Consider the following 55,628-nt stretch of genomic DNA (forward strand, 5'->3'; position numbering starts at 1 on the left):
TTATCAGGGGTACGAGCAGCTTCGAGTGAGTCGAGCGGGGGTCATCGCGGCAAACGGCGCGGCCCGTGGTAGCTTTAACGAAGTAGTTATCCGGTGCTATTGAGTCTGACCTTATGAAATTACAAGAGCTAAGGAAAGCGGTCGACAAGTGTTGGGAGGCGACCACTAGGTATGTCTCTGGCGCGCCATGGGTAATGGCGTTAGCAGAGGTGGGATTTTCGCTTCTTGTCTCCAATTGCGCGCTGCTCTTCGCAGTTTTTGTTTACATGGTTCACTCGAAGGGCGAAGAGCTTAGCTTTGAATTGGCCTTGAGGATCATACTTTCGTCGATCAATAAATACGAAATTGTTGTTTACATACTGGCCATCCTTGCGCCTGCGATGTGGATAATGATCAACAATTGGAAGGCGCGAAAGTACAATCTATTGTTCTGGGTTCTGTTCTTCGCTCAGTTTTCGATTATCGTATGCTGCTTTTATATATATGGTGCCGGAAAGTCGGGGGAGACCATCAACGAAGCATTCGTGGAGGTAGTCGCGAAAATAAGCATCGTTGCTGCTGTCTGCATTTGGTATATTACTGTTTGGTTTCAGCGTTCCTTCTTTGATGATATTGGGCAGAGGGTGTCGGCAGCAAAACCCTCGGATGGTGCTGGAGATATTCTCGGCGGACTTAAGGTAGGGGAGGGCTGATGACTAGCGCAATTAAAGTTCCGGCCATCAGGGTGGTTCAGCCTATCGGAGAGTTTTACTCTGCCGTAATTTCGGCAGATGATCTCATCGAAGTGTCATATTCCGACATGCGTAGAATTGAGAAGGATCTTGATCGCTATGTGGGGATCCAGCGCAAGCTAGATCCCGGCCGAGTGGAGGAAATTGGAAAGTTCGTCATCTCTCGTGATGCGACATTTCCCTCTTCCATAGTGCTTGCAGTGCCAGGGGAATGCGCTCGCTTCGACCCTGCAACTGGCACGCTCACTCTGACCGGAGGCGAGTTGGAGGACGGGAGCATTGTTGAGCTTAAGGACGTTGCTAAGATTTTAGATGGCCAGCATCGGGTTGAAGGCTTGAAAGCTCCGGGTCGAAAGAGATTCGATGTGCCGGTATCTATTTTTGTGGATGCCGACATTGCTGATCAGGCGTACGTGTTCGCGACTGTCAATCTTGCGCAGACCAAGGTAAACAAGAGTCTTGTTTATGATCTGCTCGACTATGCTGCCGCAAGAAGCCCACAGAAGACCGCCCATGAAATAGCGGTGGCATTAGATAAGCTTGAGGGCGGGCCATTTCACGAGATGATCAAGCGTCTCGGAACTGCAACCCCTGGTCGCACGCAAGGTAGCGAGACGCTAGCGCAAGCAACTTTTGTTGGTTCGCTTTTGCCCTTCATCAGTTCGCGTCCGGAAGAGGATAGGTACGCGTTAGCAAAGGGTCGAAAAGTGAAGGCGGACGACTCGTCCTATCAGAAGACTCCGTGGCGTTTTCTTTGGGTTGATGAGAGAGATACCGAGATCGCTCAAATTTTGGTCAACTACTTCATGGCGGTTTCACTGAAGTGGGAAGCTGCGTGGAAAACGCGTGAAGCTGGCCAAATACTGCCTCGGACCAATGGGTTTAGAGCGCTGATGAGGTTGCTCAAGTTGATTTACCTGAAGGAAAGGCCTCGCCCTGATCATGACTTTCCTGTGATATCTCAGAAGAAATTCTCAGAGTATTTGGGTAGGAGCAAGTTGAAGGATTCGGATTTCAATAAAGATGATTTTGTTCCTGGCACGGGCGGGGAGACTGCCCTCTTTAAGAGAATGGCTCTGGAACTGGGCTTGCGGGGCGGTGGCGCCGAGGAGCTTTAGGCGGGAAGGAAAGGCCGGGCGCGTTTCTGTTTCCTTTATCCATGCTGATTGGACGTTAGGCATCAAAGGAGAAGTCAGTGGCAACGAAGAACGATCTGCAAGGTTGGGTTCAGAACGCTCTTACTCATCTAGGGAGGCGTGGATCTCTCACAGATGTCGCAAAAGAGATTTGGCGCGTTCATGAGGGCGATTTGCGCTCTTCGGGCGATCTCTTCTACACATGGCAATATGACATGCGCTGGGCAGCGAATCGTCTGCGTGTGAAAGGCATCATGCAGCCCGTCGCCGTGTCACCGCCTGGAGTTTGGGTCCTCGTCTAGGCCCGAGCCGGCAGCAGGTGCAGTCGCTATATGTCGGCCTATTTCCCGCCATGAGGGACTGATGGTTGGAGCCCGCTGCTCTCTTATTTGTCGTAAGGAATTTGACGCACGAGCACTTTCCCTGGCTGAACTTCCTGCCATGGAATGTCGTGTCCTTCCAAATAATGCTCAGTCATAGTTGCGGATGAGTGGCCCATGAGGCCTTGAACCTGTTCAATTGTCGACCCCGATTCGCTCACCATGGCGCCGCCTAAGCTCCGAATTTCGTGGAAGCTCGGTGGGTTGTCGCCGCACACCCCCGCGGCCTCGCGCGCGTCTTGGAATGCACGGGTCAATTGCTCCGGCATAACCTGGGTGTGGTGCTGGCGCGCTGCGGCGCGCTTGTCCGATGGACGCGCGCGATCGGGCAGGCGATGCACCACGTATGGCGATAGCACGGTGTCGCGTGCCTGGGCGAGCAGCTTGGCCAGCTCGTCACCGATCCTGATCTTCAACTTCACCAGTGTGCTGCCCTCGGTCTTCTGCGGGACTACCCACAGGAAGCCATCGCGCACGTCGGAGAACTTCAGCGAGACTACGTCGTCGCGGCGCAGCAGCGTCACCAGCGATAGGTCCATCGCCAGCCGGAGCCACGGCTCAGCTTGGTCCCAGTTCGCCGCATACACCTCCTTCGTCAGACGCGCGCGTTTTCGCTCGTGTTGGAACCGGCGTGTTGCCAGGACCGGGTTGGTGTCGATCCAGCCTTCCTGCACGGCGCAGCCGAGGATCCAGCCCAGCACCAGCCGGAACTGTTGGCGCGCGCGATCGGAGGGCGTGACCGCGCGAATGAACTCTGCGCAGTCCTTGACCGTGACCCCTTCGACGGGCCGAGCACCTATGCCGGCTTCGATGCGACGGATCACGCTCTCATACACCTCCGCCGTCTTCGGGGCCCACTTGCGCCCAGGGATATCGTCCCGGCGGAACACTGCGATCGCATCGGCGACGGTGTCCTTTGAGCCAATCACCCGGTCCACGAGGTCGTTCGTGGGCATGAGTAGCGTATTGAGCTTTTTGGCAGCGGCGAAGGCTTTCATCTTATCCATTCCCATCCAGGTCTCCCGCTTGGTCACGGGGTGTCGGTACTTGAATCCATCCCGGTTGGGGTAGAGGTTTCCCGGCCATCCTTGGCGGCTTTTGCTGCCTGGTCGCGGTGCTATTCGTATCAACCTGCCTTCAGCACGCGCTCGACGAGCAGGTCGCCGTCGGCAAGCCATTCGTCTTCGTCGATGAACCACGTGCCACCGACTCTCTTGCCGGGAATCTTGCCGTCGCGAAGCCAGCGCTGCAGCTTGGCTACGCTCGGGCGGCTAGTGTCGTCGAAGTACTTTTGCAGCCATTTATCCGCGGTCAGTAGTTTCATTCCTGGCATCCCATGCTTGCCGCCTTGGCAGGAACGTTTGTGGCGACCAAGCCAAGATGCATTGCGTAAGCGCTGTTATTGGCGCGGATGCAGTTCATGGCAGAATCGGCTCTAACAGGGATAGGGGGCGGGAATGAGCGATTTCTTGTGGTGGACGTTTGTCCGGTGCTGGCCGCTGGGTGAGAAATGCGAGGTAAATTGGGATGCTTGGGCTGCAGCTGGAACCTGCGCTGCAGTAGTGGTGGCACTCTTTGGGCCCATGATTCATCGCGCGTTCGTGAGGGAAAAGGCGAACGCGCTTTTTGCTTTGGCATACAGGAAGGACTTGATTGCGGCCGTGGTTCAACTGAACGCCATTGCTGAGGAGTACCCTTTTTATGACACGGATTGTTCTTGGGCAGTTAAAGCAATGCTTGAGAGAGAGGGGAAATCGCGTCAGCGCTTCCTCGTTCTTCACGGTTCCCTCGATGCCCTGACAGGCCGAGAAGTCGATCTCACCAAGTGGCCAGCCGTTGACTTGGACTTGGCTGCAAAAGTCGTGATCGCAATTGAGACAACCAAGCAGTTTCAAATGGGAGCTGAGCATTTCGCTCACCCGCCTGTCGACCGTGATTGGAACCGGATGACAAGCTCTGTCGGACGCGCCCTTTTGGATGCCTTGCTTGACGTGAACTCCGCCCGCACTGCGGTGATCACCGCAGAGAAGGCGCTGAAGAAGAGTTCTAGCAAGTCGAGCCATAAAAGCGTCGCTTGACTTCACGCCGAGACATCCATGGCCGCCAGGTCGATCTCGGTCACCTGATCGCGCAGGCGGCGGCAGGCAGCGCGAAGCGCGATCGCCATGTCCCGGCGAGTGTCGCGGCGGTAAAAGTTCAGGCCGACGAAGTGCACCGCGCCTGTATGGTCCCGAAGGAAGAGACGATAGACAACGATTCCGGACAGTACCATCTTGGTGAAGCGATTCGACTGCTGGTTGCTCATGGCGCTCGGCAGCTCGCTGACGGGCTGGCAGCCTGTATCGCAACTGCGGAACTATGGCCGCCGACGCTGCCTCAGTTCCGGATGATGTGCCTGGGAATACCGCCGTTCGACGCCGTGCGCCCAGATGCCCGCCAACAGGACGGTTTCACCAGGCTGGTCTGGCACTACCTGGAGGGGCACCGCTACCGCCTGGCGAGCGCCTAGAAGGCTGGCGAACTGCTGCCGGCGGCCTACAAACAGACAAAGGAATTCGTGATGCGCGGCGGCGAGCTGCCGGCGGCACCGGTGGCCGAGATCGCGGGCTAGGGTGCGTGAGGCCGTGCTGGCGATGCGCGAGAAGGTCGCCAAGCACATGGATGATATCGCGTGCGAGCTCAACGTGGCGATCGCCGCGGATGAACCGGCCGCTGCTGCTGTAGAGACGCCGGAGGTGCGGCAGGCAGCCTGCGGTCGACAAGAAACTGCTGCGCCGGGCGCGTCAAGCAGGCCGCTAAATGCGCGAGGCGCACAAGCCGCGCAGTGCCTTGCCGTTGTTCGAGATGGGCGAGCCCGGCCGCCTGCGGCGCAAGGAATGGGAGGCCGGCTGGGATCAGGGGTACTACGAATTGAAAATGGGAGTCGTGGCATAACCACGCTGAAGCCGGCCGACTGGTAGGAGCGCGGCGAGGAGATGATGACCCCCAAGGAGCAGCGCATGCTCAATGCTATTTGCGTCGACCTGGCCGCGGGATCGTCCTGGCACGGCAGCGCCTGACCAAGGACGACTGGTGCCACATGGTGGCCGGCACGATGCTGGGCTGGCGCCTGATGCCGGCCGATTGACCGGGGGCAGGGCGCCCTTGGTCACACCATGCTCTGCGGATCCAGACTGAAGCTGACGAAGGCGCTCGTGCGACGCTATCACCGTGCTCGTGCATATCAGCGACCACTCGGAAGAGCAGGGCATGCGTGCTCGGCCGGTGCGCTGGTCGGACACGGTTCTGTTGGGCTTGGGCCACAACCCGCGTGACTCTCAGGAGGCGGCGCGATCTACGGTGGGGTGAGCTGGCTTTCGAAAAATAAGGCTATCAAGCGCTTCTTGGGCAACCTTAATAAAAGGCAGTTGTTCCACTGCAAATTTATGCAGGAATGCGAAATCATCCGCTTGAAATGCACTGAGAGATTTCCGCGCATCCAAGTACATATAAATGGTGTTCGCATAATGAACGGTAGCAAGGACATTGTCGGATGCCTGCAGCAGATCAAGCGCGTCTATGGGGCGATTTCGAAGTTCAAGGTAGTCAGCAAGGAAGGCGAACGCTTCGCCTGGTGTGTCACTTACATCGCCTTCGCTAAGTCCGACAAGGGCTGACTCAAACTTACTGAGTTGCGGTTTGATAGAGATGGCAACTGCGCGTGCACGAAGTTTCTCGGACTGCCTCGCCTGTGCGAATTGGCGTGCAGCGGCTATCTTCATAGCTTCAGAATGAGCTTCGCGCTCTGCAGTCAGCTTGGCTTCTGCTTCTGTCTTTTCATTCGCGGCTTTCTTGCTCACGTACTCCTGCCTAACGAGTGCGATCGCGAAAGTTGCAAACGTAAGGCCCGCTTGAGTCCACGTTGCCCATTCGCTTTGAGTGACGCAAAACGAGCTGTAGAACCAGCTGCAATAAGTGACCGGATCAGCCATATCACATCCCTTGTGGTTGGTGGCGTGATTGTATGCGGGGGGCACGCCTGGTGCACAAGAACTATCGCGACCGGGCGTTGCTGGATCTGGTTTATCAGGTCGAGTGCACCTTCCAGATCGAGGATTGCTGACAAGGCGGTTTTGGTGAGTCCGCGCACAGCAACCAGAGCCGGCACGGCAAGGGCGGCGGCCTCAAGCCACACGACTGTTTCGTGGCCAGCGCTTGCCGAAGGTGCCATCGCGAGCTGGACTAGGGACGGCGCTTCACCCGAGAGGAGAAGGTCGAGATCTGGCTGCGCGGACACGAGCGCACGATGCTGGCCTTGTGGCGGATGGGCCTGATCCAAGTGGCCGCATGATCATCCGGATCGTGGTCTATGGCTCGCCGGCGCCGCAGGGAAGCAAGTCGTTCAAGGGGCTGGCCAAGAGAGGCCGGGCCATCCTCGCTGAGTCTTCCAAGAAGGTCCGGCCATGGCGGCAGGACGTGAAGCTGGCGGCCCAGCAGCTGCGAGCCCAGCTCGGGCTCCCGTCGCGCGCGGGCGCTGGCAGAGGCCGAGGATGATCTGAGCTTCTCCAAGGAGATGATCAGCCTCAGCCGACGCAGCATGTCCGACGCCCAGCGACGGATCCTTCGGGATCGGGAGGCTGCGGTGGTGCTGGCACGCGCAGGCCTGGCCGAAGAATATCTATCAGCACCTCTGCCGCATGGTCGACGCCGTGGTGCTGGAGCTGGCCAGCGGCAACCTCTGCCCGAACTCCAAGGGAGCCGGACTGGTGAGCGACAAGGTATGCCCTGAATGCAGAACTACCAGCATCGAGCCGATCACGGATCGCCGCCGCGCTCTGGCAATGGGGACCGATTCGTCGGCGGACACGCGACGATGGAAGCCAGTGTATGAGTGGCTGCTCGCTGAGCTGCACCAAGCTGGTGAGGTGGCGATGCGTAGGTTCTCCCGGGCGCTCAGCAATGCGGACTGGGCGGAGCAACCGCGCGCAGCGTGACGCCGGAAGATCATCGTCTTGCAGAGGCAACGATTTCGCTTGTAAATTTCCTACCATCGCGAGGTTTGGCCGTCGGCCAACCCGGCTTGGAAGACCCCGCCAATTGGCAGGGTCTTCGCTTTTATGGCGAAAAATTAGCCGCGCCATCCATTTTCGAAGGCAGTCCTACGACTTTCTTCGTGGTGGGCGTCCGCCGAAACAGTGTCCGCGAATGGCCCGTACTCGATCGCCCTGCTCTCGGTGAACGCCGTGTACCAGTAGGCACCGTTTCGGCGCTCAACATGCTCCACTGCGATGATCTTGCTGTTATGTTTCTTCATGTCTACACCTCATTAATACGTGGAAAGTACAGCCTGACCGTCCGGCTGTCTTTTAAACTAGTCGTTCGCAAATCAACGAGCTGCCTGGCGGGTTCAGAGAGCGCTGACGTTTGAATGGGTCGCACCCCGAGGCGCGGCGGTCGTGGAGAATGGAAACAGACGCACTACGAGTCGCTTGCGCCTGTCAGTGGCCTGTATCGACCCGGTGAGTTGTGATGCGGGCGGAATGACGCCGGGCGACTCATCGCAACAGGCGACAATGTAGGGCACGCCGCCCTGCGGCCCAGCGAACTACACGAGTGATCGAGATTCGCCAGGCAACGATTCAGGTCCTGCGGGCGCTCGTGGCCATCGACAGCGTCGCCGCACAGGCGCCGGAACGCGCTGAGCTGATTCGCGCGTGGATCGCGGATGCGTGCCACGTGCTCACCATCGACGCACGCGCTGCCGCGTACGGCGTACTCGACTATCACTTCTTCGGCTGCGGTTTCATCGAGATGGTGATGGTCGATCCAGCGCGCCGTCGCCAAGGGCTGGCCCGGATCCTGATCGAGCACCTGAAATCCGTCTGTGTACACCCCAAGATGTTTGCATCGACCAATCGTTCCAACACCCAGATGCAGGCGGTGCTTCTGCAGACCGGCTTCGAATCCAGCGGACACATCGACAACCTCGACCCCGATGATCCGGAGCTGGTGTTCTACTGCAGGATGACCCCGGACGAGGGTTGAGCCTTCGAGGCCGGGCGTGCCCTCGTCGATGCAGGCGACTGGATGAGCTGCCGTTTACGCGCAGCGTCGGCTTCGCTGCGGGTCGCGTCGTGGCAAGCCAGAGGTTCGCGATCAGAAGGTTAATGCGGGTGCCTCAATGCCCATGCAACGGCAGCGGCCGGTCAATCACCACGTCCTTCATCACCAAGGTGGATGTGAGCCGTTGCACACCGGGCAGGGCAGAGAGGTGTTCGTCGTAGAGCTGCCGGAACGCGGCCAAGTCGCGGGTGATGACGTGCAGCAGGTAGTCCGGATCGCCGAACAGGCGCTGTGCCTGCAGCACCTGTGGCACGTCGGCGACGGCATGCTCGAAGGCATCCACCGCGCGGCGGTCGCCGTCGCGCAGGGTGATGAACACCAGGGCCGAGAACTTCAGGCCCAGGGTGGCGGGATCCAGCTCGGCGCGGTAGCCGCGGATCGCGCCGGACTGCTCCAAGGCACGTACCCGGCGGTGGCAGGGCGAGACGCTCAGGCCGACGCGCTCGGCCAGTTCGGTCACGGTGAGGCGCCCGTCTTTCTGCAGCTCGGCAAGAATCCGCTGATCAGTGATGTCCATGCGCAAGAGTTTCCTCCTGATACGCGGCGCAGGGCAAGTATTTGGAAGCACATTCCAGAGTCGCGGGAATATTCTTCTGTCTGGCACGCAGATCGCGGCAAGACCGCCCTTTGGACCCCATGCAACCCAGCGTCATCATCGCCTTCTGGGCGGTTTCGATCCTCTTCGTGCTCACCCCCGGTGCGGATTGGGCGCATGCGATCGCTGCCGGCCTGCGCGGGCGGGCGGTGGTGCCTGCCGTGGCCGGGCTCTTGTCTGGCCATCTGCTGGCGATCGCGCTGGTCGCCGCGGGCGTCGGCGCGCTGTTCGCCCAGGCGCCTGCCGCGCTGCTCGTACTGACCGTGCTTGGCGCGCTGTACCTGCTGTGGCTGGGCATCGGGCTGCTGCGCCATCCGCCGGTGGCCGCAGCGGACGATGCGGGAGCGGTGACGGGATGGCGCCACTGGGCAGTCAAGGGCGCCTGCGTCAGCGGGCTCAATCCCAAGGTGCTGTTGTTGTTTTTGGCGCTGCTGCCCCAGTTCATTTCCGCCAGCGCGGCATGGGCGATGCCTGTGCAGATCATCGCGCTGGGCATGGTGCACCTGGTCAGCTGCGCGGCGGTCTATCTGGCCGTCGGGTATGGCGCCGGTGCCGTGCTGCGCACGCGCCCGCGTGCATCACGCGTGGTCGGCCGCGTCTCGGGCGCCGCCATGATCCTGATCGCTGTGCTGTTGCTGAGCGGAACCGGCACACTCTGACCCCACGTTGTCCCCACGAGGATTCTCGGCATGACCGAACAGCTCCATCCCTACGCGACGCCGGGTAGCGCCCCGGTCCCCGCACCGCGCGTGCGCATTCCGCATCTGCAGCAGATGAAGGAGCGCGGCGAAAAGTGGGCCATGCTCACTGCCTACGACATGTACACGGCGGCGATCTTCGAAGACGCTGGCATTCCGGTGCTGCTGATCGGCGACTCGGCGTCCAACAACGTGTTCGGCAACGACTCGCTGCTGCCGGTCACGGTTGATGAGCTGATGCCGCTGGTGCGCGCGGTGAGCCGCTGCACGCGGCGGCCGCTGGTGATCGCCGATCTGCCGTTCGGTTCCTATCAGGCCTCGCCGGAGCAGTGCTTCCACACGGCGGTGCGTTTCATGAAGGAAGGCGGGGCCCACGCAGTGAAGCTGGAGGGCGGCATCGAAATGGTGCCGCAGGTGCGCAAGCTGGTCAGCTGCGGCATCCCGGTGATGGCGCACATCGGCTTCACCCCGCAATCCGAGCACCAGCTCGGTGGCTTCCGCGTGCAGGGTCGTGGCGAGGATGGCGCACGCCTGATCGAGGAAGCGCGCGCGCTGGAGGCCGCAGGTGCCTTCGCGGTGCTGATGGAAATGGTGCCCGGCGCGGTTGCTGCAAAGATCACCGCCGCGCTGAAGATTCCGACGGTGGGCATCGGGGCCGGCAGCGACTGCGATGCACAGGTGCTGGTCTGGCAGGACATGGCGGGGCTGCGCACCGGCAAGCTGCCGCGCTTCGTGAAGCAGTACGCGGATATGCACGGCTTGCTTCAGAAGGCCGCGCGTGAGTTCGCGGAAGAGGTGGGGGCAGGCACGTTCCCCGGCCCGGAACACACGTTCTGATCGACGCACGTACCGCCTGAGGCGCGTGTCCACGGTATCGCCGCGCGGCGGTACCGTGTCGCCTGCGTCATCGAATCGTCATGCGGGCCACGTACCTTCGCCGCACCTGGGGGTGAGGTGGGATCGTGGCCGAACACGCAAAACGGCGTTTGGCGCGCATGTTTCAGGAACAGGGGCCGGTGTTGAGGGGATTCTTCACCCGCCGCGGTGCGCGTCAGGATGCCGAAGACATGGTGCAGGAGACCTATCTGCGCCTGCTGCGCGCACATGAGGATCAAGGCGAGGCGATCGCCAATCCGGAGGCATACCTGTTCACCGTCGCGCAGAATCTCGCACGTGAACAGGCCGCGCGCCGGCGCTGGTCGATGCTGCCCATCGATGATCTTGAGAACCTCACCACGCTGTTGACCGGCGAGGAAACCGTGGAGGACGCGGCCGAGCGTGAACAACGCCGCACGCACCTGCAGACGTTGCTGGGCACCTTGCCCGAGCACACCCGCGCTGTGCTGGTGATGCAGTATCGCGATGGGCTCAGCTACAAGGAGATCGCCGAGCGGCTCGGCGTGTCCTCGCACATGGTCAAGAAGCATGTGGTGCGCGGGCTGTCCGTGTGTCGCCGTGCGCTGGCCGGTCATGCGGAGGCGTGGTGAGCGAGATGCCCGCCCCACGCCCGTCCCTCGCCAACGAGGCCGCGCACTGGCATGCGCTGCAGCGCCAGGGCGGGGTGACCCCCGAGCAGCAACGCCAGTTCATGAAGTGGCTGGTGACCTCACCGGCGCATCTGCGCGAGTACATTACGGTCAGCCGGGTTGCCAGCGAGCTCAGCGATGCGCTGCGCGGCATGGCGGTGGACCTGGATGCGCTGATCGCTGCAGGGCCACCGGCAGCCGACGACAACGTGGTGGCGCTGCCGGTGCGGCGGCGACCTCCGCCGCCCGTGGCATCGCGCGCATCACGCCGCCACCTGCCGGGTATCGCTGCCGCTGCCGCGTTGCTGCTGGGTATAGGGGTTGTCGGCCACCTGGCCTGGCCACAGACACGTCACTACGTGGCGGCGCACGGCGCGCCGCGCAGCTTCGCGCTGCCCGATCACACCGTGGTGCATCTGAACGCGGAAAGTGAACTGTCGATCCGCTTCACCTTGTTGAGCCGCCGCGTGGAGCTGTCGCGCGGGCAGGCGAGCTTTGTGGTGGCCGAGGAACGCCGTCCCTTTGCCGTGCATGCGGCCGGTCTGGAGGTGCGCGATATAGGCACGACGTTCGACGTGTCGCTGCGGCGCGAGCAGGCGCGGATCGAGGTGGCCGAGGGCAGCGTGCAGATCCGCGGCGACTCGGGCCAGGGCCGGCTGCTCGCCGATCTTCGCGCAGGCCAGAGTGCCCACATCGACTACCACGATCAGACCGTCAGCCTCCGCCAGCAGCACACCGACACGATGACCGCGTGGTGGCGACGACGCGTCGTGTTCCAGGACGAACCGCTGCGCGAGGTGGCCGAGCAGTTCAACCGGCTCAACCGCGTGCGCCTTAAGGTGGATGACGATGTCGCCGGGGCACTGCGACTGACCGGCAACCTGCGTGGCGACGATCTTGCATCGCTTCGCACCTTCCTCGATGAGCAGCCATCGCTGCGCACACGCGTGGTCGACAAGCAGATCCACGTGAGCAGCCGATCGGCGGCGGAAACCAGCGCGGAACAACAGTAATTGCGCTATCCGCGGCTCATCGCGCGGCGCACGCCGAACGGCTGTCAAAAAAAATTCATCGAAATACCGGTGCCCGATCCTCGCCCTGCGCCCTCGTAGTCCAGGCAAGCGCGAACGATTCCGTCTCGCGACGCTCATACCACCCCACTGGACTTCTACGATGCGCCGCATTCTTTTCCTTTCGATCGCTCTTGCCCTGCAGAGCGCCGCCGTCACCGCTACCGCGCAGGAGACCCGCGTGGCCAGCGAGGCGATTCCCGCCCAGCCACTCGACCGTGCACTCAACGATCTGTCGCGCCAGACCGGCCTGCAGTTCGTCTACAACGCGCAGCAGGCCGGCAACCCGCGCACCCGCGCGATGCCGGCGGGGCTCGCCCCGCAGCAGGCACTGGAGCAGCTGCTGGACGGCACCGGCCTGCGCTATCGCTATCTCAACGACACCACGGTCACCATCGAAGCGCGCAGTGATGCCGCACCCTCGGGCACGTCCGCCGTGCCCGTCGCCACACCCGCCGTGGCATTTGAAGCGGCCCCCGCAGCGGAAGGCGCCGGCCTGCAGCAGCTGGAGCGCATCGACGTGGTCGGCAGCTACAGCCGCAGCCTGGAGCAGGCGGTGGACATCAAGCGCGCCACCATCGGTTTCTCCGACTCGATCGTGGCCACCGACGTGGCCGATTTTCCCGAGCAGAACCTGGCCGAAGCCCTGCAGCGCATGCCGGGCGTGACCATCGAGCGTGACAAGGGTCTGGGCAGCCGCGTCAACGTGCGTGGTCTGCCGTCGGAGTACACGCATGTCTCGATCAACAACCTGGCCACGGCATCGGGCAGCGGTGGTCGCGATATCGAGTTCGACATCTTCGCCTCGGAGATCATCCAGCAGGTGACGGTGCTGAAGTCGCCGACCGCCGCGGATGAGGAGGGCGGCATCGCCGGCTCGGTGCAGATCTCCACCGCGCGCCCGTTCGACTACACCGGCCGCAAGCTGGTGGCGTCGGTGGAAGGGGCGCACAACTCGATCTCCGAAGAGGTGGACCCGAAATTCTCTTTCCTGGCCAGTGACACCTGGGGCGACTGGGGTGGCCTGGTGTCCTTCGCCACGGCCAAGCGCAGCAACCGCACGGACGCGACCTCGGGCATCAACTTCCGCCCGATGTCGCGCTTCCTCGGTGCCTCGGGCACGCGCGGCACGCAGGCTGCGGCCGTCCTGGCACGCGATGCCGGCGTGGTGGTCAAGAACCGCAACAACACCGATGAAAGCAACCTGATCGTGTTCCAGGACAAAGTGGGCGACCGTGTTTTCGTCAACGACCAGGACAAGTGGGGTGCCACCGCATCGCTGCAGTACAAGCCGAGCAGCCGCTTCAGCCTGACCTTTGATGCGATGCGCGGCGGCTACGACACCACCGAAGACGAGTACGACGCGGCTGCATATTCGGCGTCCAGCCGAAGCACACTTGAGACCATCCACGATTACGACGCCAGCACGCTGTCGCAGTACGGCATCGTGGTACTGCGCGATGTCTCCTACACCGCCACCCAGCACGAAATGCTAAGCAAGGAGCGGATCAACAAGACCGATTTCAGCCAGTACAGCGTGGCGATGGATTGGCAGGGCGACACCTGGGGCGTGGATGCGATGGTCGGTTACTCCGGCGCCGACAAGACGCTGGATGCCAGCAACCTCAAGCATGTGGCCTACGCGCCCTCGCGGACCCGCTGGACCGGCAAGAGTGGCGAGACGATTCCCAGCGCCAACCCGGCCAGCATCGACATGTACAACGCCTCGGACAAGTACCTGTTCGAAGCGTACGAGACGACGCTGGAGAAGGTCAGCGATGACAAGTACGCCGCCCAGGTGGATGTGACCAAGGCGCTGGAACTGGCCTTCCTGCCGGCGCTGCGCAGCGTGCAGTTCGGCGCGCGCTACACCGACAAGTCCAAGCAGCGCGAGTATGGCGAAGCCAAGATCTACGGGCCGGCTGCGGGTGACAACAGCTGGGTGAACAAACGCACCTTGGCCGACAGTCCGCTGCAGTCGATCGGCGATATCGTGCCGGGCGGTGGCTACTCGGTGAAGGACCTGGACTGGAAGATGGTCTCCAACGACTACGCACGCAGTGCGTTCCGCTATCCGGGCTTCGCAACGCCATTCGATCCGGGCCAGTACTACCGGGTCGACGAGAACGTGACCAGCCTGTACGCGATGACCGACATCGGCTTCGATGTGGGCCGCGTGCCGGTCTCGATCAACGCCGGCGTGCGCTATGTGGACACCTCGGTGCAGTCCTCCGGCTTCCATCCGATCCAGCGGGCAGACGGTAGCACCGGCTATACCGACACGCCCGTCTCGCGCAAAGGCAGCTACAACGATCTGCTGCCGAGCCTGAATGCCACTGCCGAACTGGCCGAGGGCCTGGTGCTGCGGGGCGCCGCCTCCAAGACGTTCATCCGCCCAGCGTTGACGGATATCGCCTACAAGCGCACCGCCAGCTGGAGTTCGTTCCGCTTCACCGACGGCAATCCAGACCTGCAGCCGACCTATGCCAAGCAGTGGGAGCTGGGGCTGGAGAAGTACCTGGACAACGGCGGGCTGCTGGCGGCCTCGTACTTCCACAAGAAGATCGACGGCGTGGTGATCAATGCGCTGACCGGCGTGGTGCCGGATGTGGCGGTCTACAACGCCAACGGCTCGCTCAACGGCACCTATGATTTCGACGTGTACCAGCCGATCAATGCCGATGGCACCTACGTGGTGAAAGGCGTCGAGTTGATCGCGCAGCTGCCGCTGAGCATGCTGCACCGTTCGCTGGAAGGCTTCGGCATCAATGCCAACTACACCATGCTGGACAGCTCGCTGGCCGGCGAATCCGATCTGGGCGTGAGTACGCCGATGCCGGGGCTCTCCGAGAAGTCATACAACATGACCGTCTACTACGAGAACGACCGCTTCGACGCGCGCGTGTCGTACAACCACAAGGGTGAGTACGTCGAATCGATCGGCTACAACATGTACCCGATCTGGCGCGATGACTACGGCCAGGTGGATGTGTCGATCGGCTACCGCCTGACCGACAGCATCAAGCTCAGCCTGAAGGGCATCAACCTGACCAACCAGGCGACCACCGGCTACACGATGGATCCCGCGTTCCCGACGATGTACGAGCGCTCCGGACGGCGGATCAGCCTCGGCCTGCGCGCGGACTTCTGAGCCACCTTCGCGGTGCATCCGGAGGCACGTGCGCGTGCCCCGGATGCGTCTGCCCGTTTGTGAGGAACATCAAATGCGACATGTTTTCTTCCTGCCGCTTGTGGCCGTGCTGGCGTGGCCGGCGGTCTCGCACGCTGCCGATGACGATGCCGGCCGCAGCTGGCAGGCTGGCGACCACCATGTCCACAGCGAGTGGAGCGTGGATTGGGATCGCAGCACCACGCCGCCCACGCCGATCCGTGGCGGCGACTCGTCCTACACCCGCACCCATAATGCCCAGCAGGCGCTCGCCAACGGACTGACCTGGATGGTGCATACCGATCATGGCGGGCCGGGGCATTCGGCGGTCACCCGGGACCATGCGTGGCCGGCGCTGCTGGAGGCCCGGCGCCAGGTGCCCGGACTGATCCAGTTCAACGGCATGGAATTCGATGTGCCGGCCGGCGAGCACGCCTCGCTGATCATCGCCCCAGGCCCGGATGAGCGCGACCAGCTGGTCACGATCGAACGCGATTACAGCCGCAGTGAACCCGTGCAGGGAAGCCGCGACGACGGGCAGACCATGCTCGATGCATTGACCCACATGGGCGCACTGTCGCCGTTGCCGCTGATGTTCATCAATCACCCCTCGCGCACCGCCACGGCGATGGGCTGTTTGGGGGATGTCGAGCCCGATGAATTACGTGCCTGGCACGCCACCGCGCCGCAGGTGCTGGTCGGCATGGAAGGTGCCCCCGGCCATCAGGCCACCCGTGTCCATCGCGGCCTGTATCGCAATGCAGACGCACCCACGATGGGCGGCTTTGACCAGATGACCGCAACGGTCGGCGGCATCTGGGACACGCTGCTCTCGGAAGGCCATCGCTTCTGGATCACGGCCAGCTCCGATTCGCACGTCAACCAGCGCGATGGCGGCAGTGACTTCGATCCCGGCCAGTACAGCAAGACCCATGTCTGGGCGCGGCGGGATGCCGATGACATCCTCGATGGCCTTCGCCACGGGCGCATGTTCGCGGTGACCGGCGATCTGATCGATGCACTTGAGCTGCGTGTGACGGCGAACGACGACGATGCATCCAGTGCAACGATGGGCGGCACTCTGTCGCTGTCTACGGGTACACGCATGCGGGTGGAATTGCGGGTGCGTGTGCCGGCTTCAGCCAATCACGCTGGCCAGCACCCGGTGCTGGATCACGTCGAGTTGATCGCGGGAAGCCCCGGCAACGGCAATGGCCCCGTCATGCAGACCCGTGTGTTCGGTGCCAGCGACTGGCAGGTGGACGGCGCATGGCGCTCGGTGTCCTGGGTGTTGCCGGTTCCCGCCCGGGGCGGTTTCGTCCGCGCACGCGGCAGCAGTACCCGTGAGGTGACGCCGCTGCCCGATGCGCCAGGCGAAGATCCCTGGCAGGACCTGTGGTTCTATTCCAATCCCGTGTTTGTCGACGTCGCGCGCTGAGTTGGCGTCGATCCGGTGGTGAGTCGTGCGCGGCTGCAGATCATCGAGGTAGAGTGATCGCTTATCTCATGGACGCGGAAGGAGATGCAGATGGCGGTACGAGCGTTGTTGGAAGCCGATCTCGAACAGGCCAGCCGTGTGTGCATGGCCGCCTTCATGGGGGCGGTGGCGGAATCACTGCCCCCCCTTGGCATCGAGACGTTTTCCCGCATCGCCTCGGTGGAGGGGTTGCGTGCGCGCATGGCACAGGACAATGTGATGCTGGGGTACGCGCAGGACGATCGCATCGTCGGTGTCGCCGAGCTCAAGCAAGGGTGCCACGTCGCTATGCTGTTCGTCGATCCGGCCGCCCAGCAGCAGGGCATCGGCAGGGCACTCATGGCGGCCATGATCGAGCAGGCGCGTGTGGAGGTCCTGACCGTCAGCGCGTCGCTGTCGTCGGTGCCTGCGTATGAGCGGTACGGCTTTGCCTGCACAGGCGATGCCGCGGAGTCCTCCGGGCTGCGCTACCAGCCGATGGAAATGCGTTTGGCGTCGCGCGCCTGACTTCACGCCGTTCAGTCGGCGCGTTCACGAAGGTGAGACAGCTGGATGGCTACCGTGGAGTCCTGTCATTCAACCCGATTCGGGGAAAGGATCATCATGATCAAGTGGGCCATCATTTTTGCAGTCATCGGCCTGATCGCCGGCGCCCTCGGTTTCGCGGGCATCGGTGGCGCCGCGATCGGTATCGCCAAGTTCCTGTTCTGGGCGGGCATCATCATCGCTGTGGTGCTGTTCGTGCTGGGCATGACCATCGCCAAGAAGGTGACCTGACCCGCGGCATAAAGACGCTGCGGTTGCAGACAAAGGCCTGCGCGGTTTCGCGCAGGCCTTTTCGTTGGCGACGCCGCAGGTGCCTCGCAAGGCTTACTCGAAATACACCGATACCCCCAGCCCAGCCTGGATGTCCGGGCTGTCATCGTTCAATCCCACGTCGAACGACGCGTCCAGCTGCACGCGGGGCTTTACCATCCAGGTGACGCCGGCACCCGCAATCCGGCTCGAGGGCTCGCCGTGGGTATCGGTGAAACCGACCTCCAGATAGGTGCTCACGGTATCGGTGGCAGCGAAGCTCACGCTTGGCGCCCAGGTGACGCTGTCCTCGCTGCCACCGCGGGTCAGATTGGCGTACAGCGCGCCGGTCCAGCGATCATCGACATCGTACTCATAGCTCGCACCCAGTGCGTACTGTGTCGCGCCCTCGCTGAAGTCGCGCGAGCCGGTGGCGAAGGTGGTGCTGGCCAGCAGCGCGACGGCGTGCTTTTCCGATGACAAGGGCAGGGCGACCTTCAGCCCGACGCCCACATCGCCGGCACCGCTGCTGCGCTCGGCTGGCGTATCACGCGGTGCCACCCGCAGGTGGTTCCAGGGCGAGGTGAAGGCCTGCAGTTCGAGATGTTCAGCCACTCCGATCCGGAGCGTGATGTCGGCGCTGTACTGCGTGCTCAGCACGCCGGCGTCGTCGCGGTCGCGGCTGAAGCTGAGCAGTCCCGCCTCCAGCGCGATGCTGCCGCGGGGCAGTGTCCAGGCGGCGAAACCGATGCCGGGGCGGTCGAACGCTATGTCCGGCGGCGCGTCCTGTTGGGCGTGCACAGCACCGCAGAACAGCAGGGACAGCAGCAGGGCCGAACACCGCATGGGCATGCTCCGGGCCGGTCGATACCGGCATCAAGAGCAGTCAGCCTGCCCGTTGGCCGGAATGTAGCACGCTGTTTCAAGCGGTCACGTGCAGGTCTCGACGCCGCTCAGTGTGCTGGCAAGGTCATCGCGATCAGCGCATCGCGCATGCGCGCGCCCGCTGCGTTCTGCACGGCATCACAGCCCAGCCGGCAGGCCTCCAGGACAACACCATCGGCCGCGTGGCGTGCGGCCGTCAACCGCGCATCGCGACGCTCGTCGGCATGGTCATCCAGCACGGCATCCAGCCATGCACGTCGCGCGGCGATCCATTCCGCGTCGGCCTGGTAGGGACGGCAGTCGGAACCGATGGTCCGCGCGACCTCGAACATCTCGGCGATGTAGGCCCGGGAGAACCGGCCGTGGGCCTGGCCGTCGCGGTCCATGCGGTGCTGGATAGCGCGGTGGAGGTTGGCCACGATCGCGTGGACGGCGAGGTCATCATTGGCTGCTTGCAGCAGGCAGGTATTGGTTGCGTTGTTCATGCGCGCCTCCAGAACACCGGTGGGGAAAACAAGGGAACGTCAGATGCGGGGCAGGGCCGGATCACCCTGCCGCAGCAGGCTGCCCAACAGCGCCACCACGCGTTCGCCCTGGCCATCACAGGCCAGTTCGAACGTGGTCTGCCCGTCGAGCGCGGGCAGTGGGGAGTGCAGAATCCATTCAAGAACGGCGGCGCGGTCCGGCTCGATCTGCAGGGCCAGATCCGCGACACGACGTACGATTCCCTGACGCATGATCAGAATCCGTAACTGAGGGAGAGGGCGGCGGTATCCATGTGGTTGCCGCGGGTCATCGGGCTGTCGCGCACCGCATCGGCCAGCGAGGTGCGCCGGATCGACGCAGTGGCGGTCCAACGCGGTCCCAGCGGCATGACTGCAGCAATGTCCATGTAGGGGGAAACACCGCTGCCGGCCGAGTAGTGCGCCAGGCCGCTGCGTGCCGCTTCGCGTTCACTGACGCCGAAGTAGTAGTCGTTGAGATCGGCGCTGGTGTAGCTCACGCCAACGGCGGGCATGAAAGTCACACGGCCGGCCGGAATCGGGTAGGCGTACTTGGCGTCGGCCGAGAACCCGCCCCCGTGCCCGGTGACTTCGGCTTGCGCGTTGGCCTGCAGCACGCCCCACTCGGCCTGGTGCCGCCAGGACACGCCGAGCATGCCGGACAGGCTGCGGTTGTCGAGCTGGCGCAGTTGCGGATCGTGACTGTCGCGGCGCTTGAAGCGCATGACGTATGGCGAAGCGGTCAGGGCGAGCTCGGACTGCGCGGTCTGGTGCAGGCGATACCCCACGCTGCCGCCACGGAAGAAGAACGAACGGCCTTCCCAGCTGACGATCGGGGCGGCCAGGCGATCGGTGTCATAGCCGGCATAGGGAGCTTTGAGGGCGACGACGGCGATGCCGACGCTCCCCTTTTTGCCGGGCTGGGGGGCATCGGCGGCCTGGGCAGTGGCGGCGGTCATTGCGCTGGCCAGCGCCAGGGCAGACAGAGCGGAAAGCGGACGCGGAGAACGGAAACGGACGTGCATGGACCTGCCGAGGGGGAACAACCGGAGTGTCATGGTGGGCGCACTACATTGTCGGAACGTTACGTCTGGCGGCGCGGTACCATCGCCTCTTTCGTACCCGCAGGCACCACTTCATGCGCCTTCTTCTCCTGGAAGATGATCCGGAAATGGCCAGCGCGATCCAGGTCAGCCTGGCGCGCCACGGCATGGTGGTCGACGTGGTCGGCACGATGGCGCAGGCCGATGAAGCGCTGAAAGCCGGTGTCCATCAGATCCTGCTGCTGGACCGGCAGCTGCCGGATGGCGATGGCGCCAGCTTCGTCAAGGTGGCGCGCGAACACGTGCCCAACCTGCCAGTGATCATGCTGACCGCGCGCGCTTCGGTGGCCGACCGGGTCACCGGGCTGGACGTGGGTGCGGACGACTATCTGACCAAGCCCTTCGCCGTCGAAGAACTGCTCGCCCGGATCCGCGCGATCTCGCGGCGGCCGTCGCAGATCGCGTTGCCGCTGCTGTCACTGGGCCGCCTGCAATTCGATTTCGTCGCGCGCGAGGCACGGGTATCCGAGGTACTGCTCGCGCTGCCACGACGCCAGTTGCTGGTGCTTGAGGCACTGGCCCTGCGGCAGGGGCGTACGGTGGGGCGTGCCTCACTGCTGGAGGCCGTGTACGGGTTCGACGATGCCATCCAGTCCAACGCCCTGGATGCGCATGTCTCCAAGCTGCGCAAGGCGCTGCTGGAAGCTGATGCAGGCGTGGAAATCCACGTCATGCGCGGGATCGGCTATCTGCTCAAGGATGCACCATGAGATTACTCAAACCCGGCTCGCTCGCATTCAACCTGGCCTGGAAGGTCGGCCTGATCCAGGTGGCCACGATCGCGCTCGCCTTGAGTGCGATGGTCCTGACCTACGGCAACGGTCGCTCGGCCTATATCGACTGGAGGACCGGTGACCAGATTGCAGCGGCCATCGCATTCAGTGGCCAAGGGCTGGAGGTGGATCGGGCGAAGCTGGCCGTCGCCGTGCCCCGTCCGCCAAGCACCTTCTGGTTCGCCGCTGCCGATGAGCGCGGTCGCCGCTTGGTGCACGGTGAGGTCCCGGCGCAGTACGGCCCGTTGGTGGCGCAGCTGGAACATATTGAGCAGACCGACATCCGCACCCGTTTGCATGCAGATGCACTTGCCGCACGCGTGGTGGTCGTCGATCGACCGCAAGGACGGCTGCATGTTGCGATGGGCGGCATTCCCGAACGCAGCATTGTGCGTCAGCTGCTGTTGATCGTCCGGTACCTTGGCGGCTGGATCGCGCTGCCGGTGCTGGTGATCACATTGGTGGTGTCGCCGTGGGTCATCCACCGGGCACTGCGCGGCGTCAACCGTGTGGCCGCGCAGGCTGCGGCGATCCAGGTCAACGAGCGTGGCAGCGGCCTGGACACGCATGCCGTGCCGCTGGAGATCTATCCGCTGGTGGATGCCTTCAATGCCGCGGTGCGGCGTATCGGCGAAAGCTACGACGCGCAGGATCGCTTCCTCGCCGGTGCGGCGCACGAGCTGCGGATGCCGATTGCGATCCTGGCCACGCGACTGGCCGATCTGCCGCCCGGCGATGCACGTTCACGCCTGCAGCTGGACCTGAGTCGCCTGAGCAACATCGCCGAACAGTTGCTGGATCTGCAGCGGTTGGATCGACATGGCAGCCAGTCGCAGCGGATCGATCTGTCCGCGCTGACCCGCGACGTGGCTGCCGATGTAGCCCCGCTGGTGGTGGACGCCGGTTACGGCTTTTCGGTGGACGCACCTGATCAGCCGATCTGGGTGCGCGGTGATCCGCATGCGCTGCACAGGGTTATCGCCAGCCTGCTGCAGAACGCCATCGCCCACGGCGGCGGCCGCGGCATGATCGCGGTGGCGCTGTGCGATGACGGGGGCCTGTCGGTCAGCGATGAAGGCCCTGGCGTGCCGGAGGCGGAGCGATTGTCCGTATTCGAGCCGTTCCACCGGTTGCGGCCCAGTGGCAGTGGCAGCGGGCTGGGCCTCCATCTGGCGCGCGAAATCGTGTTGCGCCATGCGGGCACCATCGCGGTGGACAGTGCCCCCGGCGGCGGCGCGCGGTTCCTGGTGGTGTTGCCGGTGGACCCGCGTCCGTTACCCGGCACGGCCCTGGCATGACCAGGAGTGGCTGATCAGCCCGGCGGCGGGTCCGCCGGTGCCGCGCAGTACGTATCGATCGCCTTGGCAGTGTTCTCCACGCCCTTGGCGCTGGCCAGCTCCCAAGGCCGTTCGCAGCGCTGGGTGCGGCCGCACCATCGGTAACCGGCAGAGCCGATGCAGCCGTGCTCGTCGCGGTCGGCACCCGGCATGCGGGAGGTGGTGGGGGCGGCGGGCGGCGCATGGGGCGCGCAGGCCGTAAGCGTGATCACCGCAAGCGCGGCGCTCAGGGAAAACAGCACAGGTCGGGTGGACATGCAGGCTCCGGACCGCGGATGCGATGAGCGACAGTCTCGCGCTGGCTCGGTCGATGGTGCGTGCACGCTGGTGCCTGCCAGCGAGCGCCGCACGGGCCGTTCAACCGGAGAGTTTTCACCCCTCCATCACCGTGCGTGGGCTGTGATGAAGCTCTGCACGGCCTGCGTTGTTCTAGGGCGTGGCCACCATCAGCAGGGAACGATGATGCGTTGGAAAGGGGTGCTCTTGCTCGGCGTGTGTGGGGTCTCACCGGCCGTGGCGGCGGAGTCAGCCTGGCAGGGCAGGGGAGTGTTGTGGACGTGCTGTCGCAACGGGCGCACCTGGCGCGCGATTGGGTGGATCCGGTACTCGGCATACGGCTGGGCTGGACGCTGGCCGAGCGCCACGCAATGACGGTGTGGATGATGGGCAGCGACAGCGACGATGTCACCGTCGATGCGATGGCGAGCTATGGGTACCGCGTTACCTTGCATGCGTGGCTGCGAGTGGGCTACCGCTACATGACATTGCGCCAGGTCGGACGCCGTTTCGACGTGGATATCGCCGTCTCCGGTCCGGGCATCGGGCTGGAAGCACGGTTCTGATCGACACCGCCAGGAGGCACTGCATGAAGACCGTGTTGTCGTTGCGTCACGTTGCGCTCGCCGTTGCATTGACCTGTGTCTCCGCCCAGGCCGATGCCTGCACGCGTGTGGTGTACCTGGGCGACAACCAGGATGTCATCACCGCGCGTTCGATGGACTGGAAGACCGATGTGGCCACCAACCTCTGGGTACTGCCCAAAGGGATTGCACGCGACGGTCTGGCCGGGCCGCGTTCGATCCGCTGGACGTCGCGATACGGCAGTGTGGTCGCGACCGGCTACGACATCTCCACTACCGATGGTCTCAACGAGGCGGGACTGTCGGCCAACCTGCTGTGGCTCGCCGAATCGGAGTATCCGCATCAGCGCGGCGCCAAGCCGGGACTTTCGATGTCGTTGTGGGCGCAGTATGTGCTCGACAATTTCGCTACCGTCGCCGAGGCGGTGGCCGCGCTGGAGCGTGAGCCGTTTACGATCGTGACCGACAAGGTTCCTGGTGAGTCGCGGCTGGCCACCTTGCACCTGTCGATGTCCGATGCGACCGGCGACAGCGCGATCGTGGAGTACATCAACGGCAAGCAGGTGATCCATCACGATCGCGCCTACCAGGTGATGACCAACTCGCCGGTGTTCGATCAACAGCTGGCGCTCAACACCTACTGGCAGGACATCGGCGGCACGGTGATGCTGCCGGGGACGAACCGTTCGGCCGATCGCTTCGCGCGCGCGAAGTTCTACATCAACGCGATTCCCAAAAGCGAAGATCCGGTGGTGGCACTGGCCAGTGTGTTCAGCGTGATCCGCAATGTGTCCGTGCCGTATGGCATCACCACGCCGGGCGAACCGAACATCTCCTCCACGCGCTGGCGGACCGTGGCGGATCACAAGCGGAAACTGTACTTCTTCGAATCGGCGATGACGCCCAACACCTTCTGGGTGGACCTCAACAAGGCCGACTTCACGCGCGGTGCGCCGGTGCTCAAGCTCGACCTGGGGCCGGATCAGCGCAATGTGTTCGCCGGCGATGCGCTGCCCCGGTTCCAGCCGGCCGAGCCGTTCCGTTTCCTGGGGATCGAAGGGTAAGCCGCCCGCAAAATCAGACTAATCCGATATCAAAGGGCTGTGGCCTGCTCTATCGTTCCTGCCGAGGGATGGATCCCTCCCGTCGTGAGCTTCGCCTCGACGCGCCTGCGCCTGCAGTCGCGCCGTTCGTCATCTCGCCCAGGCATGCCGCAAAGGAACGATCCGCATGGTGATCAAACTGCAACACATCGAACGCCGCTGGCACGTCGTGCACCCGGCTAAATCCGCACCGATTGCCTTCCGCAGCGGCGCGACCGCCTTCGATTTCGCCGATGCCCTGGCGCGCGAGCACTTCGCCGAAACCGGTGACAGCAGCGCGGTGCGGGTCCAGGTGCTGGAAACCTATGTGGATGCGGTCCGCTACGGCTGAGCGTGCTCTGATCCGGTCGTCCGCCTCGATGTCACCACGCATCTTTGACTCAGTCAGCTTCGCGTCGGGTACCTAAATAGGGGATGAAATCAGCGACTTATGGCCTATGTCGCCCGGAAGGGGGATCACCGATCCTGTGCGCCTCCCCCAACACGTAACGAGGACCCCATGTCGAACAACAGCCCCTCCCAGGCAGCCAGACGATTGCGCTGGGCCGTGGTGCCCGCGCTGGTGGCGCTGGCCGGCGCCGCCCAGGCGCAGAACTACGACCGCTATTACGACGACGGTTACAACGGTGGCCCGGTCCGCTGCGAATCGATCAAGAACCGCACGCAGCAGTGCGCGCTGCCGGGTCGCGCCCGTCTGGTGCGGCAGATCTCCGGCTCGCCGTGCGTTGAAGGTCAGACCTGGGGCCAGGCACGCGGCGGCGTGTGGGTGACGCAGGGCTGCCGTGCCGAGTTCGTTGCCGAAGGTGGCCGCGGTGGCGGTCGCTGGAATGGCGGCGGCAACGGCTGGGGGCACAACGGCGGCGGCAACAGCGGCCGGGGGCAGATTCTGACCTGCGATTCCAATGACCATCGCCGTCAGCGCTGCGTCGCCAATGTCCGCCGCGAGGCGCGGCTGATTCGCCAGACCTCGCGCAACGCGTGTATCGAAGGGCGGACCTGGGGCTGGGACCGCACGGGCGTCTGGGTGGACGGCGGCTGCCGCGCCCAGTTCCAGATCTACTGAGTACCGGCGCACGGCGCCTGGGCGCTTCCTGAGCGCTCAAACGAACGAGGCCGCGTCAATGGGACGCGGCCTCGGTGCTTTTCCTGAGCGCTCACCCAGTGGGGCGGGCCGTGATTCAGCCTGCCGCGCTGAGTGTCTGGCCGCTCTTGACCAGCATCGGCCAACGCTTGAGCACGGCCTGGCGAATGCCATCGGCATCGATGCCGGCTTCGGCCAGCAGGTCTTCGCGGCTGGCATGGTGCTGGAAGCTGTCCGGCAGGCCTAGGTGCAGGAACGGCTTGAGCACGTTCTCGGCATTGAGCAGCTCGGCCACGCCGGAGCCGGCGCCGCCGGCGACCACGTTGTCTTCGATGGTCACAAAGCCTTCGTGGCGCTGCGCGAGTTCCAGCAGCAGGGCACGGTCCAGCGGCTTGATGAAACGCATGTTGACCACGGTCAGGCCCAACTCGCGGCCGACCTGTTCGGCGGCCGTCAGGGTGCTGCCGAAGGCGAGCAGGGCGATGCGGTTGCCCTGCAGACGCAGCTCGGCCTTGCCGATCTCCAGCGTCGACAGATCCGTGCCGGCGGCAATGCCGGTGCCGCTGCCACGCGGATAACGCACCGCAGCCGGGCCGGCGTAGCGCAGGCCGGTGGTCAGCATCTGGCGGCATTCGGCCTCATCGGAGGGCGCCATCACCACCATGTGCGGGACACAGCGCAGGAAGCTCAGGTCCAGATTGCCGGCATGGGTCGCGCCATCCGGGCCGACCACACCGGCGCGGTCGATCGCGAACAGCACATCCAGCTCCTGCACGGCCACGTCGTGGACCAGCTGGTCGTAGGCGCGCTGCAGGAAGGTCGAGTAGATCGCCACCACCGGCTTGGCGCCCTGGGTGGCCATGCCGGCCGCCAGGGTCACCGCGTGCTGCTCGGCGATGGCCACATCGAAGTAGCGCTCCGGGTATTCCTTGCTGAAACGCACCAGGCCCGAGCCTTCGCGCATCGCCGGGGTGATGCCCATCACCTTCGGTTCGGCCGCGGCGGCATCGCACAGCCAGTCACTGAAGACGTCGGTATAGGTCGGCTTCTTGGCCCCGCCCTTGGAAACCAGGCCCTTGTCCGGATCGAACGGGCCGACCGCGTGATACCCGATCTGATCACCTTCGGCGCGCTCGTAGCCCTTGCCCTTGGTGGTCATCACGTGCAGCAGCTTCAGTCCCTTCAGGCTCTTGAGCGTCTTCAGCGTGGCGACCAGCGCCGGCACGTCGTGGCCGTCGATCGGGCCGGTGTAATGGAAGCCCATTTCCTCGAAGAACGTGGACGGCACGAACATGCCCTTCCAGTGCTCTTCCCAGCGCTTGACGAAGCGCGCGGTGGGGTTGTGCTTCTTGTCGCCGAGGATCTTCTTGCCGCCTTCGCGCAGCGCATTGAGCGTGCGGCTGCCGGTGGCGCGACCGAGCATCTTGGTCAGCCCGCCCACGGCCTCGGAGATCGACATGTTGTTGTCGTTGAGGATCACCAGCAGGTTCGGTTCCTGCTCCATGCCGCCGGCGTGGTTGAGCGCCTCGTAAGCCATGCCGGCGGTCATCGCGCCATCGCCGATCACGGCCACGACCTTGCGGTCATCGCCTTCGGCCTGGCGTGCGATCGCCATGCCCAGCGCCGCCGAGATGGAGGTGGAGGAATGGCCGACGCCGAAGGTGTCGTACTCGCTTTCCTCGCGCTTGGGGAACGGCGCCACGCCGTCCTTCTGCTTGACCGTGTGAATCTCGTCGCGGCGTCCGGTCAGGATCTTGTGCGGGTAGGTCTGATGACCCACATCCCAGACCAGCTGATCGACGGGCGTCTGATACAGGTAGTGCAGGGCGACGGTCAGTTCGATCACGCCCAGGCCGGCGCCGAAATGGCCGCCGCTCTTGCCCACCGACTCAATCAGGTAGGCACGCAGTTCATCCGCGATCGCGGGCAGTTCGGATTCTTCGAACCTGCGCAGGTCATCCGGTGACTGGATGCGCGCAAGGCGGGGATAGCGGGCGGAATCGATCATGTTTATCGCGCTTCTTCTGAGCGCCTATTTTCCCCCCCAAATGAGGGTGGGGCAAGCAAACCGCCTTTTCAGTGAGTAAACGGTGAGGGTGGCTGCGACAGAACGTCGCAGCGCGCTCACGCGCAGAGCTTGGAACGCTTGGGCAACTGCGCCTTCAGGAATGCCATCTGATCGGCCAGGATGTTCCGGTTGGACAGGATCATATGCTCGATCCAGCTCGGCCGGTACGGCACCGCCAGCAGCGGCATGCCGGCCTGCTGCGGGGTGCGGTTGCTCTTGCGCGAGTTGCAGTGGAAGCAGGCGCTGACCACGTTCTCCCACACATCCAGGCCGCCCTTGGAGATCGGCATGACGTGGTCACGGGTCAGTTGGGGGCGATTGAACTGTTGCCCGCAGTACAGGCACAGGTGCGAATCGCGCGCGAACAGCGCGGGATTGGACAGATTCGGGGTCGGGTCGATCGCGCGGGAGCGGGCGTGGCCGCGGGCAGCGATGATCGGGTGCAGGTCCAGACCACTCTGCAGGCCGGTGGTACGGCAGATGCCGCCGTGGATGTGCAGGCAGGGGTCGCCGAGCGTCCAGGCCACCGCGCCACGCGCGTAGAGGCAGGAGGCATCCTGCCAGTTGATCCAGTCGAGTACGCGTCCGTGGGCGTCCAGGGCCAATAACCGCACCGAGCCGGGCCGATGCAGCGTAACGATCGGCGACACCTCAGCGACCGGGGCGGACGAGGCTCCGGTATCGATCAGACCCAAGCGTGTAGTGTCTGTCTCCATCGGGAAAACAGCTTATACCCGAATCGTTACCAAATGGGTATAGGCGGCAAGCGCCTACCCATTTGGTAACGATTCGGACAGGCATTCCACCTAAGCCCCGCGCCTGTCGGCGCGCCCCCCTTGAACATCAAGGGGGCTTTTCTCCAGAAGGTGTATCGGGGTGCCGACCAACGGCCAGCACCTGCGTGGTCCAGGCGGCCGATCAGCCTTCGCCGAAATGCGCGTCGGTCATCGCCATCAACGGTTCGGCGCCGGACTGGATCGCGGCGGCGTGGCTGAGGGTGCGCGGCAGCACGCGGGCGAAGTAGAAGCGGGCCGTCTCGCGCTTGGCCTGCTTGAACGCGTCGCTCTGCGCGGAGGCCTCGGCGGCGGCGACGCTGCGGGCCCACCAGTAGGCCAGCACCACATAGCCCGAGTAGAACAGGTAATCGAAGCTGGCTGCGCCGAGTTCATCGGGGTTGGTGGCCGCGCGCTGCAGGGTCGCCATGGTCAGCTTGGCCCACTCGTCGGCCTTGGCGCGCAGCGGGGCAATGAATTCGGCCAGCGCTTCGTTGCCTTCATTGGCCTTGGCGAAGGCCTCGATCTCGGCCAGCATCAGCTTCAGCCCCGCGCCCTGGCTGGAGGCGGTCTTGCGGCCGATCAGGTCCAGCGCCTGGATGCCGGTGGTGCCTTCATACAGCGTGGTGATGCGCGCATCGCGGGCCAGCTGCTCCATGCCGTGCTCGCGGATGTAGCCGTGGCCACCGAAGCACTGCAGCGCGTTGTAGGTGTTCTCGATACCCCATTCGGTCTGGCAGGCCTTGGAGATCGGGGTCAGGAAGCTCACCAGCGTGTCCGCGCGTTCGCGCTCGCCGGCATCCTCGGCGTGGTGGGCGACGTCGATCAGGGTGGCCGCGTGCAGGGCCAGCAGGCGGCTGCCTTCGACCAGCGATTTGATGGTCAGCAGCATGCGCCGCACATCCGGGTGGACCAGGATCGGGTCGGCCGGCTTTTCCGGGTTCTTCGCACCGCTCAGCGAACGCGACTGCAGGCGCTCGCGGGCGTACTTCAGTGCGTTCTGGTAGGCCCGCTCGGACAGGCCGATGCCCTGCAGGCCGACGCCCAGGCGCGCGGTGTTCATCATGGTGAACATTGCCTGCAGGCCCTTGTGCGGCTGACCCACCAGGTAGCCTTCGGCACCGTCGAAGTTCATCACGCAGGTGACCGAGCCCTTGATGCCCATCTTGTGTTCGATCGAGCCGCAGCGCAGCGCATTGCGCTCGCCCACCTTGCCCTCGCGATCGACCTTGAACTTCGGGGTGACGAACAGCGAAATGCCCTTGGCCCCGGCCGGTGCGTCGGGCAGCTTGGCCAGCACCAGGTGCACGATGTTGTCGGTGAGGTCGTGCTCGCCGGCGGTGATGAAGATCTTGGTGCCGGTGATCGCATAGCTGCCATCCGCGTTCGGCTCGGCCTTGGTCTTGAGCAGGCCAAGATCGGTGCCGCAATGCGGTTCGGTCAGGCACATGGTGCCGGTCCAGCGGCCGTCGATCAGCGGCTTGAGGAAGGCGTCCTGCTGCCAGGCCTCGCCATGCTGCTTGAGCGCTTCAATCGCACCGTGCGAGAGCAGCGGGAAGTTGCCCCATGCCAGGTTGGCGGCATTGATCATTTCATTGAGCGGCACGCCCAACGTATGCGGCAGGCCTTGGCCACCCAGTTCCGGTGCAGCGGTCAGACCGGTCCAGCCGCCGTCTACGAACTGGGCGTAGGCCTGCTTGAAGCCCGGCGGGGTGGTGACCTCGCCGGTGGCCTGGTCGAGGACGCAGCCGATCTCATCGCCCACGCTGTTCAACGGCGCCAGCACGCTGGCACTGAAACGGCCTGCTTCTTCCAGCACGGCATCCACCACATCGGCGGTGGCATCGGTCAGGCCAAGGCGCGCGAACAGCGGCTCGACCTTGAGCACGTCATGCAGGGCGAAACGGATATCGGAAAGCGGGGCGGTGTAGCTGCTCATCGGGGACAGTCTCGATCAGTGGCGAAGGGTGGCGGAAAGCCCGCCGGTCAGCGCAGGACGCCGGGCAGGCCAGGGGCCTGGTTGAGCGTGCTGCGGCTTTCAATCTCGAAGGTGCGTTGCTTCTTTTCCTGCGGGGTGGCGCTTACCGTGCCCTTGAGCGAATAGCCCAGGGTGCGGTTGCCGGCCAGTGCATCGGCCATCACCAGGCGGGCGCCCGAGCTCGGCTTGATGTCCACGTTGACCACATCGGCCGAGACCCCGCCAATGGACAGTGCGGGCTTCAGCTGCAGCTGGCCGGCATCCTCATCGCTCACCTTCAACTGCAGCGCGACGTTGTCGAAGGTCATGGGCATGGAGCTGAAGTTCTGCAGGCGCAGCGCAACCGTCCAGCTGCCATCGGCACGCACCGTCAACTCCTGCACGCTGGCGGCCGGCTCGGAAACGCGTTTGACCGTCTTGTTGCAGGCGGTCAGGGCCAGCGAGGCGATGACGATCAGGGCAAAGGCGAGGCGGGGACGGAAGCGGTGGGACATGGCGCAATCCTCAGGCGGGTGTTGCATGGGTGTGAGCATACTACGGCGTATGGTGTTCGCGCTGCCTGCGGCAGCGAGATGCAAGGGTAGGGCACCGGGATGACGGGGCCACGTGCTTTTAGTCGTGGGGCAGGCCGGCCCGGCGCGCGGGGTGAGGCCGGGCCGGGTCAGTCCAGCGGCGCCATCACCCGCAGCGGGGCGAGGTCATAGCCCATTGCTTCGGCACGGGCTTTGAGCTGCTCGAACAGGGCGGTATCCATGCTCGGTGAGCGCGACAGGATCCACAGGTACTTGCGGTCCGGCTCGCCGACCACTGCCCACTGGTAGCCGGGGTCCAGCGCGATCACCCAGTAATCGGCCCACACCAGCGGCGCCCAGGACAGCCAGTCCGGCACGAAACGTACCTGCAGGCGGCCGGGATGGCCCTCGATCGGGCGCGCCACGCCATCTGCTGCCACGCGGTCGCCATCGGCTTCGCGGCAGGCGTTGTGCACGCTGATCCGTCCATCGGCACGCAGGCTGTAGGTGGCGGTGATGTCGCCCACGCATTTCTTCTGGAACGACACCGGCAGGTGCGCGATCTCATGCCACTGGCCGGCATAGCGGCCCATGTCCAGCGCCTCCACCGAGGTCACCGGCGCGGCCGCCCAGGCCGACCCGGTGGCGGCAAGGGCGAGCAGGGCACTGATCAGATAGCGGCTGCGCATTGTCGACACTCCACACAAGACGCAGCGAGCTTAGGCATAGGCTGAGCGGAAATTGTGAATATTCCGTCATGCAGTGGCCGTCCCACGTCGCTGACGTGCGCGTGGCAGCGTGCGGCACCCGCGCTACCGACTGTCAGCGGAGAGTTCCCGCGTGGCGTTGCCGCTCTCGTCCAGGAAGCGCACCTTGGCATCTCCAGAGGGCGTGACCACCAACTCAAGCCGCGGCTTTCCTTGACCATCGCGCAGGGTCAGCATGGCATCGCGCGCATCAGACTTGCCAAGGAACACGCGCTCGGTGATCGCAGGAATGCCCTTCCGATGAAGTGCTTCGTCCCGCTCGGAGAAGAACGGGCGGGACAGGCCATCGGCAACGTCATTGAAGGTCAGCCCTGCGTAGTGTGTCCCCGCATCATCCACGCCCAGCAGTTGCATCTGCTGATCCTGCTGATAGCGATCAAAGGTCAGGCTCATGCCGCTGGAGGGTTTGCCGCTCTTGTCGAGCGAACCGTTGTAGATCAGCCCGCCGTTTTCCGTGCCTTCATCGTTGAAGAACAGCATGCCTGCCATCGGGCGCGGATGAGGTTGCTCCTTGTTGTGAATGACCACCCCAGGAAACAGCGTGCGATTGGAGATCGCCAGCCGCAACGTTCCGTCAGGCTCCTTGATGTTGATGCGTTGCGCATCAATGACATCAAAGCTGGCGCTGCGCTGTGACGTTGCACCCATCATCAAGGCGGCCATGGTGAGCAGGCCGGCTGCTGCGCAGCCCAGCGTCAGTCGCCGTTGGTTTCGCTGCAGATGCGCGATCTGCGCCTGCAGCACTTCGATGCTTTCGGACATCACCTCTCCCTGTGTGTGCGGCCATGGGGACGAACAAGCGCGGCCGCAGACGATCCTGTCCGCCGGGTGAGCATGCCAGCGCGTGGCGATGGACGGCAAGGCGCGCAACGGCCCGCCCGCGGAAATCATCCCTGAGCGGTGTGCCCGCTTTGCAGCGCGCGATGGATCTCCGCCTCGATCATCGCTTCATCGTCGCGTGCGGCCCAGCGGCTGATCGTGACGATCACCAGCACCGCGCCGGCCATGAAGTAGGCAGCAGGCACCACCGCCAGACTGGCCAACAGGGCAGGCGCGAGGTCGTGTGTGTGTTGCCAGTGCTTCACCACCGCCACCAGCGGAACGATGAGCAGACTGACGAACATGCCGATCATCAGGGTGCGGATGAAGGGATGCATCTGGAACGCACCTTCAAGCCGCGTGCCGCGTTCGGTGGGGATGCACTGGCCGATGAAATACGGCTTGAAAGAATTGGACACGAACGGGCGCGTCCAGCACAGGCGGATCCGTTGAGCGGAGGCCTTCCCGCGCATTCCAGCGACAGAGAGGCGCGGGCCATGCTGGATCGACTGCTTGAGGCGCAGCACGGTCACATCGATCGGGGATGTACTGTGGAAGGCAACAGGACGTTTGCCGAACAGCGCGGCGAACAAAGCACGAACCATGTGCGGAACCTCCTTCCTTGAACGCTGCGCGATGTAGCGACGCCGAACAACAGACAAAAAAAATGACCTGCATTTCTGCAGGTCATCTGAAATTGTGGTGGCCGGGGACGGAATCGAACCGCCGACACGGGGATTTTCAATCCCCTGCTCTACCAACTGAGCTACCCGGCCACTTCATCGCTGCGTTGCCGCTGGCGAGGACGCGAATAATACGGAGGTATGAGGGGTTCGGCAAGCGTTTCGGGAAAAAAATTTCACATTTGTTTCCAAACCCGTGTCCGCCCACATCCAAGTGCTTGATCCAGCGGGCCCGAGCACATCACCCAAGCGCATGAACGTCGGTTCAGGCGGATGCTTTCCGCCGGTGCAGTTGATCAGCCCGTGGTGGATCGTGCGTCGTCAGGCATGCACCACAACAGCACGATGCCGATCACCATCATGATCGCCGCCAGCACCAATGCGCCCTGGTAGCTGCCGCTGTCGCGCGCCAGCGTGCCGGCGATCGCGGGGGCGATGATCTGGGCGACGCCATAACTCAGCGTCAGCGTCGCCATCGCCTTGGCAGGATTGTGCGGGTAGTGGCGACCGACCACGGTCAGGGTCAGGCTGACGATGCCGGCGAAGGTCAGGCCGAACAGCACGGCGCTGGCTGCGCCGGCCCACAGCCCGCCATCCAGCAAGGGCAATACGAAGGACGTAGCCTGCAACGCATAGGCGAGCATCAATGCACGGATCAGTCCAAGCCGGTTCGAGAGCCGATCCCAGGCAAACGTCGAGGGGATGGCGGTGAGGCCGACCAGGACCCACACCCAACTGCCGTGGCCGGCGAAGGCAGGGGTCTGCACCAGGATGGCGACGATGAAGGTCGCGCTGACCACGAAGCCGACCCCCGCGCAGAAGTACGAGGCGATCAGCAGCCAGCGCCAGCGCCGCCCGGGTGGCGGGGGAGCGTTGGCCCCAGTGGCACTGGAGATCGCTGCCGGCGGCGGCATCCATGCCCAGGCCGGGATCAGGAACACCACCGCGAGGGTGCCCAGCGCGATCCACTGCCGGGAGGACGCCAGTTGATCGGCCATCGCCGCAGCCGCCAGGCCCGAGACCGCGATCCCTACCCCGAGGCCGGCGAAGTGCAGGCCGAGCTGTGGGAGGCGCTGATGGGCGAGCAGCCAGTTGAGCACCAGCCCGGAGGCGAGCAGCAGGCCGGCGGTGCTGGACAGGCCGGCCACGAAGCGCAGCACGCCCCAGGTGGCCATGTCCGTGGTGGTGCCCATCAGGCCGGTGGATACCACTGCCAGGACCAGTCCGATGCGGTAGAAGCGGAATTTCAGCTGCATGTCGCCGACCCGGGCGACCAGCACAGTGCCGGCCAGGTAGCCCAGATAGTTGAACGTTGCCAGCCAGCCGCCGCCGGCTGCCGTGAGCCCGGCGTCGAGCCGCATCACCGGCAGCAGCGGGGTGTAGGCAAAGCGCGCCAGGCCGACCGTGAGTACCAGCGCGCAGATGCCGGCCGTGATGACCTGCCAGGCGCGGCGGGGAGGCGGGATCGAGAGTGACATGGGTGGGGAGGGCAGCGGGAAGGGCCCATGGTCCGTGGACAGAGGTGACCGCGTCTTTCGATAGAATGACCCATCCTGTCGATGAGGCGTCACATGGCCACGGCGGAACCCACTGCGCCGGGTTGGCGCGAAGTCCCGGTGCCGCCGCTGCGGCGTCTGCCCTGGCCGGTGGTGGCGCGCAGCCAGCGACTGGAGGCGGGCGAGCGCTTCCCGCCGCACGTGCACGGCTGGAACCAGCTGGTCCACGCCAGCACGGGTGTGCTGCAGGCCAGCGCCGGGCAGGCACGTCACGTGATCACCCCGCAGCAGGCGCTGTGGGTGCCGACGGGCACGTCCCATCACACGGGCGCGTTGAATACCTCGGCGTTCCGCAATCTTTACGTGGCGGATGGGCCGGCACTGGGTATGCCCACGCATTGCGTGGTACTCGATGTGTCACCGCTGCTGCGCGAACTGATCATTGAACTCGATCGCACCGTGCCCGATCACGACCGCACCTACTACGCCACCTTGTGCACCCTGATCACTGCGCAGTTGCCGCGCCAGCGGCAGCACACCCGGCACCTGCCGTGGCCGCAGGATGCGCGCCTGCAGCGCTGGTGCCAGGCACTGTACGAGCAACCTGCCGATACCCGCAGCGTGGAGGACTGGGCGCCCTTGCTGGGGGCATCGCCGCGTACCCTGGCGCGCCACTTTGAACGCGAGACCGGCATGCGGCTGCGCGAGTGGCGGTTGCGGCTGCGCCTGCTGCGCGCCATCGAGTGGCTGGCGCAGGGGCGTTCGCCCACGGTAATCGCGCACGAGCTGGGCTATGCCTCGGCGTCGGCGTTCAACTACATGTTCCGGATCGAGATGGGCATGAGCCCGCTGCAATGGAAGCGCGCACGCCCTACGGCGTGACCGGGCAGGCCAGGCTGACCAGCCGCTCATCCTCGAAGCGTGCACGGATCGAGCCGTTGTCGGCCTTGCCTGCGGGCCACTCCGCTTCGGCGCCCGCACCAGGCAGGGGATTGCCCAGGTGGAAGTACACGCGGCCACGGCTGTCGCCGACCTGCACTTTGTTGCATGCCACGATAGGTGACGCCATCTCGCCGCAGTCGCCCTGCAGCAGGCACAGGCGCGTGTGGCACTTGCCTGCACCGGACGACCAATGGCCTTGCGCGGCCAGGCAACCGGGCTCGGTCGCCAGAATCGCCCAGCATGTCAGGCCGAACACCGTGGTGGCGGACATCAACACGGGCAGCAGGTAGCGGCGTCGGCTGGAGGAGGGAACGTTCATGACGCGATCATGCGCCCTGGCCGGCGGCGCGGGCAACGCATGCGCGGTGCAGCGTACGGATGGAATGCTGTGACGCCATCGGAATGATCGGTCCCTGTCGCACAAGGTGATTGCACAGCCGCGTCGTCCTGCACCGATGGAACGCTGTTTTACCCCCCGCCCGGACGTGCCTGGACGGCGTACTGTCGGGATTCCTTTTTCGTCTCCCCGGAGCGATCCTCTGATGACCGCGCTCACCAACACCCGCATCGTCCTCGCCTCGCGCCCGAACGGTGCTCCCGTCTCGTCCAACTTCCGTATCGAACACGTGCCGGTTCCCGCGCCTGGCCCGGGCGAGGTGCTGCTGCGCAATCGCTATCTGTCGCTGGATCCCTACATGCGCGGTCGCATGGAGGAGGGGCCGTCCTACGCCGCACCGGTTGCGCTGGATGCGGTGATGGAAGGGCGCACCGTTGCTGAAGTGCTCGCCTCCAACCATCCCGGTTTCGCCATCGGCGAGCATGTGCTGGCTCCGGGCAACTGGCAGACGCATGCCGTCATCGACGGCGATCAGATCAGCCGCAAGCTGGAAGACAACGGCCTGCCGATCAGCACTGCACTGGGCGTGTACGGCATGCCCGGATTCACGGCGTACGTGGGCCTGCAGGAAATCGGCAAGCCGCAGCCGGGCGAAACGCTCGTGGTGGCGGCTGCCAGCGGCCCGGTGGGCGCGACGGTGGGTCAGATCGCCAAGCTGCAGGGTGCGCGCACGGTGGGCATTGCCGGTGGCGAGCAGAAGCGCGCGTATCTGGAAACGCTGGGCTTCGATGTAGCGCTGGATCACCGCGCCGACGATTTCGCCGCGCAGTTGCGTGCGGCGGTGCCCGACGGCATCGATGTCTACTTCGAGAACGTCGGGGGACACGTCTTCGATGCGGTCGCGCCATTGCTCAACGACTTCGCGCGCATTCCGGTCTGCGGCACGATCGCCACCTACAACGCGCGCGGTGCGGTGTTGCCCGGGCCGGACCGGCTGCCGGGTTTCATGAGCCAGGTGCTGCGCCAGCGCCTGACCGTGCGCGGCTTCATCCAGTCGGATCTGCACGCCTTCTTCCCTGCGTTCCTGCGCGACATGGGGCAGTGGCTGAAGGACGGCCGCGTGCAATATCGCGAGGACATCGTGCAGGGACTGGAACGCGCGCCGGAGGCCTTCTTCGGACTGCTCAAGGGCCACAACTTCGGCAAGCTGGTGGTCAAGCTGGATTGAGCGGCGCGGGGCGTGTGAGTGCGACGTGTGCAAGGCCGTGCCGATCGTGATTCGTGCATCACGATCGGCCGGTTAGCCTGCGGATGAAGGCCCCGTACCGGGAACCGCACAAGTGAGTAGACCCATGGCAGACACCAAGCCCAGCGAACACGGCAAGCAGGAAGGCATCGAAGAGAGCCAGCAGGACCGCAAGCAGGATGAAACCGCCAAGCAGCGGCCGGGGCAGACCGATCAAGCGATCCATGACGCGGGAACACGCCGGCCGGAGCGCAAGGATAATCCTGAGGGAGCCTAAGCCCGACCTGCAGACGTTGGAAAAACAAAGCCCCGGGAACAGGATTCCCGGGGCTTTGTGTTGAATAGTGGTGGAGCCAAGGAGGATCGAACTCCTGACCTCGTCGATGCGAACGACGCGCTCTCCCAGCTGAGCTATGGCCCCACGGATACCGCACTTGCCTCGCGTGTCGCGTCTTGGAGCGCCGTGCGATGGATCTAGTGTAGCCCCGGCCAGTGGCGGCTGCCAAGAGGGGGGGAATGGATGCGGCGCTCCGCCCGCCTGGTCTGCGGACGTCCTCGAACTGAACGGAAGAGTGGGTTTTGTGAGGGTCGGCGCGCCGCAAACCCTTGCAGCACAACGGGTTGGATTTCTTGAGTAGCGAAATGTAACTAGACGCCATCGCGTAAAGAGGACCAAAACGGTGCCGATATGAAAGGGAGCCAATCCCTCATACCCAATCCCTTCGAGTCCCGACGATGACGACCCGTGCCGCCACCGTTTTCTCCTCCTCCATCGGCGCGCGTCTGGCGTTGCTGATGGGCCTGATCACTACCGTGGCCTTTATTGGTCTGGCATTGCTGGTCTATCAGCAATCGGCGACAAGCTACCAGCAGCGCGTCGAGGCCGGGCTGCAGTCGGCCACCGTGCTGATGCGCGACTCGGTCCAACTCTATGACCGCAGCCTCAGCGACAGCACCGAGCGCATGGCCGGCACCTTCCGCGCCATGCTGCCGGCCGGCGATGCCACCCTGGACCCCGCAAAGACGATCCTGATCGGTGAGCGGTCCACGCCGACGCTTCGTCTGGGCAGCGACGTCGTCAATCTGCAGGAGGCCGCCGTCGATCGCTTCGCCGAGGCGACGGGCGGCGTGGCCACCGTGTTCGCGCGCGACGGGCAGGAGTTCATCCGTGTATCGACCTCGCTGCGCAACGCCGAGGGCGCCCGCGCCATGGGCACCGTGCTGGACCACGCCAATCCGGCCTACCAGAAGCTGCTGGCCGGCGAGCGCTACACCGGTCCGGCCCGGCTGTTCGGTGTGGACTACATGACCCACTACATGCCGATCACCGATGCGGCGGGCGAGGTCGTGGGCATCGCCTTCGTCGGTCAGAACTATTCCGATGGCCTGGCGGCGCTGAAGACCCGCCTGCGCGCCTCGCAGCTGGGCAAGGACGGCTACTTCATCGCCGTCGATACCCGGCCTGGCGAGAACTTCGGGACGATCATCGCCGGGCCGGACGGTGAGGGTGGCAAGCTTCAGGCCAAGGTGCCCGAATCCGACCACGCTGCGCTGCAGGCCCTGCTGGACGGCACGGTCACGCAGGGCCAGGTGCAGCTGCGCAGCGGTGATCAGGACACGGCCCAGACGTACTTCGTGTCGACCCAGGCCTATGGTCCGTGGCACTGGGTGGTGCTGGGCATGGAGCCGGTCTCGGTGGTGCACGCCGTGCTAGGCAAGCTGATGCTGCACATCGCGTTGGTCTCGGCGCTGGCACTGCTGGCGGTGATCGTGGCGATGGTGCTGGTGGTCCGACGGGTGCTGAGCCGGCCGTTGGCCGAAGCGGGGCAGGTGGCCCGGGACGTTGCGGCCGGTCGTCTTGAAGGCAGCATCCAGGTGCGCGGGCAGGATGAGGTGGGCCGCCTGATGGCGGCGCTGCAGCAGATGCAGGGCAAGCTCCGCGCGATCATTGCCGCACAGAACGACATGAGCCGCCAGCATGCCGAGGGTACGATCAGCTACCGCATCGATGCCGACGCATTTGAAGGGGAGTTCCGCACCATGGTGACCGGCACCAATGCACTGGTGGAGGCGCACATATCCACCAAGCTGCGCATGGTGGAGCTGGTGCAGTGCTACGCCGATGGTGACCTGTCGCCCTCGATGGAGGCGTTGCCGGGGGAGAAGGCCAAGATCACCGACGCCGTGAACGGTGTGCGCGATCGCCTTCAGGCCATCAATGGGGAAATCAAACACCTGGTCGCCGCTGCGGCAGCGGGTGATTTCAGCGTGCGCGGCAATGCGGGCGCCTTCAACCACGATTTCCGGGTGATGGTGGAAGGACTCAATACCCTGATGGTCACCGCCGACCGCAATCTGTCCTCGCTGTCGGGATTGCTGCGCGCGCTGGCCGCCGGCGACCTGCGCGGACGCATCGAGGGCGAGTTCCAGGGTGTGTTCGCCACCATGCGTGACGATGCCAATGCCACCGTCAGCCAGCTGACCACGATTGTCGCCGGCATCCAGCAGGCGGCCGTCTCGGTGGCCACTGCATCGTCGGAAATCGCGGCGGGCAACGAGGACCTTTCGCGGCGTACCGAACAGCAGGCGGCCAGTCTGGAAGAGTCCGCCGCCTCGCTGGAAGAACTGACCGCAGCCGTGAAGCAGAATGCCGATCACGCCCGGCGCGCCGATCAGCTGGCGGCGCAGACGGCGGCCGTGGCCGCGCAGGGCGGCGCGGCGGTCGCGCAGGTGGTGCAGACCATGGGCGATATCCAGGCGTCGTCGCACCGTATCGCCGACATCACCACGGTGATCGACGGCATTGCCTTCCAGACCAACATTCTGGCGCTCAATGCCGCGGTCGAAGCGGCACGTGCGGGTGAAGAAGGCCGTGGCTTCGCCGTGGTCGCCTCCGAAGTGCGCGCCCTGGCACAGCGCTCGGCGCAGGCGGCCCGGGAGATCAAGAGCCTGATCGGGGATTCGGTCACCAAGGTCACCGATGGCAGTGCGCTGGCCGATGAAGCGGGGCAGACACTGCAGCGGATGGTGCAGGCCGTGGGCGAGCTGGGCGGCCTGATCGAAGAGATCGCCAGCGCCAGCCAGGAGCAGGCAGCGGGTATCGATCAGGTCAGCCAGAGCATCGTGCAGATGGATGGCGTGACCCAGCAGAACGCCGCCTTGGTGGAAGAAGCCTCGGCCGCTGCGCGCGCACTGAACGCGCAGTCGAGCGAGTTGCAGCAGTCGGTGGGGCGTTTCCGTCTGGCCGGGCACACGCCGGCCAGACGCCAGGCCGTTCCCGCCTGAGCCCCACAGGGGCAGGGGGCGCCGCCCCTGCCCATCCTCGCCGATCGGCCGATCTGCAGGGCTGATCGCGCCGCGCGCCCTTCCGGGCGACGCGCCAGGCGGGCATAATCCGCGCCAGAAAACGCGGCCGCATAGCCAGTGGACCAGGGGGGCCGGACAGCCGTCGCCCACAACGCCCTGACACCAATCTGAAACATCCAGCCAATACCGTGCCGCATCGCTGTCTCCACAGCGATGCCGTTTCCTATGGTGCCCGGCCATCTCGCCGGCTGCCCCGATCTGTACTACCCGAGACCTCTGCATGCCCGCTCTACGCCACGCCCCTGTGTCGACGCGTCTTCTCTCCCGTTCCCTTTCCGCCGCCGTGCTGCCGCGCCGCCGCGCGCTGGCGCTGGCCTGCGCCTCCGCTGCGCTGATGCTGTCCGCTGCCGTCTCGGCGCAGGACGCGCAGTCCGCCAGCGCCACCTCGCTGGACACCATCACCGTCACCGCCGACCACCGCGAGCGCAACCTGCAGGAAGTGCCGGTGTCGGTCGGCGTGGTGCAGGGCGAGAAGATCCGTGATTACACCGCGGGCGGCGATGACACCCTGCTGGCCCTGTCGGGCAAGGTGCCGAGCTTCTACGCCGAAACCACCACCGGCCGCATCTTCCCGCGCTTCTACATCCGCGGCCTGGGCAACATCGACTTCTACCTCGGTGCCTCGCAGCCGGTGTCGATCATCCAGGACGACGTGGTGCTTGAGCACGTGGTGCTGAAGTCCAACCCGGTCTACGACGTGGACCAGATCGAGGTGCTGCGTGGCCCGCAGGGCACGCTGTTCGGCCGCAACACCACCGCCGGCATCGTCAAGTTCGACACGATCAAGCCGAGCCAGGATTACAGCGGCCGCGTGCAGGCCAGCTACGGCTCCTACGGCAGCGTGGCGATCGATGGCGGCTTCGGTGGCCCGATCAACGATATCGCCTCGTTCCGCGTGTCGGCGCTGTACCAGCACCGCGATGATTACGTCGACAACACCTACAGCGGCCCGAGTGCCGATGGCACGGTCTCGCCGAAGAAGAACGCCATGGGCGGCTTCGACGACCGCAACGTGCGCGCGCAGCTGCTGCTGCAGCCGAGCGACAACTTCTCGCTGCTGGCCTCGGCTCATGCGCGCGATTACGACGGAACCTCGACCCTGTTCCTGCGCAACGCGGTGACCAAGGGCTCCAACAAGACCGACGTGCCGCGCGACAGGGTCGCCTACGACGAAGCCGACAACAACCCGCAGGCTTACAAGACCTACGGCGGCTCGGTGAAGGCGATCTACGATTTCGGCAACGTCTCGCTGACCTCGATCACCGCCTACGAAACCACCTCCGGCTACAGCCGCGGTGACACCGACGGCGGTGCCGCCGTGAACTACCCGGTCAACGGCGTGCCGAACGGCTACGGCCAGTCGATGGGCCAGATCCGCGATCTGGACCAGTGGACCCAGGAATTCCGCCTGGCCAACGGCGATGACAATCGCCTGAAGTGGCAGGTCGGCGCGTTCTATTTCGACGGCCGCGACACCACCGATTTCTACCAGCGTGCCTGGTTCCTGAACACCGCTGCCCGCAACCCGAACAACTGGGTGCGCCTGCGCAACGTCAATACCTCCTGGGCGGGTTTCGGCCAGGTCAGCTATGACGTGACCGACAAGTTCACCCTGACCGCCGGCCTGCGCCAGACCAAGGATGAGAAGAAGACCCGTCTGCTCAAGACCGCCGATACCGCCGCCGGTGCCGTGACCTACAAGGGCCGCACCTACGTGGAGATGTCCGACACCACCCCGAGTTGGGACCTGAGCGCGATGTATGCGTTCAACCCGCAGTTGAGCGTGTATGCGCGCGTGGCACGCGGCTTCCGCGGCCCGACCATCCAGGGCCGTTCGGCCGTGTTCAATGCCGATTTCACCACGGCGAACTCGGAAACCATCCTGTCCTGGGAGGCCGGCATCAAGAGCAGCCTGTGGGACAACCGCCTGCGCGTGAACGCCGCCGCGTTCACCTACGTGGTCAACGACATCCAGCTCAACGGCAACGATTCGGACGGCAACGGCGTGCTGTTCAACGCCGACAAGGCCAAGGCCTATGGTCTGGAAGCGGACATGGAACTGCGCCCGATCCCGAACCTGGCCCTCAGCGCCGGTGTCAGCCTGCTGCACAGCGAAATCCAGGACGACCGCGTGTACGCGCAGGTCTGCGCCCTGAACGGCGCCGTGGTGTGCACGGTGAACGATCCGACCATCAAGGTCGGTGCCAACACCTTCGCGCAGATCAACGGCAACCCGTTGCCCAACGCACCGAAGTACAACATCAACCTGGCTGCCCGTTACGACATGCCGGTCAACGACAGCGATGTGTTCTTCGTCTCCACCGACTGGAACAAGCAGGGGTATACCAGCTTCGTGCTGTACGACTCGGCCGAGTTCAACTCCAAGGGCAGCTTCGAAGGCGGCCTGAAGCTGGGCTACTCCGCCAACTACGGTGCCTGGGAAGTGGCGCTGTTCGCGCGCAACATCACCAATGAGAAGAACCTCAAGGGTGTGATCGAGAACTACATGGCCGCGGTCTACAACGAACCGCGCACCGTGGGCGTGTCGCTCAACATGAACTGGTAAGTCACGCGATCACCGGTGCCGCATTGCTGCGGCGCCGGTGAGCCGGATCGATGAAAAACGCCCCGCTGATGCGGGGCGTTGTCGTTTCAGGCAGGGGGCAACAGTGCCGAGAGGTTCGGCTCCAGCTGCGCCTGGCGCCAGCCTGCGAGCACGGTCGGCCATTGGCGGCTTTCCAGATAGCTTTCCAGATGCTTGCGCGAGGCCAGCACGCCATCGGGCAGGCCGAGTTCGGCACTGCGCGCGCTGACGGCATCCTGCAACCGCTTCAGGGCCTGCTTGTTGGCATCGTTGGCCGGCAGTGCCAGCGGTGCCTCGGCTTCGTCGGCGAGCGGGGTGGTCAGCGCCTGCCATACCTGGGTAGCCAGCTTGCGCGGGGCCTTGGGGAAACCTTCCATCAGTTTGGACAACGCCTCCACATCGGCCGGCGGGGTGCGTGCAAGCACCGCGGCCAGTTCGTTGTCGAGCACCCAGCTGCGCGGCTTGTCACTCGCGCGGGCCTGCACATCGCGCCAGCGCAGCAGCCGCAGCAGGCGCAGCTGCGCAGCGGTGTCCATGAACTGTGCCGAGCGCATCGCCACGTGCGGCCAACGCTCTTCATCGTGTTCGACACTGGCGAGCAGGCGTTCGGCGTCGTCCTGCAGCCATTGGCGGCGGCCCAGTTCTTCCAGGCGGGCCTCGATGGTGTCGTGGATCTGGAACAGGTATTCCACGTCGTCGGCGGCGTACTCCAGCTGCGCGTCCGAGAGCGGCCGGCGCATCCAGTCCGAGCGGGTCTCGCCCTTGGTGAGGGTGACGCCGGTGACCGCGGTGACCAGTTTCTGGTAGCCCAGGCCACCGCCGATGCCCGCCAGCGATGCACCGATCTGGGTGTCGAACAGCGGGCGCGGCAGCACGCCGCAGGCGACCTTGAAAGTGACCAGGTCTTCGCTGGCGCTGTGCATGATCTTGAGGATGGAGGTGTCGGCCAGCCACGGGGCCAGGGCCTCGTTCATGCCGGGGATCAGCGGGTCGATCAGCAGGATTTCATCACCGACGGCCATCTGCACCAGCGCCAGCTGCGGCCAATAGGTGCGTTCGCGGATGAACTCGGTGTCCAGGCCGATGCGGGTGGGGCGCTGGCGGTAGCGCTCGTCCAGTTCCGCCGGGGTTTTGATCCAGTAAGCCACGTGGGATTCCATGTACTGCAAAGGGGTGCTCAGGTCGGGGAGGATAGCCTAACCCCGTGCCACGGCCGGCATACCGCCGTGCGGTGATGAACGCCCGGGCCGTGGACGGTCGCCGCCCGGGACGGTGGCGATTATGATGACCCCCTGTCCGCGCCTGCGGCATGCCACCTGGACCGTCATCGCGTCACGATGACACGCCCCAAGGAACCCCACTTGCGACCCTCAGGCACATTGCCGCTGCTGTTCACTGGCCTGTTGGGCCTGCTGGCCGCGTGTTCTCCCGCCCCGGCCCCCGCGCCGTCGGCAACGCCGGTCGCCAAGCCCGCCGCTGCACCGGCGAAGACCAGCGCACCGGTTGCCCAGGTCACCATCGGGGGCGAGGACGCCGCTGAAACCGTGGAGCGCTGGCAGGCGCCGGCAGTGACCCTTGGCGACGGCGACGTGACCCAGGCGCGACGTGACGCGGCACGTGCCTTCGAGGAAGGCCGCCTGTACCGCACTGCCGAGGATGCGATTCCGATCTGGCTCGCGCTGCTTCAGCACGACCCCAAGGACCGCGTGGCCGAGACCGGCCTGAGACGTGCCCGGCAGCGCCTGCTGGAGGAGGCAGGCGCGTTGTTGGACCGCCCGCTCAAGCAGCGTGAGGCGCTGGCCCAGGCCAGTGAGATGGCCTTGGTGCTGCTCACGCTGGCACCGGATGATGCCAAGGTGCGTGAGCTGCAGTCGCGGGTGGAGATCGCCCAGCGTGTGGTGGCGTACAACCGCGCCGGCGAAGACGATCTGCGCGCGGACCGCATCGGCGAGGATGGCGATGGCGCGATCCCCAATTTCCGCGAGGCACTGGCGCTGGATGCGGACAACCCGCGCGCCCGGCAGGGCCTGGCCGCCGCCGAGAGCGCGCTGATCCGCCGGGCCGAGACCGCCGCGCGGGCCACCGATTTCGCCGCGGCCGGGACCTGGCTGGCCGAAGCGGCGAAGGTCCGCGATTCATCGATCACCATCGCCGATGCCTTCGAACGCATCGAGAAAATCCGCTCTGACATCCTGGCGCGGCTGCGCAACGAAGGCCTGCGCGATCTGGCCACGCCGCAGGGGCTCAAGCCGGCCCGGCAGAAGCTGGAAGATGCGCTGCGCATCGCGTTGCCCGGCGACCCTGTCGTCGGCCAGCTGCGTGAGCGGATCGAACTGGTGACGCATTACGGCAGCTTCCGGCCGCGGCAGGTGTTCAGCGATGCGTTGCGCGATGGCGGCCGTGGGCCACAGATGATCGTGGTGCCGCACGGCGGTTTCCAGATGGGCGCGGCCGAGAATGAGCTCGGCGCGACCGATGCGGAAAAACCCTCGCATTACGTGCGTTTCGAACGTGGCTTCGCGATGTCGATCACGGAAGTGACCGTCGCCGATTTCCGCCGTTACGTGCAGGCCACCAAGACCCGCCCACGCGCCACGCGGCGCGGTCACTCGATCGTGTATGACGAGCGCAGCGGCAACTTCGTACGGCGCAGCGGGGTGGACTGGCAGTCGGATTACAACGGTGCCGAGGCGATCGCCAACCTGCCGGTGATGCACGTGAGCGTGCGCGATGCCGAGAATTACGCGACCTGGCTGTCCGAGCAGACGGGGCGCTCCTACCGGCTGCCCAGCGAGGCCGAATTTGAATACGCGCTGCGCGCCGGCAGCAGCGGCCGTTACCCGTGGGGCGATGCGGGCACGCCGCCCGCGCGCGCCGGCAACTTCACCGGGGCCGAGGATGTCTCGCCCTCCGGACGGCACTGGTACAACGCCTTCGTCGGCTACGGCGATGGATACTGGGGGCCGGCCCCGGTGGCCAGCTTCGATCCCAACCCGTGGGGCCTGCACGACATCGCTGGCAACCTCAGCGAATGGGTCGCCGACTGCTGGCATGCCAGCTACCGGCGTGCGCCGTCCGATGGCGTGGCCTGGTTCAACCCTGGCTGCCGGCAGCGCGTGATCCGCGGTGGCAACTGGGCCAATGCGCCGGCACAGACCCGCGCGGCCTGGCGGCAATCGCAGGATTCGGACACCACCAGCGCACGGATCGGCTTCCGGCTGGTCCGAGGCATCTGAGGGATCTTCCCGTCGTGGGGTGACGGGATTTCACCCGGCCCCCCGGCGCGCGTTCTAGGATTGGCACAGTGTCGGGCAGGGTGCCGCGGCCATCTCAGGAACCACGCGCATGCGCAACGATCCATTCGGCGGTCAGCAGCAGGGCCGCGCCCGGCGGCCAGGCCTGTTCGGCAACATCCGCTGGTGGGTGCTGCTGGCGTTCGCCGGCTATGCCGCGTTCTACTGGTTCTCCAACCGCGCCGTGGATCCCTACACCGGCGAGAGCGTGCTGATCGACAGCTCGCTCGACGCGACCCAGGAAAAGGCGCTGGGCCTGCAGGCCTACCAGGAGATCCTGGCGCAGGAGCGACCGCTGGATCCCAGTGCGCCACAGTCACGCGAAATCCAGGCGATCGCCCAGCGCCTGATCGCCAAGGTGGACGTCGTGGAAACCGCGCTCGCCGAAGAGCATGGACTGAAGCCTGCGCACTTCGCGCGGGATTTCGAATGGGAAGTCAACGTGATTCCGTCCGACCAGGCCAATGCGTTCTGCCTGCCGGGCGGCAAGATGGCGGTCTACACCGGGTTGATCCCGGTGGCGCGTACGGTGGATGCGATGGCCGTGGTGATGGGCCATGAAATCGCGCACGCCTTGCTGCGGCACGGTGCCCAGCGCATGGCCCAGCAGAAGATGACCCAGATCGGGCAGATGGCCGGTGCCGCCAGCGGCATGGACCCGCAACAGCAGCAGATGATGATGTCGGCGATGGGCTACGGCTACCTGCTGCCGTACGCGCGCAGCCATGAGACCCAGGCCGATGAAGTAGGCCTGATGCTGGCCGCGGCGGCCTGTTTCGATCCGCAGGAAGCGATTCCGCTGTGGGAGCGGATGGGGCAGGCCAGTGGTGGGCAATCGACCTCGGAATTCGCGTCCACGCATCCCAACCCGGGCACGCGCATCCAGAACCTGCAGGCGTTGATGCCCAAGGCGATGGAGTACCGGCAGAAGTTCTGCGAAAGCGCAGGGCGTTGAAGGCGAACCGCAGCGGCCTGGGCGCGCCGGATCAGCGCGACGGCTCGTTGACCGTTACGTCGATCACGCCGTCCTGCACGCGTGCCTTGAGCGTGTCGCCCGGGCGCACCTGCAACGGCGAACGCACCAGACTGCCATCGTCCTCGCGGGTCAGAATCGCGTAACCACGCGCGACGGTGGCCAGCGGGCTGACCGCTTCCATCGAACGGGCGAGCGCACGCAGGCGCAGGGCGTCGCGCTGCAGCTGGCGACCGATCGCACTGTCCGCACGCGGCTGCAGGCGTTGCAGGCGCTCACGCAGGGCATCCAGCCGGCGCTGCGGATGACCGCTGCGCAGCACGGCGGCCGCGTGGCGCAGGTGGGCCAGACGGCCCTGATGCTGTGTCGTCCACGCCGCGTGCAGACGGCGCGCGACGTCCTGCTGGCGACGCTGCAGCAGCTGCAGGCGTGATTGCGGGCTCTGCGCGTTGAGGCGGAGCAGGGCACGGTCCGCGCGCTGCATGGCCTGCCCCAGGCTGTGCCGCTGCAACTGCGCCAGACGCGCATCCAGGCGACGCACACGCAGCAGCAGGTCACGCTGATCAGGCACCAGCAGTTCGGCCGCGACCGACGGCGTCGGCGCGCGCAGATCGGCGGCGAAGTCGGCCAGGCTGAAGTCGGTTTCGTGACCCACGGCAGATACCACCGGGGTCTGGCTGGCCGCGATCGCGCGGGTCAACTGCTCATCGTTGAAGGCCCAGAGATCCTCCATCGAGCCGCCACCGCGGGTCAGCAGGATCACGTCATAGCGGCCGCTGGCATCGGCACCACGCAACAGCGAGGTGATCTGCGCGGCAGCGCTGTCGCCCTGCACCAGGCTGGGCAGCAGATCGACCTCGAGCATCGGGAAACGCCGTTCAAGCACGCTGAGCACGTCGCGCACCGCCGCGCCGGTGCGCGAGGTGATCACCGCCAGACGACGCACATGCGCGGGCAGCGGTCGCTTGCGCTCCGGCGCGAACAGGCCCTCGGCCTCCAGGCGCGCCTTGAGCTGCTCGAAAGCGCGGCGCAGAGCGCCTTCGCCGGCTTCTTCCATGTGGTCGAGCACCATCTGGTACTCACCGCGTGCTTCGTACAGCGTCAACCGGCCACGGGCGAGCACGCGCATGCCTTCGCGCGGCACGAACGTCAGCCACTGGCTCTTGGGCTTGAACAACGCGGCTCGGATCTGCGAGCGCGCGTCCTTCAGCGTGAAATAGAGATGGCCCGAGGCAGGGCGCGTCACGCTGCCCAGTTCGGCCTCCACCCAGATCAACGGAAACGCGCCTTCCAGCAGGTCGCGGGCCAGGATGTTGAGCTGGCTGGGCGTGAGAATCTGCGCGCTGCGGTCCATGGAGGGATCAGGCCAAACGGTACGAACGGGGGGCCATGGTCGCACGTCGGCGGCGATGCTTCATCCCGCAGCAGTGCGGTCGGCGTGCTGCTGCAGTGCCCAGGCCACATGCTCGCGCACGATCGCCGAAGGATGCTCGCGTCGTGCCTGCAGCGCGGCCAGCGTCTCGGCGTGGGTGGGGGCATTGCCCAACGCCACGGCGATGTTGCGCAGCCAGCGTTCATGCCCGCTGCGGCGGATCGGGCTGCCCTCGGTGCGGCGCAGGAACTCGTCTTCTTCCCAGGCGAACAGCTGGGCGAGCGAGGCGGTGTCCAGATCGTTGCGCGCGCGGAAATCCGGCTCGTCGGTGCGCTTGGCGAACTTGTTCCAGGGGCAGACCAGCTGGCAGTCGTCGCAGCCGTAGATGCGGTTGCCCATCGCCGTGCGCATGTCCTCGGGAATCGCACCGTCGTGTTCGATGGTGAGGTAGGAGATGCAGCGGCGTGCATCCAGGCGGTGCGGGGCGATGATCGCCTGGGTCGGGCAGACATCGATGCAGCGCGTGCAGGTGCCGCAGTGTGCGGTGGCCGGTGTATCCACCGGCAGTGGCAGGTCGACGTAGATTTCGCCGATGAAGAACCACGAGCCGCCCTGTCTGTCGATCAGGCAGGTGTGCTTGCCGATCCAGCCCAGCCCGGCATTACGGGCGAGCGCGCGCTCCAGCACCGGGGCCGAATCAACGAACACGCGGTAGCCGAACGGCCCGATCTCGGCGGCGATGCTGTCGGCAAACTTCTGCAACCGGTTGCGCATCAGCTTGTGGTAATCGCGGCCCAGCGCATAGCGCGCCACGTAGGCGCGGTCGCCATCGTGCAGGGTGGCCCAGGCTTCGGCGTCGTCCTTGTGGCCGTAATCCATGCCGACTGAGATCACCCGCACCGTGCCCGGCAGCAGTTCATCCGGCCGCGCACGCAGCGTGCCGTGGCGCGCCATCCACTCCATCGTGCCGTACAGGCCCTTGCCCAGCCAATCGGCCAGGTGCGCCTCGTCTTCGCGCAGATCGATGCCGGACACCCCGCAGCGCTGGAAGCCGTGCACGCCCGCGATCGCACGGATGCGTTCGGCGGCACGGGCCAGATGGACGGGGGCGGGCAGGGGGACGGCGGACATGGCCTGGGCGGAAACGGAGCCTGGGAAGGGCGCGGCAAGGCTGCGCCTGGGCGACAAGTATAGAATCCCGGCATGCCCGAGCTTGCTGAACTGTTCGATATCACCGCTGCGCGCCGCCTGGATGCGCAGGCCAGCACCCTGCTGGGCGATGGCGGTGCCTCGCTGATGGAACAGGCCGGCCAGGCCGCCTGGCATTGCCTGCTGGAGCGCTGGCCGCAGGCGCAGCGCATCGGCGTGGTGGTGGGAGCCGGCAACAACGGCGGCGATGGCTACGCGCTGGCCCGTCTGGCCCGTGAAGCCGGCCGCCGGGTGACGGTGCTGCGGCTGGACAGCGATGCGCCGGCCACGACGTTGGCGCAGCGGGCAGAGCAGGCGTTCATCGCCGCCGGCGGTGTGGTGGCGCGCTACGATGGCGTTCTGCCGCCGGGAGACCTGCTGGTGGACGCGCTGTTCGGCATCGGCCTGAACCGCGCGCCGGCCGGTGCCGCGGTGGATCTGATCACGGCCATCAACGGCGCTGGGGTGCCGGTGCTGGCGCTGGACGTGCCCAGCGGCGTGGATGCACGCACCGGTCACGTGCCGGGCGTTGCCATCCGTGCCACGGTCACCCTGCAGTTCATCGTGCGCCACCAGGGGCTGTATACCGGCGCAGCGCTGGAGCATGTCGGCGGTCGCCGCCTGGCCGCGCTGGATCTGCCTGCGGACGCAGGCGAAGGCGTGCAGCACAGCGCCGAGTGCTGGCAGCAACCGCGCCTGCGCGCGCAGCTGCCGGCGCGCCGCGCCAATACCCACAAGGGCGAATCCGGCCACGTGCTGTGCGTGGGCGGCAACCTCGGCAGCGGCGGCGCGGTGATGCTGGCCAGTGAATCGGCGTTGCGCGCGGGCGCAGGGCTGGTCAGTGTGGCGACCCAGTCGCCGCATGTCGCACCGCTGCTGGCGCGCCTGCCCGAAGCGATGGTGCATGCCGTGCAGGACGCGCAGGAACTGCAGGCCCTGCTCCCACGTGCCGGTGTGATCGCGATCGGGCCTGGCCTGGGCCAGGACGACTGGGCGCACGAACTGTGGCGGCAGGTGCTGGCCAGCGGCAAGCCGCTGGTGATCGATGCCGATGCCCTGAACCTGCTGGCCAAGGCGCCGCAGCCGCTCCATGACGCGATCCTGACCCCACACCCGGGCGAGGCCGCGCGCCTGCTCGGGCTGAGCACCGCGCAGGTGCAGGCCGACCGCTTCACGGCGGCCAAAGCGCTGGCCGAGCGTTTCCACGCGGTGGTGGTGCTCAAGGGCGCCGGCACCGTAGTCGCTGCGCCCGACGCGGTGCCGCGGGTGATCGCTGCCGGCAATCCCGGCATGGCCGTGGGTGGCATGGGCGATCTGCTCACCGGCATTATTGCCGCCCTGCGTGCGCAGGGCCTGGGCGCCTTCGATGCCGCCAGCACCGGCGCATTGCTGCACAGCCTGGCCGGCGATGCCGCCGCCAGTGACGGCCAGCGGGGCCTGCTTCCCACCGATCTGCTGGCGCCGCTGCGCCGGCTGGTCAATCCGGACGTTTGAACATGATCGAGTTTTTCCTCGCGCAGACTGAAGACACTGACCTGCTCGGGCAATGGCTGGCCGCGACCCGGCCGCCGCAGGCGGTGATGCAGCTGCAGGGCGACCTGGGTGCCGGTAAATCCACGCTGGCCCGCGCACTGCTGCGCGCGCTGGGCGTGCAGGGGGCGATCCGCAGCCCGACCTACACCCTGGTCGAGCGCTACCCGCTGGCCGACGGCCACGAGGCCTGGCACCTGGATCTGTACCGGATCGGCAACGCGCAGGAGCTGGATTTCCTCGGGCTGGACGAAGGCAGCGCCTCGCTGTGGCTGGTCGAATGGCCCGAGCGCGGTGCCGGTGCATTGCCGCCGACCGACCTCGAAGTGGCGCTGGATATCCAGGGCCAGGGGCGTCGTGCCCGGCTCACCGCCGCCAGTCCGGCCGGTCGTGAATGGCTCGCACGGCTGCCCCAAGGGGGCGACTTGCAGGCTCTTTCTGTCGGCTGACACTAGGAAACACCGGCAGGTTACGGATTATTAAGGGAAAAGGAGTTGCATTTCATTCAGCACGGTGATTGAATCCAGACCCATGCCAATGGGGAAATCACTCACCGCCCTCTGCACTGCCGTCGGACTCTGTCTGGCGAGCGCGCTGTCGTGGGCGGGGGAAGTCCGCCAGGTGGCCGTGGAGACTGGTGCGACCGGGACCCGTGCGGAGATTTCGCTGGCCGGCAGCGGGGGCTACAAGACCCTGTCGCTGGCCGGTCCGAACCGCCTGGTGGTGGATTTCCCGGATTCCAGCGCGATCCGCAACCTCAAACTGCCTGCGCCAAAGGGCGTGGTCACCGCTGTCCGTACCGGGCAGCCGGTGCCAGGTACGTTCCGCGTGGTGTTCGACCTGGCCGAATCGGTCGCGCCGTTCCGCCCGCAGATGATCAAGCAGGGCGATGCGTCGCGCTTGGTGATCGAGTGGCCGGGCGATGCGCCGGCCGCGGCCACCGTTGCCAGTGCGCCCGCGCCCACCCCGGCCGCAGCATCTTCGGCCACGCCAGCGGCTTCGACGCCGGCCGCCGCGCCGGCACCGACCCCTGCACCGACCGCCGCCCAGACGGCACAGGCACGCAGCGATGCAGCGCGCGCCACCGCCTTGCTGACCGCGTCGGTGCGCCAGCAGGCCAGCGCCACGGTCGCCACCTCGGCGCCGGGCCAGGCTGCCGCGACGGCCACCACTGTCAACGTCGCTGCCGCAGGGACCGCCAACGCGGCCAGCAACAGTGCGTCGCCGGCCGCGATCCTGGCCGGTCAGTCGACCCCGGCGGTCGTGGCCAGTGCGCCGGTTCCGACGCCCGCGCCGACCCCGGCGCTGCAGGACAACCCGCGTCCGGCCATGCCCAGCGACGCCTCGCGCGTGAAGATGCGCGCCGGCATGCGTCCACTGGTGATCGCGATCGATCCCGGCCATGGCGGCCAGGATCCCGGCGCGGTCGGCCCGACCGGCAAGCGCGAAAAAGACATCACTCTGGCGGTGGCACGCGAACTGGCCCGCCAGATCAACGCAACGCCCGGCCTGAAGGCCTACCTGACCCGCGACAGCGACGTGTTCATTCCGCTGCCGATGCGCGCGCAGAAGGCGCGTGCGGCCAAGGCCGACATGTTCATCTCGATCCATGCCGATGCCGCCGAGAACCGGGCAGCAACCGGCTCGTCGGTGTACGTGCTCTCCACCAAGGGCGCCTCCTCGCAACGTGCGCGCTGGCTGGCCGACAAGGAAAACGCCGCCGATCTGGTGGGTGGCGTGCGCCTGCAGCAGACCGAAGGCACGCTGGCCAACGTGCTGCTGGATCTGGCCCAGAGCGGTTACATGAAGGCTTCTGAGGACGCGGCCGGACATGTGCTGGGCGGCCTGAAGCGGATCGGCAAGAACCACAAGCCCAATATCGAACGTGCGAACTTCGCGGTGCTGCGCACCTCGGACATGCCGGCGATGCTGGTCGAAACCGCCTTCATCTCCAATCCGGATGAAGAGCGCCGCCTGATCGATCCGGCCTACCAGCGCCAGATCGCCGGCGCAGTGCTGGACGGTGTGCATACCTTCTTCAGCCGTCAGCCGCCGCCGGGCACCCTGTACGCCGCGCGCGCCCAAGCTGAAATCGATGGCGCCAGCACCGTGGCCGGCGGCAGCAAGTAACCCCTCCGGGCTGCACCGCCCGGCGCACGCTATCATCACGGGATGACGTCCGTTTCCCGAATTCCCTACGCTGCCACGCCTGCCACCTCCCTTGCCCGGAGGTGCGCATGAGCATCCGCCAACTCCCCGAGATCCTGATCAACCAGATCGCCGCCGGCGAAGTGGTCGAACGCCCTGCGTCCGTGGTCAAGGAACTGGTCGAAAATGCGCTGGACGCCGGTGCCACCCGCGTGGATATCGACCTGGAAGAGGGCGGTGTGCGGCTGATCCGCATCCGCGACGACGGCGGTGGCATCGCCCCGGAAGAGCTGCCGCTGGCGGTATCGCGGCATGCAACCAGCAAGATCGCCAGCCTGGACGATCTGGAATCGGTGGCGACGCTCGGCTTCCGCGGCGAAGCGCTGCCGTCGATCGCCTCGGTCAGCCGCTTCACCCTGAGCTCGCGCCGCGCCATCGACGAGCACGGTTCGGCCCTGCAGATCGAGGGCGGCCGGCTGGGCGAAGTCACCCCGCGCGCGCATGCGCCCGGCACCACGGTGGAAGTGCGCGAGCTGTTCTACAACGTGCCAGCGCGTCGCAAGTTCCTGCGCGCCGAGCGCACCGAGCTGGGCCATATCGAAGAGTGGCTGCGCTCGCTCGCGCTGGCGCGCCCGGATGTCGAGCTGCGCGTCTCGCACAACGGCAAACCCTCGCGCCGCTACAAGCCCGGGGATCTGTACTCGGATGCGCGCCTGGGCGAAACACTGGGCGAAGACTTCGCCAACCAGGCGCTGCGCGTGGACCACAGCGGGGCCGGCCTGCGCCTGCACGGCTGGATTGCGCAGCCGCACTATTCGCGGGCCAGCACCGATCAGCAGTACCTGTACGTCAACGGCCGTTCGGTACGCGATCGCAGTGTTGCCCATGCGGTGAAGATGGCCTACGGCGACGTGCTGTTCCACGGTCGTCAGCCCGCGTACGTGCTGTTCCTGGAACTCGACCCGACCCGCGTCGATGTCAACGTGCATCCGGCCAAGCACGAGGTTCGCTTCCGCGACTCGCGCCTGATCCACGATTTCGTCTACCGCACGCTCAAGGAAGCGCTGGCCGAAACCCGTGCCGGCATGACCGCGGCCGGCGCCCAGGTGCATGCCACCGAGAGTGTCGCTACCGCAGCGCCGGCCTACGGTCTGCCGTCCGCCGGCAGCACCGGCTATGCGCTCGCCGGCAACGGAGCAGGCGGCGGCATGGGCGGCGATTGGCGCCCGCAGCAATCACCGTTGGGGCTGCGGGTGGCCGATGCGCCGTCCGCCTATGCAGCGCTGTATGGCGCGCCGGGCGGCACCGCAGCGGCCAGCAGCCTGCCGCCGATGCCGACCGACAACGGCCTGCCGGTGACCGCAGCCGACAGTGGCGTACCGCCGCTGGGCTATGCGATCGCACAGCTGCATGGCATCTACATCCTGGCCGAAAACGCCGAAGGCCTGATCGTGGTGGACATGCACGCCGCGCACGAGCGCATCGGTTACGAGCGCCTGAAAACCGCGCACGATGGCATGGGCCTGCATGCGCAGCCGCTGCTGGTGCCGATCACCCTGGCGGTGGGCGAACGCGATGCCGACACCGCCGAGCGCGAGGCCGAGACCTTGACCTCGCTGGGCTTTGAGATCACCCGCGCCGGGCCGGGCTCACTGCATGTGCGCAGCATTCCGGCATTGCTGGCCAATGCCGAACCCGAGGCGCTGCTGCGCGACGTGCTGACCGACCTGCGCGAGCATGGCCAGAGCCGGCGCATCGCCAGTGCCCGCGACGAACTGCTGTCGACCATGGCCTGCCACGGCGCGGTGCGCGCCAACCGGCGCCTGACCGTGCCGGAAATGAACGGCCTGCTGCGCGACATGGAAATCACCGAACGCTCGGGTCAGTGCAATCACGGCCGACCGACCTGGGCCCGTTTTTCGCTGGCGGAAATCGACCGCTGGTTCCTGCGTGGACGCTGAGAGGAAGGTCATGGGGAAGCGCTGGGGAGTGTGGGCGACTGCGTTGCTGCTGGCAGTGAGCATCTCGGGGTGTGGCGAAAAGAACGAGGCCGCACCGGCGAAGGTGGCGATCGATCCGGCCTTCGAGGCCGAACAACAGCAGTGGCGCCAACAGCGCTACGAAGCGCTGCACGCCGCCGATGGCTGGACCAGCCTGGTCGGTCTGCACTGGCTGGAGTACAAGGCGCACTACATCGGGCATGGGCCGGGCAGCGGCATCCGCTTGGCG

At 65.5% G+C, this 55,628-nt stretch carries 55 protein-coding genes and 2 tRNA genes (2 of these 57 running past the window's edge); 33 read left to right on the forward strand and 24 right to left on the reverse strand.

Annotation, left to right across the window (positions count from 1 at the left end):
- The 3 genes in view from EDF74_RS14050 to EDF74_RS14060 are tightly spaced (at most 10 nt apart) and all read left to right on the forward strand, a layout consistent with a single transcriptional unit that may run on beyond the window.
- A protein-coding gene (locus EDF74_RS14050) for a DNA adenine methylase (RefSeq protein ID WP_123730654.1) crosses the window boundary here: on the forward strand, nt 1–103 show its 3' portion. The gene continues 734 nt to the left of window position 1, outside the view; the window shows 103 of its 837 coding nt (coding positions 735–837); its start codon lies beyond the left edge, outside the window; it ends in the stop codon at nt 101–103.
- Nucleotides 104–113: 10 nt separating this feature from the next.
- Nucleotides 114–692: a hypothetical protein gene (locus tag EDF74_RS14055; protein ID WP_123730655.1), complete on the forward strand. Its 579-nt coding sequence runs from the start codon at nt 114–116 to the stop codon at nt 690–692.
- The gene (locus tag EDF74_RS14060; RefSeq protein ID WP_123730656.1) at nt 692–1,849 is read left to right on the forward strand and encodes a DGQHR domain-containing protein; all 1,158 of its coding nucleotides are present in this window, start codon (nt 692–694) and stop codon (nt 1,847–1,849) included. Before EDF74_RS14055 ends, EDF74_RS14060 begins: the two co-directional genes overlap by 1 nt.
- Nucleotides 1,850–2,252: 403 nt before the next feature.
- On the opposite strand, the gene EDF74_RS14070 is transcribed toward EDF74_RS14060, so the two are convergent.
- Together EDF74_RS14070 and EDF74_RS14075 are read right to left on the reverse strand one after the other, a co-directional pair.
- On the reverse strand, nt 2,253–3,425 hold the full coding sequence (locus EDF74_RS14070; protein ID WP_123730658.1) for a tyrosine-type recombinase/integrase: 1,173 nt from the start codon (nt 3,423–3,425) through the stop codon (nt 2,253–2,255).
- Nucleotides 3,374–3,571, reverse strand: a complete 198-nt coding sequence (locus tag EDF74_RS14075) for a helix-turn-helix domain-containing protein (RefSeq protein ID WP_123730659.1) — start codon at nt 3,569–3,571, stop codon at nt 3,374–3,376. Before EDF74_RS14075 ends, EDF74_RS14070 begins: the two co-directional genes overlap by 52 nt.
- Nucleotides 3,572–3,704: 133 nt before the next feature.
- Here EDF74_RS14075 and EDF74_RS14080 point away from each other — a divergent pair, with 133 nt between their 5' ends.
- The gene (locus tag EDF74_RS14080; protein ID WP_148045956.1) at nt 3,705–4,325 is read left to right on the forward strand and encodes a hypothetical protein; all 621 of its coding nucleotides are present in this window, start codon (nt 3,705–3,707) and stop codon (nt 4,323–4,325) included.
- Between the two features lie 2 nt (nt 4,326–4,327).
- On the opposite strand, the gene EDF74_RS14085 is transcribed toward EDF74_RS14080, so the two are convergent.
- Nucleotides 4,328–4,552 carry a hypothetical protein gene (locus tag EDF74_RS14085; RefSeq protein ID WP_123730661.1) on the reverse strand — a complete coding sequence of 75 codons (225 nt, stop codon included), beginning with the start codon at nt 4,550–4,552 and terminating at the stop codon, nt 4,328–4,330.
- Between the two features lie 494 nt (nt 4,553–5,046).
- On the opposite strand from EDF74_RS14085, the gene EDF74_RS18360 reads away from it, so the two are divergent.
- Nucleotides 5,047–5,181: a hypothetical protein gene (locus EDF74_RS18360; RefSeq protein ID WP_260232262.1), complete on the forward strand. Its 135-nt coding sequence runs from the start codon at nt 5,047–5,049 to the stop codon at nt 5,179–5,181.
- Nucleotides 5,182–5,564: 383 nt separating this feature from the next.
- On the opposite strand, the gene EDF74_RS18135 is transcribed toward EDF74_RS18360, so the two are convergent.
- Nucleotides 5,565–6,086, reverse strand: a complete 522-nt coding sequence (locus tag EDF74_RS18135; protein ID WP_148045957.1) for a hypothetical protein — start codon at nt 6,084–6,086, stop codon at nt 5,565–5,567.
- Between the two features lie 837 nt (nt 6,087–6,923).
- Here EDF74_RS18135 and EDF74_RS14105 point away from each other — a divergent pair.
- Both EDF74_RS14105 and EDF74_RS14115 read left to right on the forward strand, forming a co-directional pair.
- Nucleotides 6,924–7,220, forward strand: a complete 297-nt coding sequence (locus tag EDF74_RS14105; RefSeq protein WP_123730663.1) for a hypothetical protein — start codon at nt 6,924–6,926, stop codon at nt 7,218–7,220.
- A gap of 619 nt (nt 7,221–7,839) precedes the next feature.
- Nucleotides 7,840–8,271, forward strand: a complete 432-nt coding sequence (locus EDF74_RS14115; protein ID WP_221180346.1) for a GNAT family N-acetyltransferase — start codon at nt 7,840–7,842, stop codon at nt 8,269–8,271.
- Nucleotides 8,272–8,404: 133 nt separating this feature from the next.
- On the opposite strand, the gene EDF74_RS14120 is transcribed toward EDF74_RS14115, so the two are convergent.
- The gene (locus tag EDF74_RS14120) at nt 8,405–8,866 is read right to left on the reverse strand and encodes an Lrp/AsnC family transcriptional regulator (RefSeq protein WP_123730665.1); all 462 of its coding nucleotides are present in this window, start codon (nt 8,864–8,866) and stop codon (nt 8,405–8,407) included.
- A gap of 119 nt (nt 8,867–8,985) precedes the next feature.
- Between EDF74_RS14120 and EDF74_RS14125 the strand changes: the two genes are divergently transcribed.
- The 8 genes from EDF74_RS14125 to EDF74_RS14160 all read left to right on the forward strand — a co-directional run bounded on the left by EDF74_RS14125 (nt 8,986) and on the right by EDF74_RS14160 (nt 17,661).
- Nucleotides 8,986–9,603: a LysE family translocator gene (locus EDF74_RS14125; protein ID WP_123730666.1), complete on the forward strand. Its 618-nt coding sequence runs from the start codon at nt 8,986–8,988 to the stop codon at nt 9,601–9,603.
- A 30-nt stretch (nt 9,604–9,633) separates the two neighbouring features.
- Nucleotides 9,634–10,479 (forward strand): 3-methyl-2-oxobutanoate hydroxymethyltransferase, encoded by an 846-nt coding sequence (panB, locus tag EDF74_RS14130; protein WP_123730667.1) that lies wholly within the window; start codon nt 9,634–9,636, stop codon nt 10,477–10,479.
- A gap of 125 nt (nt 10,480–10,604) precedes the next feature.
- Nucleotides 10,605–11,129, forward strand: coding sequence for an RNA polymerase sigma factor (locus tag EDF74_RS14135; protein WP_184997243.1), 525 nt, complete (start codon nt 10,605–10,607; stop codon nt 11,127–11,129).
- A 5-nt stretch (nt 11,130–11,134) separates the two neighbouring features.
- A complete protein-coding gene (locus tag EDF74_RS14140; RefSeq protein WP_221180348.1) occupies nt 11,135–12,181 on the forward strand; it encodes a FecR family protein in 1,047 nt (348 codons plus the stop codon).
- A gap of 160 nt (nt 12,182–12,341) precedes the next feature.
- Entirely contained in the window at nt 12,342–15,389 is a 3,048-nt protein-coding gene (locus EDF74_RS14145) for a TonB-dependent receptor (RefSeq protein WP_123730670.1), read from the forward strand.
- Between the two features lie 73 nt (nt 15,390–15,462).
- A complete protein-coding gene (locus EDF74_RS14150; RefSeq protein WP_184997245.1) occupies nt 15,463–16,845 on the forward strand; it encodes a hypothetical protein in 1,383 nt (460 codons plus the stop codon).
- A gap of 108 nt (nt 16,846–16,953) precedes the next feature.
- Nucleotides 16,954–17,391 carry a GNAT family N-acetyltransferase gene (locus tag EDF74_RS14155; RefSeq protein WP_260232263.1) on the forward strand — a complete coding sequence of 146 codons (438 nt, stop codon included), beginning with the start codon at nt 16,954–16,956 and terminating at the stop codon, nt 17,389–17,391.
- A gap of 96 nt (nt 17,392–17,487) precedes the next feature.
- Nucleotides 17,488–17,661 carry a DUF1328 family protein gene (locus tag EDF74_RS14160; protein WP_019182774.1) on the forward strand — a complete coding sequence of 58 codons (174 nt, stop codon included), beginning with the start codon at nt 17,488–17,490 and terminating at the stop codon, nt 17,659–17,661.
- Between the two features lie 93 nt (nt 17,662–17,754).
- Here the strand turns inward: EDF74_RS14160 and EDF74_RS14165 are convergent, their stop codons facing one another.
- The 4 genes from EDF74_RS14165 to EDF74_RS14180 form a co-directional block, all read right to left on the reverse strand.
- On the reverse strand, nt 17,755–18,525 hold the full coding sequence (locus tag EDF74_RS14165) for a transporter (RefSeq protein ID WP_123730671.1): 771 nt from the start codon (nt 18,523–18,525) through the stop codon (nt 17,755–17,757).
- 107 nt (nt 18,526–18,632) lie between these two features.
- Nucleotides 18,633–19,049: a hypothetical protein gene (locus tag EDF74_RS14170; RefSeq protein ID WP_123730672.1), complete on the reverse strand. Its 417-nt coding sequence runs from the start codon at nt 19,047–19,049 to the stop codon at nt 18,633–18,635.
- Nucleotides 19,050–19,088: 39 nt separating this feature from the next.
- Nucleotides 19,089–19,301, reverse strand: a complete 213-nt coding sequence (locus EDF74_RS14175; RefSeq protein ID WP_123730673.1) for a hypothetical protein — start codon at nt 19,299–19,301, stop codon at nt 19,089–19,091.
- A 2-nt stretch (nt 19,302–19,303) separates the two neighbouring features.
- The gene (locus EDF74_RS14180; protein WP_260232264.1) at nt 19,304–20,026 is read right to left on the reverse strand and encodes a MipA/OmpV family protein; all 723 of its coding nucleotides are present in this window, start codon (nt 20,024–20,026) and stop codon (nt 19,304–19,306) included.
- Between the two features lie 179 nt (nt 20,027–20,205).
- Between EDF74_RS14180 and EDF74_RS14185 the strand changes: the two genes are divergently transcribed.
- Together EDF74_RS14185 and EDF74_RS14190 are read left to right on the forward strand one after the other, a co-directional pair.
- Nucleotides 20,206–20,880, forward strand: coding sequence for a response regulator transcription factor (locus EDF74_RS14185; protein ID WP_123730675.1), 675 nt, complete (start codon nt 20,206–20,208; stop codon nt 20,878–20,880).
- A complete protein-coding gene (locus EDF74_RS14190) occupies nt 20,877–22,241 on the forward strand; it encodes a sensor histidine kinase (protein ID WP_123730676.1) in 1,365 nt (454 codons plus the stop codon). The genes EDF74_RS14185 and EDF74_RS14190 overlap by 4 nt, the downstream gene beginning before the upstream one ends.
- A gap of 14 nt (nt 22,242–22,255) precedes the next feature.
- Here EDF74_RS14190 and EDF74_RS14195 read toward each other — a convergent pair whose 3' ends face one another.
- Nucleotides 22,256–22,537 carry a peptidase gene (locus EDF74_RS14195; protein WP_123730677.1) on the reverse strand — a complete coding sequence of 94 codons (282 nt, stop codon included), beginning with the start codon at nt 22,535–22,537 and terminating at the stop codon, nt 22,256–22,258.
- Nucleotides 22,538–22,837: 300 nt separating this feature from the next.
- Between EDF74_RS14195 and EDF74_RS14200 the strand changes: the two genes are divergently transcribed.
- From EDF74_RS14200 to EDF74_RS14215, 4 genes are all read left to right on the forward strand, one after another.
- Nucleotides 22,838–23,122: a hypothetical protein gene (locus EDF74_RS14200; RefSeq protein WP_148045959.1), complete on the forward strand. Its 285-nt coding sequence runs from the start codon at nt 22,838–22,840 to the stop codon at nt 23,120–23,122.
- A gap of 23 nt (nt 23,123–23,145) precedes the next feature.
- Nucleotides 23,146–24,204, forward strand: coding sequence for a linear amide C-N hydrolase (locus EDF74_RS14205; RefSeq protein WP_123730679.1), 1,059 nt, complete (start codon nt 23,146–23,148; stop codon nt 24,202–24,204).
- Nucleotides 24,205–24,370: 166 nt separating this feature from the next.
- Nucleotides 24,371–24,574 carry a hypothetical protein gene (locus EDF74_RS14210; RefSeq protein WP_123730680.1) on the forward strand — a complete coding sequence of 68 codons (204 nt, stop codon included), beginning with the start codon at nt 24,371–24,373 and terminating at the stop codon, nt 24,572–24,574.
- Between the two features lie 168 nt (nt 24,575–24,742).
- Entirely contained in the window at nt 24,743–25,306 is a 564-nt protein-coding gene (locus EDF74_RS14215; RefSeq protein WP_123730681.1) for a DUF3011 domain-containing protein, read from the forward strand.
- A 115-nt stretch (nt 25,307–25,421) separates the two neighbouring features.
- On the opposite strand, the gene dxs is transcribed toward EDF74_RS14215, so the two are convergent.
- The 9 genes from dxs to EDF74_RS14260 form a co-directional block, all read right to left on the reverse strand.
- On the reverse strand, nt 25,422–27,332 hold the full coding sequence (gene dxs / locus EDF74_RS14220; protein ID WP_123730682.1) for a 1-deoxy-D-xylulose-5-phosphate synthase: 1,911 nt from the start codon (nt 27,330–27,332) through the stop codon (nt 25,422–25,424).
- Nucleotides 27,333–27,448: 116 nt separating this feature from the next.
- Nucleotides 27,449–28,108, reverse strand: a complete 660-nt coding sequence (locus tag EDF74_RS14225; RefSeq protein ID WP_123730683.1) for an HNH endonuclease — start codon at nt 28,106–28,108, stop codon at nt 27,449–27,451.
- Between the two features lie 202 nt (nt 28,109–28,310).
- Nucleotides 28,311–30,104 (reverse strand): acyl-CoA dehydrogenase C-terminal domain-containing protein, encoded by a 1,794-nt coding sequence (locus EDF74_RS14230; RefSeq protein WP_123730684.1) that lies wholly within the window; start codon nt 30,102–30,104, stop codon nt 28,311–28,313.
- Between the two features lie 47 nt (nt 30,105–30,151).
- Entirely contained in the window at nt 30,152–30,637 is a 486-nt protein-coding gene (locus EDF74_RS14235) for an LEA type 2 family protein (RefSeq protein WP_123730685.1), read from the reverse strand.
- Nucleotides 30,638–30,804: 167 nt separating this feature from the next.
- Nucleotides 30,805–31,344: a lipocalin family protein gene (locus EDF74_RS14240; RefSeq protein WP_123730686.1), complete on the reverse strand. Its 540-nt coding sequence runs from the start codon at nt 31,342–31,344 to the stop codon at nt 30,805–30,807.
- Nucleotides 31,345–31,467: 123 nt separating this feature from the next.
- Nucleotides 31,468–32,184, reverse strand: coding sequence for a hypothetical protein (locus EDF74_RS14245; protein WP_259261470.1), 717 nt, complete (start codon nt 32,182–32,184; stop codon nt 31,468–31,470).
- 125 nt (nt 32,185–32,309) lie between these two features.
- Entirely contained in the window at nt 32,310–32,846 is a 537-nt protein-coding gene (locus EDF74_RS14250; RefSeq protein ID WP_148045960.1) for a hypothetical protein, read from the reverse strand.
- Between the two features lie 95 nt (nt 32,847–32,941).
- Nucleotides 32,942–33,017, reverse strand: a tRNA-Phe gene (locus EDF74_RS14255).
- 203 nt (nt 33,018–33,220) lie between these two features.
- Nucleotides 33,221–34,402: a YbfB/YjiJ family MFS transporter gene (locus tag EDF74_RS14260; protein ID WP_123730688.1), complete on the reverse strand. Its 1,182-nt coding sequence runs from the start codon at nt 34,400–34,402 to the stop codon at nt 33,221–33,223.
- 93 nt (nt 34,403–34,495) lie between these two features.
- On the opposite strand from EDF74_RS14260, the gene EDF74_RS14265 reads away from it, so the two are divergent.
- The gene (locus EDF74_RS14265; RefSeq protein WP_123730689.1) at nt 34,496–35,302 is read left to right on the forward strand and encodes an AraC family transcriptional regulator; all 807 of its coding nucleotides are present in this window, start codon (nt 34,496–34,498) and stop codon (nt 35,300–35,302) included.
- On the opposite strand, the gene EDF74_RS14270 is transcribed toward EDF74_RS14265, so the two are convergent.
- Nucleotides 35,292–35,681, reverse strand: coding sequence for a hypothetical protein (locus EDF74_RS14270; protein ID WP_123730690.1), 390 nt, complete (start codon nt 35,679–35,681; stop codon nt 35,292–35,294). The genes EDF74_RS14265 and EDF74_RS14270 overlap by 11 nt on opposite strands.
- 223 nt (nt 35,682–35,904) lie before the next feature.
- Here EDF74_RS14270 and EDF74_RS14275 point away from each other — a divergent pair, with 223 nt between their 5' ends.
- Together EDF74_RS14275 and EDF74_RS18260 are read left to right on the forward strand one after the other, a co-directional pair.
- On the forward strand, nt 35,905–36,927 hold the full coding sequence (locus tag EDF74_RS14275) for an NADP-dependent oxidoreductase (protein ID WP_123730691.1): 1,023 nt from the start codon (nt 35,905–35,907) through the stop codon (nt 36,925–36,927).
- 124 nt (nt 36,928–37,051) lie between these two features.
- Nucleotides 37,052–37,222 (forward strand): hypothetical protein, encoded by a 171-nt coding sequence (locus EDF74_RS18260; RefSeq protein WP_183073677.1) that lies wholly within the window; start codon nt 37,052–37,054, stop codon nt 37,220–37,222.
- 68 nt (nt 37,223–37,290) lie between these two features.
- Here EDF74_RS18260 and EDF74_RS14280 read toward each other — a convergent pair.
- Nucleotides 37,291–37,366, reverse strand: a tRNA-Ala gene (locus tag EDF74_RS14280).
- Nucleotides 37,367–37,680: 314 nt separating this feature from the next.
- Here EDF74_RS14280 and EDF74_RS14285 point away from each other — a divergent pair.
- Nucleotides 37,681–40,230, forward strand: coding sequence for a Cache 3/Cache 2 fusion domain-containing protein (locus EDF74_RS14285; RefSeq protein WP_123730692.1), 2,550 nt, complete (start codon nt 37,681–37,683; stop codon nt 40,228–40,230).
- A 301-nt stretch (nt 40,231–40,531) separates the two neighbouring features.
- A complete protein-coding gene (locus EDF74_RS14290; protein ID WP_123730693.1) occupies nt 40,532–42,877 on the forward strand; it encodes a TonB-dependent receptor in 2,346 nt (781 codons plus the stop codon).
- A gap of 86 nt (nt 42,878–42,963) precedes the next feature.
- Here the strand turns inward: EDF74_RS14290 and rnd are convergent, their stop codons facing one another.
- A complete protein-coding gene (gene rnd, locus EDF74_RS14295; protein WP_123730893.1) occupies nt 42,964–44,043 on the reverse strand; it encodes a ribonuclease D in 1,080 nt (359 codons plus the stop codon).
- Nucleotides 44,044–44,232: 189 nt separating this feature from the next.
- On the opposite strand from rnd, the gene EDF74_RS14300 reads away from it, so the two are divergent.
- Together EDF74_RS14300 and EDF74_RS14305 are read left to right on the forward strand one after the other, a co-directional pair.
- Nucleotides 44,233–46,131 (forward strand): formylglycine-generating enzyme family protein, encoded by a 1,899-nt coding sequence (locus tag EDF74_RS14300; protein ID WP_428999166.1) that lies wholly within the window; start codon nt 44,233–44,235, stop codon nt 46,129–46,131.
- Nucleotides 46,132–46,240: 109 nt separating this feature from the next.
- Entirely contained in the window at nt 46,241–47,143 is a 903-nt protein-coding gene (locus EDF74_RS14305; protein ID WP_121038276.1) for a M48 family metallopeptidase, read from the forward strand.
- Between the two features lie 31 nt (nt 47,144–47,174).
- On the opposite strand, the gene xseA is transcribed toward EDF74_RS14305, so the two are convergent.
- Entirely contained in the window at nt 47,175–48,515 is a 1,341-nt protein-coding gene (gene xseA / locus EDF74_RS14310; protein ID WP_123730695.1) for an exodeoxyribonuclease VII large subunit, read from the reverse strand.
- Nucleotides 48,516–48,575: 60 nt separating this feature from the next.
- Entirely contained in the window at nt 48,576–49,664 is a 1,089-nt protein-coding gene (queG, locus tag EDF74_RS14315; protein WP_123730696.1) for a tRNA epoxyqueuosine(34) reductase QueG, read from the reverse strand.
- 72 nt (nt 49,665–49,736) lie between these two features.
- Between queG and EDF74_RS14320 the strand changes: the two genes are divergently transcribed.
- The 5 genes from EDF74_RS14320 to EDF74_RS14340 all read left to right on the forward strand — a co-directional run.
- Nucleotides 49,737–51,215, forward strand: coding sequence for an NAD(P)H-hydrate dehydratase (locus EDF74_RS14320; RefSeq protein WP_123730697.1), 1,479 nt, complete (start codon nt 49,737–49,739; stop codon nt 51,213–51,215).
- 2 nt (nt 51,216–51,217) lie between these two features.
- Nucleotides 51,218–51,700 carry a tRNA (adenosine(37)-N6)-threonylcarbamoyltransferase complex ATPase subunit type 1 TsaE gene (tsaE, locus tag EDF74_RS14325; protein WP_123730698.1) on the forward strand — a complete coding sequence of 161 codons (483 nt, stop codon included), beginning with the start codon at nt 51,218–51,220 and terminating at the stop codon, nt 51,698–51,700.
- An 88-nt stretch (nt 51,701–51,788) separates the two neighbouring features.
- Nucleotides 51,789–53,381: an N-acetylmuramoyl-L-alanine amidase gene (locus EDF74_RS14330; RefSeq protein WP_123730699.1), complete on the forward strand. Its 1,593-nt coding sequence runs from the start codon at nt 51,789–51,791 to the stop codon at nt 53,379–53,381.
- A 107-nt stretch (nt 53,382–53,488) separates the two neighbouring features.
- Complete coding sequence (mutL, locus tag EDF74_RS14335) at nt 53,489–55,360, forward strand: DNA mismatch repair endonuclease MutL (protein WP_123730700.1); 1,872 nt, start codon at nt 53,489–53,491, stop codon at nt 55,358–55,360.
- A gap of 10 nt (nt 55,361–55,370) precedes the next feature.
- Nucleotides 55,371–55,628, forward strand: the beginning of a protein-coding gene (locus EDF74_RS14340; RefSeq protein ID WP_123730701.1) for a DUF1684 domain-containing protein. The gene runs 684 nt beyond the window's last position; 258 of the gene's 942 nt are visible here — the first part of the coding sequence; the start codon lies at nt 55,371–55,373; its stop codon lies off the right edge, out of view.

Source organism: Stenotrophomonas rhizophila (assembly GCF_003751305.1).
In the GTDB taxonomy this organism is placed as follows: domain Bacteria; phylum Pseudomonadota; class Gammaproteobacteria; order Xanthomonadales; family Xanthomonadaceae; genus Stenotrophomonas; species Stenotrophomonas rhizophila_B.

Excerpts from the sequence above, each read along its gene's own strand:
- EDF74_RS14170 (WP_123730672.1), bottom strand. The coding sequence starts at position 19,049 with ATGAACAACGCAACCAATACCTGCCTGCTGCAAGCAGCCAATGATGAC.
- EDF74_RS14160 (WP_019182774.1), top strand. The coding sequence starts at position 17,488 with ATGATCAAGTGGGCCATCATTTTTGCAGTCATCGGCCTGATCGCCGGC.
- EDF74_RS14275 (WP_123730691.1), top strand. The coding sequence starts at position 35,905 with ATGACCGCGCTCACCAACACCCGCATCGTCCTCGCCTCGCGCCCGAAC.
- mutL (WP_123730700.1), top strand. The coding sequence starts at position 53,489 with ATGAGCATCCGCCAACTCCCCGAGATCCTGATCAACCAGATCGCCGCC.
- EDF74_RS14240 (WP_123730686.1), bottom strand. The coding sequence starts at position 31,344 with ATGCGCAGCCGCTATCTGATCAGTGCCCTGCTCGCCCTTGCCGCCACC.
- EDF74_RS14235 (WP_123730685.1), bottom strand. The coding sequence starts at position 30,637 with ATGTCCCACCGCTTCCGTCCCCGCCTCGCCTTTGCCCTGATCGTCATC.
- EDF74_RS14230 (WP_123730684.1), bottom strand. The coding sequence starts at position 30,104 with ATGAGCAGCTACACCGCCCCGCTTTCCGATATCCGTTTCGCCCTGCAT.
- EDF74_RS14105 (WP_123730663.1), top strand. The coding sequence starts at position 6,924 with ATGGTCGACGCCGTGGTGCTGGAGCTGGCCAGCGGCAACCTCTGCCCG.
- EDF74_RS14330 (WP_123730699.1), top strand. The coding sequence starts at position 51,789 with ATGGGGAAATCACTCACCGCCCTCTGCACTGCCGTCGGACTCTGTCTG.
- EDF74_RS14260 (WP_123730688.1), bottom strand. The coding sequence starts at position 34,402 with ATGTCACTCTCGATCCCGCCTCCCCGCCGCGCCTGGCAGGTCATCACG.
- EDF74_RS14190 (WP_123730676.1), top strand. The coding sequence starts at position 20,877 with ATGAGATTACTCAAACCCGGCTCGCTCGCATTCAACCTGGCCTGGAAG.
- EDF74_RS14080 (WP_148045956.1), top strand. The coding sequence starts at position 3,705 with ATGAGCGATTTCTTGTGGTGGACGTTTGTCCGGTGCTGGCCGCTGGGT.
- EDF74_RS14180 (WP_260232264.1), bottom strand. The coding sequence starts at position 20,026 with ATGACCGCCGCCACTGCCCAGGCCGCCGATGCCCCCCAGCCCGGCAAA.
- EDF74_RS14075 (WP_123730659.1), bottom strand. The coding sequence starts at position 3,571 with ATGAAACTACTGACCGCGGATAAATGGCTGCAAAAGTACTTCGACGAC.
- EDF74_RS14210 (WP_123730680.1), top strand. The coding sequence starts at position 24,371 with ATGGTGATCAAACTGCAACACATCGAACGCCGCTGGCACGTCGTGCAC.
- EDF74_RS14215 (WP_123730681.1), top strand. The coding sequence starts at position 24,743 with ATGTCGAACAACAGCCCCTCCCAGGCAGCCAGACGATTGCGCTGGGCC.
- tsaE (WP_123730698.1), top strand. The coding sequence starts at position 51,218 with ATGATCGAGTTTTTCCTCGCGCAGACTGAAGACACTGACCTGCTCGGG.
- EDF74_RS14320 (WP_123730697.1), top strand. The coding sequence starts at position 49,737 with ATGCCCGAGCTTGCTGAACTGTTCGATATCACCGCTGCGCGCCGCCTG.
- EDF74_RS14250 (WP_148045960.1), bottom strand. The coding sequence starts at position 32,846 with ATGGTTCGTGCTTTGTTCGCCGCGCTGTTCGGCAAACGTCCTGTTGCC.
- EDF74_RS14125 (WP_123730666.1), top strand. The coding sequence starts at position 8,986 with ATGCAACCCAGCGTCATCATCGCCTTCTGGGCGGTTTCGATCCTCTTC.
- EDF74_RS18360 (WP_260232262.1), top strand. The coding sequence starts at position 5,047 with ATGCGCGAGGCGCACAAGCCGCGCAGTGCCTTGCCGTTGTTCGAGATG.
- EDF74_RS14185 (WP_123730675.1), top strand. The coding sequence starts at position 20,206 with ATGCGCCTTCTTCTCCTGGAAGATGATCCGGAAATGGCCAGCGCGATC.
- EDF74_RS14060 (WP_123730656.1), top strand. The coding sequence starts at position 692 with ATGACTAGCGCAATTAAAGTTCCGGCCATCAGGGTGGTTCAGCCTATC.
- EDF74_RS14175 (WP_123730673.1), bottom strand. The coding sequence starts at position 19,301 with ATGCGTCAGGGAATCGTACGTCGTGTCGCGGATCTGGCCCTGCAGATC.
- EDF74_RS14120 (WP_123730665.1), bottom strand. The coding sequence starts at position 8,866 with ATGGACATCACTGATCAGCGGATTCTTGCCGAGCTGCAGAAAGACGGG.
- queG (WP_123730696.1), bottom strand. The coding sequence starts at position 49,664 with ATGTCCGCCGTCCCCCTGCCCGCCCCCGTCCATCTGGCCCGTGCCGCC.
- EDF74_RS14165 (WP_123730671.1), bottom strand. The coding sequence starts at position 18,525 with ATGCGGTGTTCGGCCCTGCTGCTGTCCCTGCTGTTCTGCGGTGCTGTG.
- EDF74_RS14265 (WP_123730689.1), top strand. The coding sequence starts at position 34,496 with ATGGCCACGGCGGAACCCACTGCGCCGGGTTGGCGCGAAGTCCCGGTG.
- EDF74_RS14225 (WP_123730683.1), bottom strand. The coding sequence starts at position 28,108 with ATGGAGACAGACACTACACGCTTGGGTCTGATCGATACCGGAGCCTCG.
- EDF74_RS14085 (WP_123730661.1), bottom strand. The coding sequence starts at position 4,552 with ATGAGCAACCAGCAGTCGAATCGCTTCACCAAGATGGTACTGTCCGGA.
- EDF74_RS18260 (WP_183073677.1), top strand. The coding sequence starts at position 37,052 with ATGGCAGACACCAAGCCCAGCGAACACGGCAAGCAGGAAGGCATCGAA.
- EDF74_RS14145 (WP_123730670.1), top strand. The coding sequence starts at position 12,342 with ATGCGCCGCATTCTTTTCCTTTCGATCGCTCTTGCCCTGCAGAGCGCC.
- EDF74_RS14150 (WP_184997245.1), top strand. The coding sequence starts at position 15,463 with ATGCGACATGTTTTCTTCCTGCCGCTTGTGGCCGTGCTGGCGTGGCCG.
- EDF74_RS14285 (WP_123730692.1), top strand. The coding sequence starts at position 37,681 with ATGACGACCCGTGCCGCCACCGTTTTCTCCTCCTCCATCGGCGCGCGT.
- dxs (WP_123730682.1), bottom strand. The coding sequence starts at position 27,332 with ATGATCGATTCCGCCCGCTATCCCCGCCTTGCGCGCATCCAGTCACCG.
- panB (WP_123730667.1), top strand. The coding sequence starts at position 9,634 with ATGACCGAACAGCTCCATCCCTACGCGACGCCGGGTAGCGCCCCGGTC.
- EDF74_RS14205 (WP_123730679.1), top strand. The coding sequence starts at position 23,146 with ATGAAGACCGTGTTGTCGTTGCGTCACGTTGCGCTCGCCGTTGCATTG.
- EDF74_RS14300 (WP_428999166.1), top strand. The coding sequence starts at position 44,233 with ATGACACGCCCCAAGGAACCCCACTTGCGACCCTCAGGCACATTGCCG.
- EDF74_RS14305 (WP_121038276.1), top strand. The coding sequence starts at position 46,241 with ATGCGCAACGATCCATTCGGCGGTCAGCAGCAGGGCCGCGCCCGGCGG.
- EDF74_RS14195 (WP_123730677.1), bottom strand. The coding sequence starts at position 22,537 with ATGTCCACCCGACCTGTGCTGTTTTCCCTGAGCGCCGCGCTTGCGGTG.
- EDF74_RS14270 (WP_123730690.1), bottom strand. The coding sequence starts at position 35,681 with ATGAACGTTCCCTCCTCCAGCCGACGCCGCTACCTGCTGCCCGTGTTG.
- EDF74_RS14055 (WP_123730655.1), top strand. The coding sequence starts at position 114 with ATGAAATTACAAGAGCTAAGGAAAGCGGTCGACAAGTGTTGGGAGGCG.
- EDF74_RS14290 (WP_123730693.1), top strand. The coding sequence starts at position 40,532 with ATGCCCGCTCTACGCCACGCCCCTGTGTCGACGCGTCTTCTCTCCCGT.
- EDF74_RS14245 (WP_259261470.1), bottom strand. The coding sequence starts at position 32,184 with ATGTCCGAAAGCATCGAAGTGCTGCAGGCGCAGATCGCGCATCTGCAG.
- EDF74_RS14070 (WP_123730658.1), bottom strand. The coding sequence starts at position 3,425 with ATGGCTTGCCGACGGCGACCTGCTCGTCGAGCGCGTGCTGAAGGCAGG.
- xseA (WP_123730695.1), bottom strand. The coding sequence starts at position 48,515 with ATGGACCGCAGCGCGCAGATTCTCACGCCCAGCCAGCTCAACATCCTG.
- EDF74_RS14140 (WP_221180348.1), top strand. The coding sequence starts at position 11,135 with ATGCCCGCCCCACGCCCGTCCCTCGCCAACGAGGCCGCGCACTGGCAT.